Genomic DNA, 54,505 nt, shown 5'->3' on the forward strand with positions numbered 1-54,505 from the left:
TGATATAGCGTTCGAGCAGCAGGTCCTCGTCGGGGCTTGGCCGCGCGCGCTGCAGTGGCCGCCCCTTGGGGAAGCGTTCGCCAAGGGTGGCGCGCGCCCGCTGCAAGGCACTGTTGACCGACGCCGTCGAGCCGCCCAGCAATTGCGCCGCCTCCAGCGCCGACCAGCCGAGCACGTCGCACAGCAAAAGCACGGCGCGCTGCCTGGGCGGCAGAAGCTGGATCGCCGCGACGAAGGCCAGCCGGACGGCCTCACGGGTTTCGTAGCGCGCTTCCGGCCCGGGTGCGCCATCGGCGAGATCCGGCAGCTCGGCGTCCGGGTAAGGTTCCAGCCAGGCGAGTTCGGCGGCCGGCCCGGCGGCGGCGCGGCCTTCTGTCGACGGCCGTGCGGGCTCTTCGAGAATGCGGCGCGCCGACGACCTTGCCTTGATCGCGTTGAGGCAATTGTTGGTGGCAATGGCGTAGAGCCAGCCACGCGGCGAGCCGTGGCCGCCGAATTGCGCGCGGCCGCGCCATGCTTTCAGGAACGTGTCCTGAACAAGGTCGTCGGCCTCGTGCAGCGAGCCCATCATCCGGTAGCAATGCAGCTTGAGTTCGCGGCGGTGGCTGGTGGTCAGGCGCTCGAAGGCAGGCCGGTCGAGGACCGGCCGGCCCGATGGCCCGGAAGCGCCAGGAGCATCTGTCATTTCCAGCCCGCCATGATGATTTCGGGCCATCCTGCGCGCCTCATGCCGCCGCCGCAAGGCCGCTGCCGCTCACCGTGAAGGCGGTGCCCTGCATCTTGCCGGCAGCGAGCGCAACCACGGCGCGCCCGACATCGGCCGGCGTCTGCATATCGGTCATGCTGGCCAGGAAATCCGCCGGGCTGATGCCGAGATAGGCCGAAACGCCCGATATGCCGCGCTGGCCGACGCCGGTGCCGGCCATGATGCGCATCGGCGCCAGCGCCATGAAACGCAGGCCGAGGCCAAGCCGGTCGGCTTCCTTCTGGCTGTGGGCGGCGAGGAACAATTGCATGCGCTTGGCGCCGGAGTAGCCGCCGGAATTGGGCGGACCGCCGCTGAATGCAGCGCCGCTGGAGATCAGCACCACGCGGCTGCCGGGCTTCAGCCGGCCGCGCAGCGCCGCCTGGCAGAACAGGAAGGACGCCTTGACGTCCATTTCCCAATTGGCCGAGAACTCGTCCCATCTCTGGTCCTGAATCGATGCCGATGGGGCGAAGGCACCGGCGCAGATCACCAGCACGTCCGGTTCGAGAGCTGCGAAGACCGCATCGGGTGCCGCCTCCCGCGTGGCGTCCGCCACGAGCGTCTTTACGCCTGATGCCTCCCAGGAAAGTTCCTTCAGAGCGTCCGCGCCCCGGGCGACGGCGAGCACGGTTGCTCCCCCGCTCAGCGCGGCCTCCACGATGGAGCGGCCGACGCCCCGGCTGCCTCCGACGACGACGACATTTTGACCTTGCAACGATCCCATGGTTCACCTCGCTGTTCCGGCCCGGAGGATTCCGGCGCCTGATGATCAGGACAGCCGAGGCGGGTGGAATTCATCGGTCCGGCGGTAAAAATCTTTCGCGGGGCACGCCGGCAATGGCCGCTGGTGTTACTGACAAGCTTCGGGAAATCGGCGACATTGTCGCGCTGATCGAAGCCAACGAGGCAGAGAAGCCGATGGTTCGCGGTCCCTATAAAAAGCGGAGCGAGGAAATTTGAAGTACGAATGGGCGGACAATCCCCACCTGTTTATTCCGGTAACAGCCTGCGTCGTCGTATTGGCGCTGAGTTTCGCAGCTATGTTCATCTCGCTCGCAAGCATAATTCTGCGAACAGACTTCTATGGTTCGATTGATGAACAGAACCTTCCTTGGGGCGGGCGAATGGGAAACCGGGATTCCCGGCTTCATGCTCAATTTTGGTCACCCCGCTTCCAGATGGCGCGTCGTACAATAGCATATGGCGCTATCGTCTTTTTCGGCACCTTCGGTGTGATGGCGCTTATTTTGATTGTTTTCGGCCATCCATCCTGACCGGAATTTCAAACTGACCCACTACCCATTCGTTCGCCGGTTTGCCAAGGACATGATTGGGGCGATAAACTGGACGGCCCATCGCCGATCTCTTGGGCGCACCACAGCAGCCTGGGAGGAATGTACGATGACGACGCTGTTCGTGAGACATACCGTGTCCGACTACAAGGCCTGGCGCAAAGTCTATGACGGGTTCGCCCCGGTTCAAAAGGCCAACGGCGTGAAGGCGGAGGCCGTCTACCAGGCGGCGGACAACCCCAACGACGTCACCGTGACACATGATTTCGCCAGTGTCGCCGAAGCGCAGGCCTTCATAGCAAACCCAAAATTGAAAGAGGCGATGGCGAGCGCCGGCGTGGTGGGCGCGCCAACCATGTGGATCACCAACAAGGCCTGATTGGCCGCTCCATCCAGTCTGTTGAACCGCCAGTGCCGCAATGAATGGCCAGGCAGCTTCGGCGCTGGAAGCACTATGTTTGCTCAAGCGCGCAGCAACGCCGGAGCCGATCCATTGCCAGAGGCAAAACGCATCGGCCAAACTCTATTCTGATAACCAAGAATTGATTGGAAGTACTGCGCCCGTGATTGGCGATTGGCTCCAAAGCCATCCTAAAGTTGTCGGCGGGAAAATTAATTCAAAAGGCTGGGGGAGTTGATATGATCCGCCGCACAATGGGTGTCATGACGGTGCTTGCGCTTCTGGGGTTTTCGGTCTGTCCAGCCGCCGCCTATACCCACTCGTTCAGCTATGAAAAAACGGCACTCTCCGGACAGGAGATCTTTCTCTACGGAGGCTCGACCCTCAACCCCGACTGTTCGAAGGCCGGCAAGGATGATTTGAGGGCAATTTCCGGACCAAGTCATGGAAAGCTCATGATTGTGAACGGGAAGACCTATGCGCACTACGCCAAGAAAGATGCGCGTGCGAAATGCGATTCGCGCAAGGTCGACGGGATCAAGGTCATGTATCGGTCGGCCCCCGGTTTCAAAGGGCGAGACGAGGTGACTTTGTCCCTTCATACCTACTATGGATATGCGTCCAAGACGGTCATCAGGATCAACGTCGAATAGCAGACTCGTTTTGGGCTGGCGGCGCCGCGCCGCTTACTCAACCCAGCAACGCCAGTTCCTCCGCCGTCAAATGCCGCGCCGTGCCCTTGGCGAGGTTGCCGAGCGGCAGGCGGCCGATGGCGACGCGGATCAGGCGCTTGACCTCGATGCCGTGGGCGGCAAGCAAGCGACGGATGTGGCGGTTCTTGCCTTCGTCGAGCACGATCTCCAGCCAGGCGGTGCGGCCGCCGCTGCGCAAAAGCGTGATCGCGTTTGCCGCCAGGGTCTCGCCGTCGACGGTGACGCCGGCGCGCAATGTGTCCAGCGTCGTTTCATCCGGCACCGTGGCGACCTGCACGTGATAGCTCTTGGGCAAATGCGAGGCCGGATCCATCAGCCGGTTGGCAAACTGCGTGTCGTTGGTCATCAGCAACAGGCCTTCGCTGGCCTTGTCGAGACGGCCGACCGGCGAGACATAGGGCAGGTCGAGCCCTTCGAGACAGGCATAGACGGTGTCGCGCTGTTGCGGATCGTCACGGGTGGTGACCAGCCCGCGCGGCTTGTTCAGCATCAGATAGACCTTGCGCTCGGCAACGACCGCATCGCCATCGACGACGATGCGGTCGCGGTTCATGTCGACGCGCAGCGCCGCGTCACGCACCACCTTGCCGCCGACGCGCACCCGGCCCGCCGCGATCAGCACTTCGGCCTGCGTGCGCGAGCACAGGCCGAGTTTTGACAGCGCGCGGTTCAGGCTGACGCCGGGAGGTAGCCTGCCGGTGTCTTGTGTCCGCCGTGGGGTCATGGCCATGGTACCGGTGTCGGTTGGGCCGACTGATGGCATGGGCGGCGGCGGGTTCGCAAGCCGGGCGAGGTGGGTTTCAGCACCGCCGCGCTCCGGCGCGCCCCTCCTCACCCGTTGCGGAGGGTGGACCAGTCATCTCCCCCGCGAGGGACCCACGGGGGGAAGATCGGAAGCTCAGGCGTCGGCTCTCTTCGTCGATGCCGCGAACCGCGTTAGGCGGCTGCCTTTTCGGCCGCGATGCCGTTCAGGATCTGGATTGCATCCGCCGGCAGCCTAAGTTCGGCCGCTGCCAGGTTCTCCCTGAGGTGCCCGACCGACGAGGTGCCGGGGATGAGCAGGATGTTGGGCGCGCGCTGCAACAGCCAGGCGAGCGCCACCTGCATGGGTGTCGCGCCGAGCTTTTGCGCGACGTCGGCAAGCGTGCTCGACTGCAGCGGCGTGAAACCGCCGAGCGGGAAGAACGGCACATAGGCGATGCCGTCGGCGGCAAGCTCGTCGATCAGCCCGTCATCCTCGCGATGGGCGATGTTGTATTGGTTCTGCACGCAGACGATGTCGACCATGCCGCGTCCCTGCGCGATCTGTTTGCGGGTGACGTTGCTCAGGCCGATATGGCGCACAAGCCCCTGGCGCTGCAGTTCGGCGAGCGTGTCGAGCTGCGGCTCGAGCGACCCTTCGGCGGGTCCGTGGATGCCGTGCATGGAACGCAGGTTCACGACCTCGATCACGTCCAGTCCGAGATTGCGCAGATTGTCGTGCACGGCCTGCGTCAACTCCTGGGGCGACATTGCTGGGATCCACGATGCATCCGCGCCGCGCCGGGCACTGATCTTGGTGACGATGGTGAGGTTGGCGGGGTAGGGGTGCAACGCCTCGCGGATGATCTGGTTGGTGACGTGGGGACCGTAGAAATCCGATGTGTCGATGTGGTCGACGCCGCTGGCTATGGCCTCGCGCAACACGGCGAGTGCGGCGTCGCGGTCCTTTGGCGGCCCGAAGACCCCCGGTCCGGCCAGCTGCATGGCGCCGTAGCCGAGGCGCTTTACGGTGCGGCCGCCGAGCTTGAAGCTTCCGGCCTTGCTGATGTCGGTCATGGTGTCGTCTCCTTTGGATCAGCCAGATATAGACAAGGCGCGCCTGCGCGATAATATCGTGCAATCGGTACAGCCTGTGCGGAAAGGCGAACAATGGCGGCGGATCTCGGCGACCTCCAGGCATTCATGGCGGTGGCGCGCGCCGGCGGTTTTCGCGAGGCCGCCCGGGTGGGCGGTGTCAGCGCCTCCAGCCTCTCGGAGACGGTGCGGCGGCTGGAGAGCGAACTCGGCGTGCGGCTCCTCAACCGCACCACGCGCAGCGTGGCGCCGACCGAGGCCGGCGCGCGACTGCTCGAGCGGCTCGGTCCCGCGCTCGGCGAGGTCGAGGCGGCGCTCGACGTGGTCAACGGTTTTCGCGGCCGCGCGGCCGGCACGCTGCGGCTCAACGTGCCTGTCGTCGCGGCGAAACTGGTGCTGCCGCGCCTTTTGCCGCCCTTCCTCGCCGCCTATCCCGATATTCGCCTGGAAGTGACCGCCGAGGACAGTTTCGTCGACATACTGGCGAGCGGCTGCGATGCCGGCATCCGCTATGACGAGCGGCTGGAGCAGGACATGATCGCCGTGCCGATCGGCCCGCGCCGGCAGCGCTTCGCCACCGCCGCCGCGACGGCCTATCTCGACCGGCACGGCCGGCCCGAGCACCCGCGCGACCTGCTCGATCACGCCTGCCTGCGCGGCCGCTTTGCCAGCGGCTTCACGCCGCCCTGGGAGTTCGAACGCGACGGCGAGGTGGTGAGCGTCGAGCCGACCGGCCCGCTGCTGGTCAGCACCGGCACGGCAATGGCGCTCGCGCTGGAGGTGGCGGTTGCCGGCGGCGGCATCGTCTCGCTGTTCGAGGACTGGCTGCATCCCTATTTCGACGATGGCAGGCTGGAGCCGGTGCTGGAGCCGTGGTGGCAGGAATTTTCAGGCCCGTACCTCTACTATCCCGGCCGCCGCCTGACGCCGGCGCCGCTGCGCGCGTTCATCGACTTCGTCGCTGGGATGCGGTGGGACTGATCCCGCACCGAAATCGCTGCACGGTCGCGCCGGCCTTTTCGCCTGTCGCCGCGGTTGCTTCGGCCAAAGGGCGAATCCCCGATGTAACACTTTGTTGTCATTGAGGGCCTATCGAGGAGGCGATACGGCGAAAGCCCGGTAAAGGGAAAGGCGCGCAATGGGTTCGCCCTGGTCCGAATTGCTGGCCAATCTCGCGGTCGTCGCGATGTTCGTTTCGGTCTGGATTCACACCCATGTGTGGCTGGATCGCTGGCCGGCCGCGGCGAAGGCAGCGGCCTTCGGCCTGCTGATGGGCGCCGGCGCCATCGTCCTGATGCTGACGCCCATGCAGTTGCAGCCGGGCGTGCTCGCCGATCTCAGGGCGACGATGATAGCCGTTGCGGGCTTCTTCGGCGGTCCTGTCGCCGGCATCGTCGCCGGGGTCATGGCCGGTGCCTTCCGGACTTTCGAGGGCGGCATCGGCGCCTTCGCCGGCGCGGTGGGCATCGCGGCCGCCATGCTGGTCGGCGTTGCCGGCAACCTTGCCCTGAAGGGCCGCCGCGCCACCATGATCGACATCATGATCCTTGGCGCGGCCGCCGCGGCGGCGTCACTGCTTGGCCTCAGCGTGCTGCCGCGGGATGTCCTGCAGATGGTGCTGCCGAAAGTGGCGCTGCCGTCCTCCCTGCTCATCTTCGTCTCGGTGGTGCTGTCGGGACTGACGCTCTACCAGGAGCGGCGGCGCCTCGAAGCGCTGCAGTCCCGGCGCATCTACAAGGCCGTCGTGGAGACGCTGCCCGATTGCCTCAACGTCAAGGATCTCGACGGGCGGTTCATCGCGGCCAATCCGGCAACGGCGGAACTGATGCATGCGGCCGATGCCAAGGCATTGATCGGCAAGACGGATTTCGACTTCTTTCCGCGTGAAACGGCGCAAGGCTTCCGCGAGGACGAGCTTGCCGTGCTGGCCTCGGGCGCCTCGTCCACCATCGAACAGCGCCTTCACCACGAGGATGGCACCGATGGCTGGCTGGCGACCTTGAAGGCGCCCTTTCGGGATCGGAGCGGAGCCATCATCGGCCTGATCACGCACAATCGCGACATCACCGTTCGCAAGCAGCTTGAGAACGAACTGGCGGAAAGCCAGGCAAGGCTGGGAGACGCCCTCACGCACATGGCCGACGGCTTGGTGATGTTCGATCCGGACGGCAGGCTGGTGCTGTGCAACGCCCGGTATCGCGCCATGTTTCCGAAGACGGCGGACATGAGGGTGCCGGGTGCCGATTACCGCGACATCCTGCGCGCCTCGGCGGCGCGCGGCGAAGGGATAACACCGCCGGACGCCGTCGAAGACTGGATTGCCGGCATCATGGCCGCGCAGAAGCTGGTCAGTCACCGCCAAGTCCGGCTTGCCGACGGGCGCTGGCTCGATGTGCGCACCCGGCCGACCGGCGATGGCGGCAGCCTCAGCGTTTTTTCCGACATCACCGAGGCCAAGCAGGTCGAGGCCGAACTGATGGCCGCCAATGAGAAGCTGAACCTTCTGGCGCACCGCGACGGCCTGACCGAACTGTTGACGCGGCGCGCCTTCGACGAAGCGCTGGCGCGCGAATTCGCCCGCGCCAGCCGCAACGCAATGCCGCTCAGCCTGCTCATCATCGACGTCGATTGGTTCAAGCGCTTCAACGACTATTACGGCCATCCGGCGGGCGATGAATGCCTGCGCGTCGTCAGCCGCTGCATCGAGGCGGCAGCCCGCCGGCCGGCGGACGCCGCCGCCCGCTATGGCGGCGAGGAGTTCGCGCTCATCCTGCCGGAGACCGATGCGCGGGGCGCCTTCGTCATCGCTGAAAACCTCAGGAGCAAGGTGCGCGACCTCGCTCTTGGGCATGCCGGCAGCGAAAAAGGCATCGTCACCGTCAGCATCGGTGTCGGCACATTCGATGCCGGCGGAGCCGCCATGGAGATCGCCGATCTTTTGAAACGTGCGGACGAGGCGCTCTACGGCGCCAAGGCCGCGGGGCGGGACCGGGTCCATGGCTGGCGTCCTCACCTCAGCGACCAACGCGCGACCGGTTCACGGCGCAAGACTTGAGTCTTCCCAGGGCCCAAGGGGCGAGCGTGCCTCTCTCAGGGTGCCTCAACCGTGGTAGCCTGGATCCATGCTTGCGGGATCGAGCTTCACAAGGCGAGCTTTTGCCTCGCCGACGCGTTGTTGTGCGGATCGTATCCTGTCACAAAGCCTCAGATTGATACCAACGCCACAGTCCTCGTCCAGCATCGCGTTTGCACGTTCCAAGGCGAGTTCCGCTCGGTTGAGTCGCTGTCTCGCCCGGGCCAGTTCCAAGGTCAGAAGTTCCATTACTCCGCTTCCGTGGTTACGGTCCCTTCGATTGGGAAACCGTTGCCGGTCGTTTTGGTTCCGGCTGTTTGGGCGCGGCTGCATTCGCTGGCGCATGTGCCCCAATGATGCCCGTCAGGACGGCCTTGGACGGGCAATGCTGGCGTCGAAAGTGGCGGGGAGGACAGGCGTGCCATTGCGGCCAGTGGAGGCTGTCGTGCTCATGTCGACCGGCACAATGATGACCATGCGGGCGTGCTGCTCCGGCCACAATGGCTTTCCGAAAAGGAAGAACGTGCTGGCGAGAAAACAGACCAGCAAGAAGATGGCCAAGGTGTTGGCGATGATCTCACCAAGTTGCATTTTCCTCTCCTCCAAATTGTGCGCCTACAATCGGCAAACGAGCACCGGCGGACTATGTTCAACGTCTGGGACCAATGCGCTGGCACTTGCGACTTCAGTCCGAGTTTCGGGCCGAACGACAAGGCGCAACCTGCCTGCGCACCGAGCCTCCGCCAAGGGCGGCAGCCTGTGCTGAGCCCTCCGCCAAAGGCAGGCGGAGCTGTCCCTCTCGAAGCGGGCTGCTACCAGCTCATCGTGAAGGTGACGAGCAATGCGGGGATCAACGCCGATAACGGGACCGCCATCAGCAACACTATCTCGATAAGGCGGGTTTCCTTGTCGCCGAACATCATAACCTCCTCCCGTCTCGGCCCGAATGCCGGGGAATTCAGGGTTCGCTCGCCACCCGGAAGCAGTGAGCGAACCCTATTGGCGCAGGAAGGGACGTAGCTGCGCCAATTCGCTAAAAAAGACCGAGGCAGCTATTGGTCAGTTGCCTGCCATTGCAGCGACAACGAGCGCGAAAGGCGAGCGTTCCCGGCGGGAGCGGCGGCAGGACCATTGCGTTCTTGAATGGGACTTAAGTCCGAGGTGGGCCCGACCGAAGCCCGACCGGGGAACGTTCATCCGTGCCTGAAGTTCGATCCTCAGCGCGGCGACAATCCTGTGCTGTGCCGATTTAAAAATGGAGGAATTCATGAAGAAGACTCTTGCCGCCGTAGCCACGGTCCTTTTGCTCGCGGGTGTCGGCGCAGCCGCTGCCGAAGACGTCATCATCCAGCCCGAGCAGGAAACGGTGATCAAGGAATACGTGAAGAAGCAGCCGCTGGCTTCGGTGAAGGTTCCCGGCGTGGAACTCAACATCGGCACGGCTCTGCCCGATACGGTCGAGCTCCACGAAGTCCCCAATGTCAAATATCGCTACACAGTGATCGACAACCGGACGGTGATCGTGGATCCGGGCACCCACAAGATCGTCAAGATCATCCAGTAACAACGCTCATGATCCAGTAACAACGCTCGGCCCGCCACCAGAGCGGTGGCGGGCCGGCTGCAAAATGCGTGCCCGGGCAATCAGAACTTGCGCGGGTCGATACCTTTGGTGCCCGGCCCGTAAGGGCTTGGATAAATCTCGCCGATGGTCATCAGTTCGATCTCGCCGTCGAGCGTCGAGCCGATGATCCTGACCTTGGGCAGCAGAACTCTGAGATCACCTGCCGGCATTCGGCGCATGGCACGCCGCAATAGGGGCCGCGGCAGACGACACCCCTCTAACGGCTTGCCACCTTGTGGCGCAGAACGAGGCGGTATTCGTGCCAGATCAGCCAGATGACGATCAGGTCGAATATGGTGAGCACGATCAGCCCCGCGGAGTGAGTATAGCTGAAGCGGTAGAGCTGGTAGACGATGAACAGCAGCAAGGCGACCAGCGAGGCCGGATAGGCCCACAGCTTCCCCCTCAGCAGCCCCGCCACCAGGGCAATCTTGATGAGGCCATGGCTGAGAAGGTAAAATGCGTAGAAATGCTGCGTGCCGACGGAGAAATGGTTCGCCGCGTTCATCAGATGGCCGGCGATGAAATCATGCGGGTCCTCGACCAGCTCTTCCTGCGTCAGCCTGTTCACCAGCGACACGATGGTGCTGTGCTGACAAGGGCGAGCAGCAGGCCGCCGACGCATTCGATGAGCGCATGTGCGCCCTTTAGCAGCAGGCTGACTTCGAAAATCTGGTGGACACGCTGCTCGTTCATGGCTCTCCTGCCATTTGGTGTGGCGGCTCGACGGTAAGGTGAATTGATGGACGTGACGACTACACATTGGATCAATTCGGCGGCGGGAATAAGCCCGGCGCTGGATCTGATCATGATCTCGGTGACGAAATTCGGTGTCCCGCTCCTAATCGCCTGCGTGGTGCTGCAATGGTGGAGCAGGACGGACCGGACCCACGTCCGCCATGCCGCGATCGCGGCCGGATTGTCTTTCCTGATCGGACTTGGCGCCAACCAGATCATCCTGCTTTTCGTGCATCGCGTGCGTCCCTACGACGCCGGTGTGACCCATCTCATCATTCCCGCCAGCGCCGACTGGTCGTTCCCCTCGGACCACGCGACGGCGGCTTTCGCCATCGTTGCCGCGTTCGCCCTGCAGGCGCTTCCTGGACGCGCGCTGATTTTCGGAGCCATGGCGGTGCTGATCTGCTGGTCGAGGCTGTTTGTGGGCACCCATTACGTCACGGATGTGCTTGGCGGTGCCTTGACCGGCATTGCCGCTGCGGTGCTCGTCCGCGCCCTTTACCGTGAGGATTCGCGGCTAGACCGGCTGGCGACAAGTATCCTGTGATGGAAATCGGTCGTCGAACAGACCCGGCGTACAATCCTGCCGGGGCAAGTTCGGAAAGACCGGTTCATAATGTTGCCCGGCGTGGTGCCGGTCGCGTCGCTGCCGCAATGTCGCTGCGTTCGTGACCGGTTCCCTCGACGCCGCGCCGATCGTCAAAGCCATCGCCATCGATGCCGAACCGGCCAAGGTCTGGCGGGTGCTGACGACGCCGGCACTGATCGCGCAATGGATGTCCGACGAAGAGCTTGATGTCAGCCTCGATGCGCATGCCGGCGGCGCGATCGTGATCCGCGGCGTGCTGCATGGCATGCCGTTCGAGAACCACGGCACGGTCCGGGCCTTCGAGCCGGACAAGAGCTTCGCCTACAGCTATTGGAGCACGCTGTCCGCCTCGCGCCTGGCTGACGTACCCGAGAACCACACGGTGGTCGGCTTCGCGCTCGAGCCGGCGGATCAGGGAACGCTGCTGACCTTGACGCTGAGCAGCTTCGCCGAACCGTCGATCCGTCCGCATGCCAATCTTTACTGGGGGCCGACCTTGCGGATCCTGAAGGCGATGTGCGAACGCCCCTAGGGGCGGCGGGCTTCATTGACGGGTCCGTCGCGTCTCGCTCCTTGCGGCGCCGGGCGAGGTCGCGGATCAGGTCGGCAACCCTGCTGTCCACCGGGTTGTAGACGGTCAGGCTGAGGTCCGGCCGGCCATCGACCGCGAAGGCCGAATATTCGAGCTCGATGTCGCCGAGCTCGGGGTGCTTCAGGCGCTTGGTCCCGTCACCATGGGCGAGCACGTCGTTCTCCCGCCACAGGGTGGCGAATTCGGGGCTGGCGCCGCACAGTTCGTCCACCAACTGGGCGACCTCCGACGCCGCGCCGGCGCGTGCCGCGTCGGCCCGGAACGCGCCGACCACGAAACGGGCAAGGTTCTCCCAATCGTGCTGCTTGGCGCGGATGGTCGGGCTCAGGAACATGAAGCGCAGTATGTTGCGCTGGCCGTGGGCAAGGTGCTGTAGTCGGTCATTACGACTTGCGCGGCGCTGTTCCAGGCGACGACATCCCAGGTCGCCGTCTTGATCAGGGCAGGGCTTGCCTCGAGCGTGTCGATCAGGCGCTGCAGCCTGGGGCTGACGCCGTCGGCGCCGATATAGCGGACCTCGGGCGGGCGCCCCAGCCCCAGCATGAAAAGATGTTCGCGCTCGGCCTCGGTCAGCAGCAGGCCCTTGGCGATGCGGTTCAGCACGTCGGCCGAGGGCGCGCCGCCGCGGCCCTGTTCCAGCCATGTGTACCAGGTCGGGCTGATGTTGGCGCGCTGGGCGACCTCTTCGCGGCGCAGCCCCGGCGTACGCCTGCGCCCGGAGAAGCCGAACGACGAGGGGTCGAGCCGGGTGCGCCGGTCTTTCAGGAACGCAGCGAGCGAGCCGTCGGACGTGTTGGGCATCCTGTTAGCCATTATACCATGATAAGATCACTACTTTAATGGAATAATAGAGCAGCGATATTACGCAGGCAACCCAGGAGATTTTGCATGCGTATCTTTCTCACCGGAGCCACCGGCTTCATCGGTTCGGCGCTCGTAACCGAACTTCTTCGGGCCGGCCATCAGGTGGTCGGCGTCACTCGCTCCGATGCGGGCGCGCAGGCGTTGGCCGCCGCGGGCGCCGAGGTGTACCGGGGAACCCTCGAGGATCCGAAAGGCCTGCGCGACGGCGCGGCCAAGGCGGAGGCCGTGATCCACACCGCCTTCGACCATGATTTCTCGCGGTTCGCCGAGAACTGCGCAAAGGACAGCCATGTCATCGCAGCGCTTGGCGAGGCGCTCGCCGGCTCCGACCGGCCGCTGGTGATCACGTCGGGCGTCGGCATGGGCAGCCCCGGCCATGGTCAACTGGCGGTCGAGGACGTCTTCAATCCCAGCCACCCCAATCCGCGCATCGCCTCGGAGCTCGCCGGCAACGCCTTGCTGGAGGCCGGCATCAACCTGTCGGTGGTGCGCCTGCCGCAGGTGCATGACACGGTGAAGCAAGGGCTGATCTCGCCGCTCATCGAGATCGCGCGGCAGAAGGGCGTTTCGGCGTATGTCGGCGAAGGCCGCAATCGCTTTTCGGCGGGCCATGTGCTCGACGCGGCGCGCCTCTACCGGCTGGCGGTGGAAAAGCGCCAGCCGGGCGCACGCTATCACGCCGTCGGCGAGGAAGGCGTCGAGGTGCGCGCCATCGCCGAGGCGCTCGGCCGGGGCCTGAACCTGCCGGTCGTTTCGATCGCGCCGGAAAAGGCGGCGGAGCATTTCGGCTGGATGGCGATGTTCGCCCCCATGGACCTGCCTGCCTCCAGCGCGCTGACCCAGGCACGGCTCGGCTGGCATCCGACCGGCCCGACGCTGATCGCCGATCTGGACGCGATGCGGTATTGAGGCGCTGGCAGCGCGGCTTCGGCTGGCTTGTCAGCGCTCAGGATTTCGTCGTCTCGGGGGCAACATTCGGAATTGGCCGAAGCCTCTAACCACTTCGTCATCCTAGGGCGAAGCAGGAGCGCAGCTCCGTCGCGGAGACCCTGGGATCCATGCCGGGACCTTTGCCGCGGAGTGCATCGGAGCAGATTCTGCACCGTGGCAGCGCTCAGGAGTCCCTGGCATGGATCCTATGGTCTGCGCTGCGTCGCTACGCTCCTTGCTCCGCCATAGGATGACGAAGTGATGAAGGCATGCCATCCGTCAATGCAAGCGCATCCGGCTCGTCAGACTTCTGATCATGGAGGGCTGACGGCGTAGCGCAGATGGATGACCCCATGCGCCAGCGTTTCGCAAGATGTCAGCGACAGTTGCATCTTGCCGGCGAGGCCGCTTTCGCCGAACTCGACAAAGCCCTGGTTCGCCGCCCGCGCATCGAGCGCGGGGGCAACGAGAAGGCTGAGTTCATCGACCAGCCCCGCCGCCAGGAAGGTGCCGTTGATGCCGGCGCCGCCCTCGAGCAGAAGCCGGCGGATGCCGAGTTCGCGCCCTAGCACGTCGAGCGTTGCGGCGAGATCGATGTCGGCCGTTTCCGAAACGATATAGGACACGCCGTCGGCGGCGAGTTCGGCCAGATGGCTGTCCTCGACATCACGTCCGAGCAGTACCACGACATGATCGCCGCCGATGTCGGGCTTGGCAAAGTGCAGCTTGCCGGAGGCATCGAGCGCCACGGCATAGCTGCCCGCGTCGCGCCGGGCGAAATGATGCGGCCGCTCGACCTTGCCGGCATTCGCCGGCGGGTGCGCACCGGCCTTGCTCATCTCGGCCATGGTGACGCGGCCGACGATCCAGGCGTCGCCTTCGAGGTCGTCGTGGATCTTTTCATAAAGGCCCGACCACGCCGGCACGGCGCCATCGGGGCTTTCGGTATAGCGGCTCGGATGAAGGCTGCCGTCGAGCGAGGCAAGCATATGGCAGATGATGTGCGGCTTCATGGGACTTCTCCGGGATGGGATTCTATAATTCACGTTGTCGTCTTGCGTGGTCGCTACGCACCACGAAAGGGCTGGGCCAAAGGACGAGCGAAACCCTCGCGGGCGGTGGCGAGGCCGGCTATGTCAATTGCCGTGTCTGGGGTGTCACGGGGCTAGGCCGTTTCAAGCGCCATCACCTTCTCCGCCGCCTTCGCCAGAAACCCGGATCGCGTATAGCCATGGGCCTCGGCGAAGGCATCGATCCGCTGGAGAACGTCGTCCGGCAGCGTCACGTTGATACGCACCGCCTTCCTGGCCCCGGTCCTTGCCGCGACCAGGATTGCCACGCCGTCACGATTGTCGGCGTCTGTCATCACGGCCTCCAGACTGGAAGGTTCCGGAATGGCATCGCCATCCTCGACCAGCCCTTCGATATGGAGGGCAAGGGCCTCTTCAGCCATGGACCGGGCGTCATCCAGATCCTTGCCGGCGGTAATCACGCCTGGGAAATCAGGGAAAGACACGCCGAAGTCGCTGTCGGCATCTTTGTGGATAAGTCCGATATACTGCTTCATGCCCGTCACCTCAGTTTCAGTCCAGATTGCTTTTCGATGCTGCGCAGGGTGCCTATCGGGATATTAAGCTTGGGATGGGGAACGGTGACACGCCCTGGCTTGCCGCGATGCTTGAATTGCGCATGGCTACCCTTTCGGGCTACCTCGAACCAACCGTCGGCTTCCAACAGGCGGATGATTTCGGCACTAGTCATGTGTATTTATACACATCGAACGGCGGCCTTTCAATAAGAATGTGGAAGGGAACCCATGCCTCTCGAGGGAGCGGCACGCCCGGAATCCAAAAAATCCGACAATTCCGACAAGTCGCTGTCCAGCTCTGTTATATCGATGTTGCACAAATGGTTGACCCTGGGTTAGCATCTTCTTGTTGACGCCGATCGGAGGAATTTAGGCGGCGATCAGCTGGAGCTGCATGCGTTCTTTGCGCAAGGAGGATGCTCCAACACTTTAACCGGCGCATGATCCTTCCTGAAACCGGTCCCGGTTTTTAGGGACCGTGCGCTTCTGTGGAGGAGGAACCCCATGAACAGACGCGAATTCCTGATGACGTCCGTGGCCGCGGGCGCCATGATGCTGGCGGCACGCTCGGCTTTCGCCGAGGACAAACTCACCATCCTCGGCTCGGTGCCCAGTCTCGGCTTTCCGTTCTTCGTGCACATGCTGAACGAGATCAAGGCCGAAGCGCAGGCGCAAGGCGTCAACCTGACCGAGAGCGACGGCCAGAACTCGGCCACCAAGCAGACCGCCGACATCGAGGCGGCGCTGGTGCAGAAGGTCAACGCCATCGTCATCTCGCCGCTCGACGTCAACGCGCTGGCGCCAGCCATCGAGGAAGCGGTCAAGGCCGGCGTTCCCGTGGTGACGATCGACCGCCGCGTCGACGGTGTCCAGGGCATCCTTGCCCATGTCGGCGCCGACAACGTCAAGGGCGGCGAGGCGGAAGCGAGCGCCGTGGTGGCTGCATTCCCCAATGGCGCCAAGCTGTTCCACCTGCAGGGCCAGCCGGGCGCGGGTCCCGCGATCGACCGCAACAAGGGCGTGCACAATGTGCTCGATCCGCTGAAGGACAAGTACCAGATCATCTATGAGCAGACCGCCAACTTCGCCCGTGCCGAGGCGCTGACGGTGACGGAAGCCGGCCTTGCCGCCAACGGCAAGCCGGACGCCATCATCTGCGCCAATGACGACATGGCGCTGGGCGCGCTCGAAGCGTGCGCCGCGCGCAACTTCAGCGACGTCAAGATCTACGGCTTCGACGCGCTGCCGGAAGCGCTGGTCGCCGTGCGCGACGGCAAGCTCGCCGGCACGGTCGAACAGTTCCCCGGCAAGCAGTCGCGCACCGCCGTGCAGATCGCGGTCGCCTACGCCAAGGACAAGACCGAGCCGAAGGAAAAGCTGGTGCTTTTGACGCCCATCGTCATCGGCAAAGACAATTTGGATAAGGCGGAGCGGCTGAACGAGACGAAGTAGGCCGGATTGGTCAGGTCGGTGGGGCACGCCCCCCTCTGGCCTGCCGCCATCTCCCCCACGAGGGGGAGATCAGCAGCTTCTTCGATCGCGCCTCTCTTGCAACGTTTGAGATTGGCGAAAGCCTTCACGACATCCAATCTCCCCCCTCGTGGGGGAGATGGCCGGCAGGCCAGAGGGGGGCGTGCCCCGCTGCCTGCCGCAATCCGGGAGCCATCCTTGCCAGCTGAACCTTCATCCCCCGTCCTGCTTGCCGTCGAAGGCGTCACCAAGCATTTCGCCGGCGTCACGGCATTGAACGATGTCTCGCTCGATATCCGCCCCGGCGAAATCCTGGGCTTGCTTGGCGAAAACGGCGCCGGAAAATCGACGCTCTTGAAAATCCTGTCCGGTGTCATGCCACCGTCCAGCGGGCGCATTACCTTCGACGGGGCCGACTACCAGCCATCCAGCCCGCAGGACGCCAAGCGGCTGGGCATCGTCACCATTTACCAGGAGCTCAGCCTAATCCCGACGCTGACCGTGGCGGAGAACATCTTCATCGGCCGCGCACCCATCGGCCCGCTCGGGCTGGTGAGCTGGCGCAGGATGGAGCAGGATTCCCGCGCCATCATTGCCCGCGTCGGTCTCTCCATCGACCCGATGACGCCGGTGTCGGCGCTGTCGGTGGCCGAACAGCAACTGGTCGAGATCGCCCGCGCACTGTCGCTGAAGAGCCGGCTGATCATCATGGACGAACCGACCTCGGCGCTGACCGAGACCGAGGTGCAGCGGCTGCTGTCGATCATGGACCGGCTGCGCAAGGACAAGGTCGCGATCATGTTCGTCACCCACCGGCTGGAGGAGGCATCCGCCATCTGCGACCGCATGACGGTGCTGCGCGACGGCAGGCTGGCGGGGCATCTCGAGCGTCAGGGCGGGCCGATCAAGCTGCCCGCCATCATCGAGAAGATGGTCGGCCGCGCCGCTTCCGAACTTTACGCGCGGCCGGCGCAGCGCGCGGTGGCCGGCGATGTGGTGCTGTCCGTGCGGGGCTTGCGCACCGTGCGCGACCCCGAGGCGCCGCATGCCATCGTGCTCGACGGCGTCGACATCGACCTCAAGGCAGGCGAGATCCTCGGCGTTGCCGGCCTCGTCGGCTCGGGCCGCACGGAACTCGCCCGCGCCATTTTCGGCGCCGACCGCATCGCGGCGGGCACGATCACGCTCGACGGCAAGGAAATAGCACCCGCATCGCCGGCCGACGCCATCAAGCTCGGCATCGGCCTGGTGCCGGAGGACCGCAAGCACCAGGCCATCTTCGCCGCGCTCGGGATCCTGCCGAATTTCTCCGTCGCCTCGCTTGGGCGCTTCAGCAATGGCTTCGGCTTCATGGCCGAGCGGCGCGAGCGCGACGCGCTGTCGGGTTTCCGCAAAATGCTGTCGATCCGCATGGCCTCGGCCGAGCAGGCGATCGAGGGCCTGTCGGGCGGCAACCAGCAGAAGGTGATCCTGGCGCGCTGGCTGGCGCGCGACCCAAAAGTGCTGATCGTCGACGAGCCGACGCGCGGCGTCGATGTCGGCGCCAAGGCGGAAGTGCACCAGATCCTGGTGCAGCTGGCGGCGCGCGGCATCGCGGTGATGATGATCTCGTCCGAACTGCCCGAGGTGCTGGCGGTGTCGGACCGCATCGTCACCATGCGCAAGGGCCGCATCACCGGGCAGATGCCGGGCGTCGAGGCAAACGAGGAAAGACTGATGGAATTGATGGCGCTCGACAGGCAGGATACGCCGGCACAGGACGCGGGGGGACAGGCACGATGAGCATCGCCGAGGAACAGAACCAGCGCGGCGGCGTGACGATCGCGCGGCTTTTGATGAGCTTCGGGCCGCTCCTGTTCCTGGCCGCCCTCGTCGTCGTCTTCACCGTGCTGAAGCCGAGCTTCATCGACCCTATCAACCTGTTCAACATCACGCGGCAGATCTCGATCACCGGGCTGATCGCGCTCGGCATGACCTTCGTCATCCTCACCGCCGGCATCGATCTTTCGGTCGGCTCGCTGCTCGCCTTCTGCGGCATGGTGGCGGCCGTGGTCGCCAAGGGCGGCACCGCCAACACGCTGTCGCTGTCGACGTCAGGCACGCAGGGCTATGGCTGGTTCGCGGCGCTGCTGGCCGCCGTCGTGGTCGGCGCTCTCGCCGGCGGCGTGCAGGGGTTCGCCATCACGAGGCTGAAAGTGCCGCCCTTCGTCGTCACGCTCGGTGGGCTGACGGTGTTTCGAGGGCTGACGCTGACCATCTCCAATGGCGGCCCGATCTCCGGCTTCGATGCCTCCATGCGCTGGTTCGGCACAGGGCTGATCGGGCCGGTGCCGGTGCCGGCGCTGATCTTCGCCATCGCCGCCATATTGTGCCACATCGTGCTGCGCTACACCCGCTATGGCCGCGCCGTCTATGCCGTCGGCGGCAATGCGGAAGCGGCACGGCTGTCGGGCCTGCGCGTCGACCGCATCCTGGTCTCGGTCTATGTCATTGTCGGCTTCTTCGCCGGGCTCGCCGCCTTCGTGCTGTCGGCGAGGCTGAATTCTTCCGAAGCTGTCGCTGGCATCGGCTACGAGCTGACGGTGATCTCGGCCGTCGTCATCGGCGGCACCTCGCTATTCGGCGGCATCGGCTCGGTCGGCGGCACGGTGGTGGGGGCGGCGCTGATCGGCGTGCTCCAGAACGGCCTGCAGTTCAACAACGTCTCGTCCTACACGCAGAGCATCGTCATCGGCCTGATCCTGATCCTGGCGGTGGCGTTCGACCGCTGGCTGAAGTCGCGGGTGAGGCGGTGAGCGTCTCTTCCTTCTCCCGCAAGGGGAGAAGGGATCACCGGCTGCCAGTTGCTTGAAAACGTCCTCGCCTGAACCCGTAAACGGCGCTTTCGAGCCCGCTGCGCTTCAAGCCGCTTGCCTTGCCCACAAACCATGGCCGTAGCGGCGGAAGAAACGGGCCAGCAGAAGCTGCTGCCTGGCCCTGGCGAGATCGGGCCGCCGCCGTTCCTGGCGCCAGCGCGGCATGTTGCGCCAGCCGGCGATGAAGCGGATCGCATCCTCGATGGCTTCATGCGCCGACAGCGCCGGGCCGATCGTGGCCAGGAACAGAGGCTCCGACTGTTTCAATTCGTCGATGACGGCCTTGCGCCTGAAATGGTCGAGACGGGCCTGCGCGATGCCGTTGCGGCGGATCGCCTCGAAGGCTTCGAGCAAGGCGGGACTGTCGCCGGTGTAACCGCAGGCGCGGGCGAAATCGGCGGCATCCATTCTTGCTCCCGCATCCAGGCGCGGGTCATTCCCACGCCGACTCATATATGCAAATGATATATAAGCATAACTCAAATAGAGATAAAAGAGAGACTTTTGGAGGAGTTTGAAAACTGCGACTCGACTCCCGCTTCAAAACACGGGAAGATAGGAACAAATCAGAAACAAAAGGACAGGGGATGATGGCGTTGCCGGGCAGGGAAGCAGTGATCGCGCAGGTCGCCTCGCTGTCGGTCGAGTGCGCCGATTGCGGCCGCAACAGGTGGTGGCGGCCCGATCAGTTGAAGCGCTTCGGGGTCAACGGGAACACGCCGCTGGCCGCGTTGTCGGGGCGTATCGTCTGCTCGGCCTGCCGTGCCGACGGGCTGCCGGGCACCGCGATTTCGATCCAGGCCGCGTTCATCGACGAGCGTCAGCGCGTGCGCTCGGAAGCGCGGATGCTGAGCGACCGCGACGTGCCGCTGGACGGGGCGAGGCGGGCTTGAGGGACTCTTCCTTCTCCCCCTGTGGGAGAAGGTGGCCTCGCGAAGCGAGGTCGGATGAGGGGTGCTCCAGGGAACACCAACGCCTCACTCCGCTGGAACACCCCTCATGCGTCTCGGCGCTGCGCGCCGATCCACCTTCTCCCACAAGGGAGGAAGGAAAGTGCGCCCCTAATACCCCAGCAGTTCCTTCAGCGGGATGACACGCCAGACCTGCTTGATGGCGTAGCGGTTGAAGGTCAGCGTCTTGGGCGGGTTGTACTGCTCGACCACCAGCTCGCCCGCCGTGCGCCGGACCAGTTTCTTGATGAAGGCCTTGCCGTTCTTCTCGTTCTCCTCGGGAAAGGTCTCGATCACGACATGGTCGCCCGGCACCGCGTCGCGGCCGCCGCAATAGATCATGTCGCCGGGTTCATAGCGCGGCACCATGGAATCCGAGAGCACGTGCAGCGCGAACACTTTCGGCAGGTTGCGGACTCCCGGCGGACGCTGGACGTATCCTGCCGGCTCGCCGTTGAAGGTGAAGTCGCCGTCATCACCGCCGACGGCGGCGCCCAGCACCGGAATATCCATCGCTCCGGCCGGCAGGGGGCCGGCATCGGTGACGATCTCGGCGTCCGCCACCGGACCGGCATCGTCGAGGAAGACGACCTGCCCTTGGCCCAGCGCCACAGGGTCGACATGAAGGAAGGCGGCGGTCTTCAACAGGTTCTCGGTCTTGGGCAGGTTGCGCCCGGTTTCCCAGTTGCCGACGGCGGCGACATCGGTGTCGTTGTGCTCGGCAATGTGGCGCATGACCAGGCCGCGCTGCTTGCGTGCCTGGCGGATCGCGGCTCCGACCTTGATCGACAGTTGCGTTTTCACCATGGCCTCATGTGACCGACAAGTCCTGCTTTCGTCCATGAAAGAATGGCTTGCATCAATTTTTGAGTTATGCTTATATCATCTCATGCAAAAGCTCAACCCCCTCAGAGTCGACAGCGCCTCCAGCCCGGCCTTGCCGGGCTGCCCTTTCCCTTCCGACCCGGCCGCCTCCTCCCCGGCCGGGGCGAAGCGCGAAGCCGATTGCCTTGACGCATCGGCCTCGCGTCCGGTCCGCCCGTCGGCGGCGGCCGGAACGGCCGGAGCCGCCGCTCCCCGCGGCTCCGGCCCCCTATTCGACGCGTCCGAGGCTTGTTCCCTGATCCCCACGCAGGACGGCACCGGCATCCCTGACGAGCCGGTGTCGGGCAGGGCGGTTTCCGCTCCCGACAGGGACACTGCGCGGGCGCGCCTTGCCGCGCCCGTCGACCGGCCGGGCTGAAAGCAGCCCCGCCCACAAGCAATCCCAGCGGCCGACAGGCCGGACCACGGCGGCAGCCCCATCCCGGCTGTGGGCAAACCCCGACGCTTTGCCTGACGGCGCCGTGCGCGGCGGCCGCTGGCCGCGCAATGGAGACGGACATGGCAAGCTATAGCGACAGCGAATTGCAGGCGATCGCCGCCTGGCTGAGGGACGGGCTTTCGGCCTCGAAGATCGCGGCGGCGTTCAGCGCACAGCGCGGGGCGCGCGTATCGCGCAACGCCATTATCGGCATCGTCCACCGCAACGCCATGCTCTGCGCGATCGGCTTTGCCAATCGCAAGGGCCTGGCGGCGCGCACGGCGATGGCCAAGGCGGCGAGCCGCGCCGCCAAGGCGGAAACCGGCCGTGCCGGCGCCACCCCGCAGCCGGCCAAGCCCACGATGCGGCCGAAGCGGGCTCCTTCGCCCGTCCGGCCACGGCTTTTCCAGCGCGAGGCGGGCGTGCTGATCGCCGATGGGCAAACCTACCGTTTCAAGGTACCCGCGCCGCCACGCGGTCCCATCGGGCGGCAGCCGCATGGCGTGGCCATGCGCTTCATCGACTGCCTGTTCAACCGCTGCCGCGCGCCGCTCGACCTGACGCTGGAGGACGATCCTCGAAATGATGCGCCCGGCGGGCGGCCTGGCCAGGACATGCTGTGCTGCGGCATGCGCACCAGGCCGATGAAAAGCTACTGCACCTACCATCAGGCGCGCTTCCAGCGCCGTGTTTGCGAGGCCGGCTGAAGGCTTGATCCCTTCTCCGCGTTCACGGAGAGAGGGTGCCGGCAGGCGGATGAGGGGCGGCGCCGACATAACGCAATTGGAGCTTCAGCGGACGCCAACCTTGGAAACGCTTGCTCTGCCCGTCATTGCCCTACCGGGAATGCTCCTCGTTGATGGGGAGAAGGACGCTCCGCGAAATATTGGGAGAATTGCTTTGAACAGTTGTCGCGCGGCACGGCTATTTCGGCACCTGGCGGCCCTGTTTGGGCTGGCGGCTTTGCACGGTGCGCGGCTCCAGCACCACCCCCGGGCCGCCTCCGGCAACCAGTATGCCGGTAACGCGGGCAAAGCCGATGAACACTTTTATCGCGTCGGATTGCGAGATCTGCGCCGCGATGGCCGCGCTGCAGGCGTTGAGCGCGCTGCGATAGACATGGCCCCGCCGCTCGATCGGCCAGCGCTGCAGGAAATCGGCGGCGTCGCTGACGGTCTCGATCTCCTCGACATGTCCGTCCAGGGACACTTTGAGCGGCACTCCGGTTTTCATCGTACCCACGGCGTTCACCTTCGGTCCAGGCGCGGCTTTAAAGCCAACGCTCATAAACGCACAAGGCCGGCAGGCGGTTGCATCGCCGTCTCAGGGGCTCGCAGCGGCGTCCAGCCACTCATGCGCGCGGCTCCTTGGCTTGGCCACCAATATGCCCTGTTGCCTGGCCGCCTCGAGGAAGGCTTCGAAGGCGGGGCGCGGACAGCAAGTGCCCTCGACCGCAAGCCTGACGAGCCGTGCCGCCTCAAGATAGGCCGGCGCGGTCTTGTCGGGCCATTGGTGACGAAGCGCCATCGCCGCGTCGGCCACCGAACCGACCAGCATGGTCTTGTTGTCGCAGAAACGCAGGGTCACCGGCATGAAGGCCGTCATCGGCGGTCCTCTCCTTGGTTTGGACGCGTCACAACGTCTGGACCGGGGGCTGGTTCCATTAGCGCGGTTGGAAAAACGGCGTGGAGCGCGGCATGAGCGAACGGCCTTTCATGCAGCTTTACGTCTCCGATTTCGTCGGCGATACGCTGCAGCTCTCGACCGAGCAGATCGGCGCCTACATGCTGCTTCTGATGGCAATGTGGAATGCCGGCGGGAGCTTGCCCGACGATGACGCCAGGCTGGCGCGCGTGGCGCGCCTGCCTTTGAAACGATGGCGGGCGATCAGCGCCGAGCTGCTCGCCTTCTTCGAGTGCGAAGGTGGCGAGATCGGCCACAGGAGGCTGACGAAGGAGCTGCGCAAGGCGCGGCTCAAGAGCGAGGCGAGGGCGGCCGCCGGCGCGCGCGGCGGAGCCGCTACCGCCTTGAAAACAAAGGCGCATATCACGGCAAATGCCGATGTTTTGACGCGGCATTCTCCAGAGTCCAGAAACCAGATGGAAAAAGCTTCCGCTTTTTCAGCGCGCGGGGCGCGCGAAGGACCGGGGATTTCGCTCGAAGGAAGCCGTGAGGTGGCTTCGGGATCGCACGGCTCGGGCCAGCGCAAAAACCGCAGCGCTGGATCAGGCCGAAAACCCACAGCGACGCCGCCAACGCCATCATCGAGGAGATCCGCGGATATGACCACGGCCGAACTGCAACAGGCGACGAAGGCGCTGGCGGCACTGTTCTCCTGCTTCCCGCAATCCGCCCTGACTGATGTCGAGATGCAGCTGCGCGGCTATCTCGGCGCCGTCAGGGATGCCGAGCTGAGCGACCTGCAGGCCGCCATCCAGCGCTTCGTGCGCGGCGAGGTGAGGAGCGGCAACGCGCAGTTCTGCCCTTCGAGCGCGCAGCTCTGCATCGAAGTGCGCGAGCGGAAGGTGATGCGGGAACTGCTGGCGCGGCGGGGCTCTGGCCTGGGTTCCTCGCCCCCGCAAAGCTGGGGAGAGGTGGCCCGGCGCGGCCGGGACGGAGAGGGGGACGCCCTTCGCGAAGTCAAAGCCGGTTGAAATAGAGCGCCGCAATGCCCTGAAGAAGCAAACTTTCGACTGTCGGCGCTGCCCCCGCTCCGTCCGCTTCGCGGCCACCTCTCCCCCGCAAAGCGGGGGCGAGGAACCCAGGTTCTGCAAGGTCACCACTCGAACACAACCAAGGAGCACCCATGCCCAAGAAAACCAAACCCGCCAAACCGCAGGCGCCGAAGCTGCCGAAGGGCGAGGCCGAGCAGGTGCGCATCCGCCGCGAGGTCGGTCATGATTTCGCGCTGAGGAACGATGCCTTCGGCCGCAAGCGGCTGACATCCGGCACGGCGGAGGCGCGTCGCGTCTACGAGGTGTCGAATGACGGCCACACGTCCACCGGCGGCATCGTGCGGGTGCGCAATGTCGATCCGCTCCTCGGCATCACCTCGCTGTCGCGCCAGCAGCGCGAGGCCGGTTTGCGCTACCGCGAGCATTTCCGGTGCAGCCAGCGGGCCGATATCAAGCCGATGCGCTGGACGGAGCGCGTCGACGGTGGCCGCACCGGCGGCGGCATCGCCGACAACGTGCTCAACGCCGGCCGCGCGCACGCCGCCGCGACGCGGGCGCTCAGCCATTGGGACGTGGCGGCAATCGTGCAAAAGGTCGTGTGCCTGGAACAGCCGGTGAAGGCCGTGGCCGAGCAGGATGGCGAAGGCCGCGACGTGGTGACGAAGCTCTTGAAGGTGGGGCTGGATCTGCTGGCGGTGCACTATGGGATGATGATGGGGCGCTAGTACCGGCCGGCCAGGGATGCGTGCCGGCAAATTCGCGCGTTGATCCGGCCGGCCAGATGCCGGCCGGATCAGTTTGAACGGTCAATAGCGGCAGACACGCACTCTCTCGATTACACGGTGGTGATGACGCCAATGCTTCACCAGCTCGGTGTGGCAGCGATGATGGTACATGCCGTAGTAGCGCGGTCGATAGCCGCCTTCATACATGCTGTAACGATGGTGGTAACGGCCGTAATAGGGGCCATCATCGGAATAATCGCGATAGTAGTCGCGGTAATAGTCGCGATGTCTGGGGACGTAGTACTCGTCATCGTAGCCGTTCCCGATGCCAAGCGTGATGCTGGCGGCATTTGCGGGAGCGATCACCGCCACCGCCGAAGCGACCGCGATCACGGAAGCGAGCAAGAGCTTTTTCATGACAACCTCCTCTTTAAGGTGTGTCTAATAAACGCCGGGGTCGCGACCCTGTTCCCATAAATCGGTGGATCGATGCGTTCGCACCCTGTGTCGTGGCGGCGCAAGGACCCGTCGAGGGGGAAAGCTTGGCGGCACCTGTCAGCATGGTGAGGCACATTTTGAACCTCGGCCGCCACTATCCATTTCCCCTTTATGCAACCAGGAAGGGAGATTGGACCATGCATATCATTCTTGGCGGTACCGGGCGTGTCGGCTCGGCGACGGCAGCGACTCTCCTGCGGCAGGGCGAACCGGTCACGGTGGTGACGCGCGACGAGGCCAAGGCGGCGGCTTTGGCCGCGCAAGGCGCCGAGGTGGCAGTGGCCGACGTGGTTGATGTCGAGGCGCTGCGTGGCGTGTTCAGGCGCGGCACAAGGGCATTCCTGCTCAATCCGCCTGCCGATCCTTCGACCGACACGGATGCCCAGGAGCGCAGGACGGTGGCTGCGATCGTCGCGGCGCTGGACGGTTCGGGGCTGGAGAAGGTCGTAGCGGAATCGACCTATGGCGCACGGGCCGGCGAACGCACCGGCGACCTGACCATCCTGCATGGGCTGGAAGAAAAGCTGCATCGTCAGCCCATCGCGGCCAGCATTATCCGCGCCGCCTATTACATGAGCAACTGGGATGCCTCGCTGGAGACCGCCAGCCGTGACGGCGTGGTCAACACGCTTCTCCCAGCGGATTTCGAACTGCCGATGGTGGCGCCACGCGACCTCGGCGAAGCGGCGGCGCGCTTGTTGATGGAGCCGCTGGAAAAAAACGGCCTGCATCATGTCGAAGGACCGTCGCGTTACACGCCCAGGGATGTCGCCGCGGCCTTTGGCGAGGCGCTCGGCAGGCAGGTCAGCGTGGTCTCGGCACCACGCGAGCGTTGGGTGGAGGCGTTCGAGGACATGGGGTTTTCGCCCGAAGCCGCGCAATCCTATGCGCGCATGACGGAGGTAACGGTCGACGACACCTATGATCCGCCGACCAGGCCGGAGCGCGGGAAGGTGACGCTGGAACGCTATGTGGCTGAGTTGGTGGAGGCTGGCTGATTGGCAGGGGCCACTGAGCGGGCAAAGGGACGAACGCCGCGCTGCCCCTCATCCGCCTGCCGGCACCTTCTCCCCGTGAACGGGGAGGAGGGAGCTAAGTCCATCAAAACAAAGCCTTTTCCAGCGGTTCTTCCAGCGTCTCGGCAAACGCCGTCGCCAGATGATGGCGGTCGCGGAAGGCGAGCTTGCCGCCGATGAAGACATGGCATTCGGTTGGGCCGCAGAAGCGGTCGGTGAGGTCGACATAGAGCGTGTCGGGCACGCTTTTCACCACGGCGCGCTCTTGCGCCGCGACGCCGTCATTGGCGGCCTGCGCCCTCGGCGTGTCGCACAGCGACGGCGCCTCGCGCCACCACAGCGCGCGTGCAACGCAGGCGTCCGCGAAGCTGCCGCCGATCGGCGTGTCGCGGATGACGGCGGTTTCGACACCGGCCTTGCTGAAGGCCTGCAAGGTGGAGCGCAGGCCGGCCTGCCAGCGCGCGGTCTCGGCCTTGCGGCTGGCGGCGGACATGTCGCGCGTCAGATTGCCGATCGAGAATTCCGAGATCACCACCAGCCGCGGCTTGCGGCGGATGATGTCGGATATCGCCTGTTCGCGCCAGGCGTCGCATTCGGTGTAGTCGCGCTTGAGCACGGCGTTGAAGGTCGACAGCCGCGAGGCGCGGCACGAGGATTTGAGGTAGGTGACGACTTTGGTGTCGTTGCGCTTTGCCGCCGCGACCAGCGGCGTCGACCAGTGGTCGGCATGCGAATCGCCGAACAGCACGATGGTGTGGGCGGCGTCGGCCGAGCCGAAGGTGCAAGGTTTCGGTTTCACCGTATGGAAGTCGAGCAGGCAGTTCTTGTCGACGGCGCGCGCGATGGAAGGCTGCTCGGCGGCCTCCTCGATGCCGCGCTGGGTGGGGTCGATGTTGCGCGTGGCCAGATGCGCGTTGGCGTAGGCCGCCACCACGCCGGCGGCGGTCAGCAGAAGGGCCGGGGCGAGGGCAAGCCCGGGAAAAAGCCGAAGCGGTCTTGCGACCGGACTGGCGTTGAAGCGAAAGGCGCGTGCGGCCGCCGCCAGCCAGTCGCCGCGCCGCGCCGGGTTCTCGATCAGCCGGTAGGTCGCCGCCGACAACCCCAGCGCCAGCACGGCGCAGCCGATGCGCTGCGCCACGCCGAGGTCCGGCTCCAGCATGCCGGCATAGACGATGATGGGCCAGTGCCAGAGATAGAGCGAATAGGAAAGCGTGCCGACCCACTGCAGGGGCGCCAGCGAGAGCATGGCGGCGGGCGCCAGGGCCTGCCAGCGGGTGACGCCCGGAGCGTCGCCCTGCTCGCCGGCACCGCTCAGGAGCACCAGCACGGTGCCGGCCACCGGCAGCAGCGCGTACCAGCCGGGGAAGGGCAGATCTTCGCTCAAGCCGAGATAGGCGACCGCGATCAGCGCCAGGCCGAGCCATCCCTGTGCCGCCGGCAGCCAGGACTGATGCCGCCACAAAGCGGGCGAGGCGAACGTCGCCAGGCCGCCGGCGGCGAATTCCCAGGCGCGCAGCGGCGAGAAGTAGAACGCCCAGGCCGGCGAGAGGCTGGTGAGCCATAGGCAGGCGGCGAAGGAGGCGACGCCGACGATGCCGATCACGGCCACCACCATGCGCCGGCCCGGATGCAGCCAGGCGGCGAAGACAAGCAGTGCCGGCCAGACGAGATAGAACTGCTCCTCCACCGACAGCGACCAGAAGTGGATGAAGGGGTTGCTCAAGGCATCGGCGGCGAAATAGTCGAACGACCAGCGCAGCAGCCACAGATTGATGGTGTAGGCGGCCGCATACATGGCGCCGCGCGAATAGAGCGCCTGTTCCTGCGGCGCCAGGATGAAGGTGCCGGCCGCGAGCGTGGCCAGGATGACGAAGATGGCTGCCGGCAGCAGGCGCCGGGCGCGCCTGGCATAAAAGCGCCACAGGTCGAGCCGGCCGGTCTCGGTAATCTCCTGCATCAGATGCGTTGATATCAGCCAGCCAGAAATGACGAAGAAGATGTCGACGCCGGCGAAACCGCCGGGGAGTGCCGTGAGGCCGAAATGATAGGCGACGACGCCGCCAACCGCCAGCGCGCGCAAGCCCTGTATATCAGGCCGAAACGATGCCGCCACGAGGCCTCCTTGGTGCAGCCCAGCCCCCAAGGTCCAGCTCTTGCCAATCTCGGCCGGACAGGCCGCTATCGCAATGCAACAAATCTTTCGCAGTGCAACATGGCCAGAACAAGGAGAGGCGCGGAATAGATCCGTTCGGGTCAGAAACAAAGTTTCGGCCGGCCAGAAACAAGTTTCGGCCGGCCACGCGCAGGCGGCGCTCAGCCTGCCGGTTTCGCACCGCGTGCGGCATAGAGGCCTGCCGCCGCCGCTGCCACGACCAAGGCGGCGAACGCGGCCAGCTTCAGCGGTGTCGCGCCTTGCGGGCCGAAGGCGACAAAATACATGGTGCGGCCGGGAATGAAGGTCAGAAGGCCTGTTATGACCAGCCCGAATATATAGGTGCCTTGCATGATGCGGCGGTGAGCGGCGATGTTGCCGCGGCGCGCCAGGCCTACGCCGCGCCACAGCATGATCAGCACGAACAGCGATAAAAGGTGGATTGGGCTGAACGGCCCCCAGAGCCGGATCGTCCAGATGAAGAAGCTCGACAGGGCGACAACCGCCATCAGGCTCACCCAGACGCGGCCGAGCGCCCTGTGCAGCCGGTCGCCTTTGGTGCGCCAGAGTTGCACGGCGCCGAGCAGGAGCGAAGCCATCGCCGCCAGCGCGTGCAACTTGATGAGCGGCGAGGCATGCAAAAGCGGTTCGAGCGACATCGGCGTCCTCCGGGGCGACGCCGGCAAATATGGCCGAAGGCGCGCAGTGGCGGCAAGGCAGAGCGGCGGCATCCACAAAAAAACGCCCCCGAAACGGATCGCGTCGTGCCACTGGGGTCGGCCAGGCAGCGCGGGAGCTTCGACAACTTCGCGGTTGGCGGATGGTTCCGGAGGCCACGGACATGGCCGCAGCGCAAAAAAGCCCCGCCGGCGAGCCAGCGGGGCATTGATTGGAGGGTCTTGTCATCGCCCGCGAGGCGATCACGCAGCAACGAGGAAGGCCCGCGGAAAGTTTCAGCGTTCCATGTCTGTCTTTGCAGCCATGGTTGCTTTGGCCTCAGCCGGCTCCTGCCCGGCGGCCCTGGCCCAGCGGGAGGTTTGCCGTCCAATCCCTCTACGGCGCGGCGTCACCTCCGCGCTGCGCCAGCGACCGTGCCGCATCCGCCCCGGCCGCCAGGATGCGATCCGACAGCTCCGCGCCGTCCACCGCGCGGGCCAGTTGAAGCGCGCCGATGAGCGTCGCGAAGATGCCGAATGCCACAGCCTCCGCATCGCTTGTATCCAGCGGGAGAGCGGCCGATACCTGCCGCACCAAAGTCATCAGGCGTTCGGTGTAGAGCTGTCGCGTTTCCGGCTGCTCCCGCGCGATTTCCGGCAACAGGGCGGCGGAAGCGCAGCCCATGCCCGGATTATCGCGGTGCTGCGCCGACAGATAGGCATCTATGGCCGTCCCCAGGCCGCCGGAGGCTAACGCCCCGGCGATCTGGTCCGACTGACCCTCCAGCGCCGCCGCCACGCATTCGCGAACAAGTGCCGCCTTGGAGGGAAAGTGGGGATAGAAGGCGCCGTTGGTCAGCCCGGCGTCGCTCATGATGCTTGCCAATCCCGAGGCGGCGATGCCGTCCCCCGGAACCGTTGCGTGGCGACCTCCATGATCCGGCCGCGCGATGCGTCCTTCCGGCCCTTTTCGTAACGCATGATTTTTCCTTCCCGTGGCGCCATTGCATTATGGCCATAATGTGATAGTATGAGCATAATCCAATAAACGGAAGAAGGCTAGCCCTGATGGGTTTGGAACATCAAATGAAAGCACATACTGGAAAGATCGCTGTTGTGACCGGAGCCTCCTCCGGCATTGGTCGCGCCAGCGCCGAGGCCTTGGCGCGGGCGGGGTACACCGTCTTCGGCACAAGCCGCCGGCCGACGGGCAGCGGCCCAACCGGTATATCCATGCTGGCCTGCGACGTGACCGACGATGCCTCGGTCCAAGCCCTCGTTGCAAACGTGCTCGCTCAGACCGGTCGGATCGACCTTTTGGTCAACAATGCCGGCGTCGGCTTGTTGGGCGGCGCCGAGGAGACCTCGGTCTCCCAGTCGCGGTCGCTTTTCGACGTCAATCTGTTCGGCGTGATGCGCATGACCAACGCCGTGCTGCCGGCTATGCGCCAACAAGGGGAAGGGCGCATCATCAATATCGGCTCGATCCTGGGATTGGTCCCGGCGCCGTACTCGGCCCACTATTCCGCCGTCAAGCACGCGCTCGAAGGCTATTCGGAATCGCTCGACCATGAGATACGCGCGTTCAACATCCGCGTCTCGGTCATTGAACCGGCGTTTGTCCGCACCGTTTTCGACCAGAACGGGTTCGAGCCGGATTCCCTGATGAAAGAATACGATCAGGCTCGCGCCGGTGTTCGTGAGCTGCTTCGCGATGTGATGCCGAACGCCGACCCTCCGGAAGTGGTGGCTGATGTGGTGCTGCGCGCCGCAACGGACAGACATCCGCGCCGGCGCTACACGTCCGGCAAGGCGGCACAACAAGTCAGCATTTTGCGGCGCTTCGCGCCCGCCGGGATGTTCGACAGGATCTTGCGCAAGCAGTTTCGTATGCCGGTCTGAGAGGTGCCAAACATGACAGACTCGTTCAATCAGCCATCCTCGTTCCAAGACACGCCGACGCGCGCCGTCGATGTCGCTGGAACGGAATTCGTTTATCGGGAACTCGGACCCAAGGTTGGCGTGCCGGTGGCATGACGCCTTGCGGCCCGGCCTGTTCGTGCCGGGCGTCGAGAAGCATTTTTAGAGAGCGAGTACGATGAAAGCCTTTGTCGTCGACAAATATCAGAAGAAGGGCGCGCTGCGGCTCGCCGACATGCCGGACCCTGAACTGGGGACAATGACGTGCTGGTCGAGGTCCACGCCGCCGGCGTGAACCTTCTGGATTCCAAGCTCCGGGACGGGGAGTTCAAACTCATAGTGCCCTATCGGCCGCCCTTCATCCTGGGCCACGACGTGGCCGGCATCGTGGTGCGGGCCGGATCGAAGGTCCGCAAGTTCAAAGCCGGCGACGAAGTCTATGCACGGGTGCGCGATGGCCGGATCGGGACGTTCGCCGAATTCATCGCCATGGACGAGGCCGACGCAGCCCTGAAGCCAAAGAACCTCAGCATGGAAGAAGCCGCTTCCATTCCGCTGGTCGGCCTGACCGCCTGGCAAGTGCTGGTCGAAAGGGCTGGGCTGAGAAAAGGTCAGAAGGTCTTCATCCAGGCTGGCTCCGGCGGGGTTGGCACGTTTGCCATCCAGCTGGCGAAGCATCTCGGCGCGACGGTTGCGACAACGGCGAGCGCGGCGAGCACGGACCTGGTGTAAAGTCTCGGCGCCGATATCGTCGTCGACTACCGCAAGGACGATTTCGAGAAGGTGCTGCAGGGCTATGACGTCGTCGTGAACAGCCAGGATGCCAAGACGCTCGAGAAATCGCTGCGCGTGCTGAAGCCGGGCGGGAAGCTGATTTCCATCTCCGGTCCGCCGGATCCCGGGTTCGCCGGGAAGCAAGGCCTGAACATCGTGCTGAAGCTGATGGTGTGGTTGCTCAGCCTCGGCATACGCCGCAGGGCCAAACGCGCCGGTGTCGACTATTCCTTCCTGTTCATGTGGGCGCAGGGCGACCAGCTGAGCCGGATCACGTCGCTCATCGAAACCGGCATCATACGCCCGGTCATGGACCGGACTTTTGCGTTCGAACAGACCAACGAGGCCTTGGCCTATGTCGAAACGGGACGTGCCAAGGGCAAGGTGGTCGTGAAGCTCCGGTAGGGACAGTCGGTAGCCGCACGACCCGATTCGCGGCGATGCCCGGTTGGCTATCCCGCCGGCCCGGTCTCGATCTCCTGGAGATAGAACGCCTTGCTCGGCTGAAGGTGGTCGACGCAGAGCTGCGCCAAGACCCAATTGTCGCTGCGTTTCAGCGCCTCGATCATCATCAGATGGTGCTGGCGCGAGATGTCGAGCTTGTCCCGGTCGGCCAGCGAATTCGCCCGCACCGGCAGGCTGAGGCGCATATAGTGCTCGATCGAGGACACCAGATAGGCATTGCCGCAGGCCGAGAACATGGTGAGGTGGAAGCGGTCATTGGCCTCGTGGATGCCTCTGAGGTAGCCGGCGTCGACATGGCCGCTGTAAACGCGGTGGATCTCGGTCAATTCCGCGATCAGCGCGTCGCTCGCCGGCAGGCGGATCATCAGCGCGGCCTGGCGCTGCAGCATCTCGCGTACCTCGTAGATCTGGCGGACCTCCTCGGGCGCGAGCCGGCGCACCATGGCGCCCTTGTTGCGCTCGCGCGTGGCGACGCCGAGCCTTTCCAGCTGGTAGAGAGCCTGGCGGATGGTGTGGCGCGAGACCGGGAAGCGGGCGAGCAGCACGTCCTCGACCAGGCGCGTGCCGGGCGCCAGCCGGCCGAAGATGATGTCTTCCTCCAGCGCGTGCACGATATCGGCTTCCTTGCCGCCATAGTCGACCGTGTTGAGCATCGCGACTCTCTCGTTGGCCCGGCCAAATCATCATGGCCCCGACCACTCTAGCCTTCGCGCGCGAGGCTGGCCACCAGCGGGTCGAGGCGCGGGTCGTCGAGGCTGACGACGCCGGACATCCGCATCGCCTGCCGCAGGCTGATCCTGCCGACTTGCTGGCGCATGATGACCGGCAGACAGGCCGGCCCCGCTCCGGTCAGGACGAAGGCCTGGCCGACCAGGACCGGCTCGGAGAAGGGCGCCCATTGCACGGCCACAATCGACGGCTCGCCGGTCTGGCGGCGGTTGATGGCGGCGAAATAGATCCAGTTCAGGCGTGAGATCGCTACGCCATAGTGCCAGCCGGGCGCGCGTGCGCCGCCCTGGCGATTGCCCTCGGCCCACCGGGTCACACGCCGGAACGTCACCAGCTCCGCCTGGCGCCGCACGAAGGTGACCGACCGCATCAACAGATCCGGGCGGCCGGGAACCGCGAAGTAGGTGAAGTAGGTGCCGCCGGCGATGGCGGGGCAGGGGCCGCGCACCATGTTGGCATAAAGCGTTTCATGTATCGGCGGCGCAAGGACATGTCGCTGCGCCGCGGCTTCCGGCGCGCGGTACAATTCATCCTCGTCGATGCGGAAATAATCGCAGATCAGCCTTGCCGTGGCCCTGTTGGGCAAGCTCTTGCCTTGGAGGTAGCGCTCGAACTGCGAGCGGTTCATGTTCAATCCGCGGCAGACAGCGCTCACCGACGCGTGGCCGCTGACCAGCCGTTTGAGATTCGCGGCAAGATTCCTGCGAATTGGCACGACCCCGTCCCCCGAAGACGTCCGGACCATTATTCAAGCAATTGCTGATATTGCGCCAATCTCGCACAACATCGCCCAGGCGCGAATGGGACCTTCGGCCAATATCGCTGCCAATATCACTGCTTGCGGGCCGACATGGAAAGGCCCGCCACCGACGCGACTCGTGACGGGCCTTCTGGAGTACGCCGGGCTTTCCACAGCCCGGCCATTTGCCAAACCTGCGGGCGGCGCGATCGTTCCATCTCAACAGGAGCCCCGAAACGGCTCTCGGGCCTTGCGGATCGTCGAAGTCTTCCCTGCGCCAGGGCGCGGGACCTCTTAGATCCCTCAAGCCTCAGCTCTTGGAGAGGCTTCGCTTCAGATGCAAATCGAGGTGCAGGTACCCGCGGTAACCGCCGACAGTTTCTCACGCTTCAGGAGCGTCGGCTTGGCGTAGGTTTTCTTCATCGTCCTATCCCCGTTGCCTCGATCAAGCGGCCTTGCACGGGGAAAGACAGGAAACCGCCGTGACCGTGGACAGTTTCTGGCGCTTCAGAAGCGTCGGCTTGGCATAGTTTTTCTTCATTTTCGTTCCCTTTGCCTAGGCTTGCCCGTCGGATCTGACGCAAAGGAAGGACGAAGTCAAAGCGTTTTGCCCCCGGGGAACATGCACCGTCGATGATTTAGCTCATGCTGATGCCAAAATCACGCATGACAGACGCGAAAGCCGACAATCCCAGCGATGATCTCGTGCCTGGCTGTCGCGTCCCGGCATGGGTAGGCCGGGCCTAGTTCCTGTCGGAAGGCTTCGAGCGCATCCTCGACACCGTCTCGCGCTCGGCGCGTTTGGAGCGCAGCGGCGGCAGGCCGCGGTCGATCAGGTCCATGTCTTCCAGCACCATGTCGCCCATGCGCTTGAAGGCGATGTCGAGGGCGCCGGCACGGTGGGCGGAGCGCAGGAAGCCGGGCAGCGTGCGCACGGGATGGTCGCCGGCCAGCGGCTCTTCGGGGAAGACGTCGCTGGCGGCAAGGATATGGCCGCTCTTCACCGCCGCCATCAAGGCGGGGAAATCGACCACGCCGGCGCGGCTGAGCAGGATGAAGGCGGCGCCCTTGCGCATCCTGGCGAAAGCATCGGCGCCGAGAAAACCCTGGTTCTCCGAGGTCACCGAGGCGACGACGAAGACGAAATCGCTTTGCGACAGCACCTCGTCCAGCGTGGCCGGCTCGACGCCATTTTCCCTCAGGATCGACGGCGGCAGCCAGGGGTCGAACACCTTGGTGCGGGTGCGGAAGCCCGACAGCAGGCGGTTGAGCGCGCGGCCGAGGTCGCCGAAGCCGATGATGCCGACATCGGCGCCCGAAAGCAGACGCGCGGTCCGGTTGCCGTCGCCGCCCCACAGCTCCTCTCCCTGTCGGAAAGCGAGATCGGCGTCGACGATGCCGCGGGCAAGGTTGAGTGCCATGGCCAAGCCCAGCTCCGCCACCGGCTCGGCGAAGACCAGGCCTGTCGTGACGACATGGATGCCGCGTGCGAACAGCGTTTCATAGGGCATGTTGTCGAGGAGATTGCTCTCGACATTGAAGACACAGCGCAGCGACTGCATCGCTTCAAGCGTCTCCGGCGAGATCGGCGGCTGGCCGACGATGTAGCGGGCCTCGGCCAGCACCCCCGCCGGCAGTCGCGCCACGCCGTCCGGCGTCGCCTCGACGATGCGGTAACGCGCCCTGAGCCGCGCCAGCTGCGGCGGCGTGAAGATCAGCTCTAGCGTGCGCGGCTCGGGCGCGCTGATGACCAGCGGCAAGGTGGTGTCTGACATGGCAAGGTCCTCCCGAAGCGGCTTGTGGCGCTTTCCCGGTCCTAAATCTATCCCAGCGGATTTAAAAGCACGGCAGACCAATTTACCCGGCGCAGGAACGTTTCGCTCAAAATCGCGACAGCCATCCTGACGCAATTGATATTCGCGGCGAAGTTGGTGTTCTCTGCGGCATTCAACACGGGGGCAATAGCAAATGAAGAAATACGAGAAGCCAACCTGGCACAAGCGTGAACGGCTTTCGGCCGTCACCGCGATCGCCGGACCTTCAAATTTGCCGCCGCCGCAAGTCTGAAGGCATTCGCCTGCCGAACAAAGGCGCGATCGGGTCGATCGCGCCTTTTGCTTGTGCGGCAAGAACACGCCGTCACCTGCGCCGCTTTGGCGGCGCGGGCTTCTGTTGCTCCTCGCTTGTCTCGGCGGTTAGCCGCTGCTTGCGAAGGCGGGCGGTCTTTGCGTCGCGGGCCTGCCGCTCGGCGTCGAGGATAATCCGCGACTCGCGATCCGCTCTCTCAAGCTTGTGCTTGTCGACCAATCGGGCCACTTCGTTCTCCGGCGGCATGTCCCATTCCCTGAAACCAACCGTGTGCGGCAAGGTTCCGCCGGATGCCGGCCGCGCGCGGTCGCGTCAGGATTTTGCCTGGCCTGACCGCTCGGCGCGATGACCGGCCTGCCAGCGGGTCAGTTCGCGCTCGGCCTCGGATATGGTCACGCTCATCAAGCCGTCGAATTCGGCCATGGCCTCCATATGCCCATGATCAATGATGGATTTGCGAAGAATGCGCATCGCCAGAATAGCATCCTGCAACGCGCGGTCGATATTCTTGACCATGACAGAATCTCCTGCGGGCATAACCTGACGGCGGGCCGCTGGTTCCGACTGAACGGCATTGGATTTGCTTTTTTCGACGCTATATCATTGTCCTGGAGAAGCGCTCCGGCGCTCCTGCTTCCTTCTCTCGCGGGGAGGAGGACGGAAGAGGTGCTGTCCGGGACAGCACCGGGGCAGTGCCTTCGACGACAATAGGGGTGGGAAGCCCCTCAGGCCACGCCCGGTTCGCGCCGTAATCCCAAATGGCGCACCTTGCGGCCGATGATCATCAGCCGGCGTGCAGTGTTGTTGCGCAGGCGCCGCGCGCGCCATTCCAGTCCGGTTTCGGTGGTGATCCGCCTAGCGTAGACGCTCACACGCATGCCCGCCTCGTCGGAGGCCACCTTGACCGGGTCGTCATAGAAGGTGCCGATCTTGTCGGCCGCCATGCCTGGTGTTTCGAGCCAGGTGGGGATGTGGACCGAGCAGAGGCGCTCGACGTCGATCATGACCCGCCCGATGCCGACGCCCGGGGTCGGGCATGTCGTACAGAACGCGTCGCCGATGAAGACGACCCCGTCGCGGCGATGGCCCTGCGTCGTGGTCAGATTGACCTGCCGGACCTCGACGGGACTCGCGACAGCGAAGTTGCCGCATTGCGCCGATATTTCGGGCATCAACTCGCAAAGCATCTTTTGCGGATCGGACCGGAAATCCCTCGTCCATTGGTCGGCCACGGTGTGATAGACGAACATGTTGGCCCGCATCTTGTTGCCGAGCGGAAAAACGGTGAGATAGGCTACGCGGTCCGCCGCCCGCCTGCCGTAACAGGTGACGGCCGGGAAGGCGCATTCGCCCGGCGGGATGGCGAGGTCGAAGCCCATCGACAGTGAATGCGCCTTCGACAGCTCGATGCGCTCGACGCCGATGGCGCGCCGCACCGCTTCGCTGTAACCGGTGGCCACCACCAGCAGGCGGGCATTGATGACCCTGCCGTCGGCCAGCACAAGGCGCTGCCGGTCCGGCCCGGTCGAGACCTCGGCGACCTTGCCGACCGTGATCGGCACTTCGCGCGGCAGCGCGTCGCGCAGTCCGTTGATCATCGAGCCGTAGGAAAATGTGTATTCCCACTTCTGCTCGCGGGCGAACAACTGGCCCAGGCGAAAGACGTGGATGTCGGTTACCGAGGTGACGTGGCGCATGACCGTCTCTTCGAGATCGAGCCTCGCGAAGAGCTGCATCTGGTCCATGCCGATCTTCTCGGCCCTGAATTCGTCGTGATGGACGCGGTGCGGGTCGATCAGCGCTACCTTGCGCCCGGACTTTCCCAGAACCATTGCCAGGGTCGTGCCGGCCATTCCGGCGCCGACGATCGCCACGTCGACTTCGGCCGGAACAGCCTCGACGGTGGTCATCTCGCTGCCCTTCATGCTCGTCATCTTCTGTCTCCACAATCTGTGGTGGAAAATATCTTCCGGACGATAATCAACCTCAAGCAACCAGCGCGGGTGGCTGGTAGCAACAAGTGTTTAGGTTAACTACGCCGCCTCTTCTGTTTCCAGCGCGGCGCGATCGCCGAGCCATCGATGAATTCCAGGCCGCCCGCCTCGTTGAGCGTGTGCAGCTTGCGCCCACTCCATAGCGCGCCGGGGGTTAAGATCGTCTCGACACGCTGGTCCATGCCGTTCAAATCAAGGTGAGTGACGCGTGCGATGCCAAGGGCGCCGCCGTAGCTCCTGCGACAGTCCTGCACCGGGCGCAGCAACTGGCCGCCGCGTTCCACCATGCGGCCCGCCGGCCGCGCCGAGGCGATGTCGATCAGCACCGGATTTTTGGGATGCGGGGTCCAGGGGCCGCGAAAGTCCGGCGCCGACCATAGATGCAGTGCGTCGGAGAAAGCGCCGCCACCGTCCCGGGCGGTGCCTTCACCGTCCCGGACGGTGGCGAACAGCCACCACGAGCCGCCATGCTCGACCAGGGTGGCGTCGCTGGCGACGATATCGGACAGCAGTGTCGCCTCCTTCACCCATCCACCGGGGAAGGCGGTGGCGCGGTAGAGATCGACCGTGCGGTTGGCGCAGCTTTCGGGCACCATCCAGACCTCGCCGTCACGCTCGAAGACGAAGGGGTAGGACAGGTGGTAGGGCAGGTCGAGCACCGGCTCCGGGCGGCCGATCGGCCCCGACGGGCCGAACGGCACCGCCGAGATGATGGCGCGGCCCAGACGGTGGATATAATCCTCGACGAACAGGGTCACCTGTCCCCGGTAAAGGATCGGGAACGGATCGGCGTAAAAGCGGCTGCCGTCGTCGGGCAGCTCTTGCCAGCCCGATGCCGGATGGGCGCGCAGGTCGAACAGATCCCGCCCGCCCGTCTCGCGCCAGCCGACCTTCCAGTGTGGGGCGTTGTAGCAGAGATGGTAGATCTTCTGGACGATGCGCCGCGCCAGCGCCTTGCCCGCCCTGACGCCGAGCTTGCCGGCCGAGGGCAGCGACGGCGCAGGCCTGCCGTCCGTCGGCTCGGGCAGGACGGGCAGGGCGCCGCGTGCAGCCCCCGTCACCGCCGCCAGGATCAGGCTCGCGGTGCGCGCCAGCATGTCCTGGAAGGCGGCAAGCGCGATGCCGCCATATTCGGTTCCGAGCCGCCCTGCGGCGACGACGGCGCCGTTCTCCTCGATGCGGGCCAGCGGCGTCCGGCCATCGAGGATCGACGCCAAAAGGGCGGCTTCGCCGGCGGCGCCGTCATAGGTCATACGCCAGACGCGCGTAGCCTCCCGCCGCACGTCGCCGCACAGGTCGAGCACGAGGTCCGGCGCGGCGGGCGGCTGCGTGCGGTATGGTGCCAGCGCCGACAGCGGCAGGGGCTTGGCCAGCCCGTCGGCGGGCAAGCCATGGATGACCGTTTCGAGCTGGAACAGCGCGGCTATGCTGCCTGGGACGCCGCTTCCGCCCGGGCGTGCGTCGACGCTGACCTCGACATTCGCGAGCGCCGCCAGGCGCTGCAGCAGCAGCAGGTGAAAAGCACGGAGGCAGTCGCTGTCCAGGCGCAGGCTCACCTGCATGTCGCACCCCTAGAATTCTGATGGTCGGTACTTGGCCGGTGTTCGATTTTCGGGCACAGAGATGGGCAACGGTTGGACCGGAGATCGATGTCGCTCCATTTCCATTCGTTTCCCGCTCGCTTGCGCCCTGTCAACACGCCCCGTGCCTTTGCTACGCAAACTCCGTGCCAGAAATCAGAAGAGCTCCCAACATAATTAACAGTGTTTTAACAGTTGGAGTAATAGCTAAGCTGAAGCCGCAATTTAATCTTTTGGGGCACATGGAGTGTTGTCGGAGCGACCTTTGCAATCATCCCTGCTCTCGTTGCCGCAACAACACGCTCCGGAGGTGATGCAATATGCGCCGGAGCCACCACCGGCCGCATCCTATCCATCCTCGACCGTCGAGTTGGGTGACCTGAAGCGCATATTGGTGCGCCGCCGCTTCCTGATCCTCGCCACCGCCGCGCTGCTGACCCTTGGGGCGCTGCTCTATGGACTGTTCACGCCGGCGCTCTACAGCTCTGTGGCGGAGATCATCGTCGATCCGCAAGACCTGCAGGTGGTCACCAACGACGTCAATCCGAGCCGGGTTCCGCCCGATGGCGGCATCACCATGGTGGAAAGCCAGGTCGCCGTCGTCCAGTCGAGCGGCGTGCTGCTCAGGGCTATAGCGGCAACCAACCTCACCGAGGATCCCGAATTCAACGGGCAGGGCGGGTTGTTGAGCCATTTGCTCGGCGGCGTGTTGGGCTCTGGGTCGGCCGAGACCGATAAGACAGGCAAGACGCTCGATGCGCTGCGCCGGCGGCTGGCGGTCAAGCGGGCCGACAAGGTACTGGTCCTCGACGTCATCGTCACCGCCAAGAGTGCCGACAAGGCGGCGAAGCTCGCCAATGCCATCGCGCAGGCCTACCTGGCCGACCAGGCGAGCGCGCGCGCCAAGATGGCCACGGATGCTTCCGACTCCATAACCGCCCGGCTGGAAGAGCAGCGCAAGCGCGTCCAGCGGGCCGAGAATGCGGTCGAGGCCTACAAGTCCGCCAACAACATGGTGATGGCCGCGGGCAATCTGGTCAGCGACCAGGAACTGACCGAGATCAACACGCAGCTTGCGGCCGCGCAAAGCCGCACCGCGACGCTGAAGGCCCAGGTCGACCAGTTGCGCCGGTCGGGCGGCGCACCGGACGCGACCTCGGAAGCGATGCGCTCGGCGGTGATTTCGAGCCTGCGGGCGCAGGAGGCGACGCTTGTCGACCAGGTTTCGCAGCTCGGCACGGAACTCGGGCCGCGCCATCCCTCGATGATGGCGGCCCAGCAGCAGTTGCGCGACACGCGCCAACTCATCGCGCGCGAACTCGGCCGCATCGTCGCCGCCGCCGAAACCGACTATGAGCGGGCGCTGGCCAACCAGCAGGCGCTGGAGGCCAAGGTTGCGGGCATGAAGAGCAAGTCGCTCGACACCGACCAGGCCTCGGTCAAGCTGCGCGAATTGCAGCGCGATCTCGAGGCGGTGCGCTCCGTCTACGCGACCTATCTGCAACGGGCGCAGGAAACGCGCGAGCAGGTCAATGTCGACAGCACCAATGCGCGCATCATCTCCGACGCCATGCCGGCGCTGAAGAAGAGCTGGCCGCCGCTGTTGCTGCTGGTATTCGGCGCGTTCTTCGGCGGTCTGGGGCTCGGTACCGGCTTGGCGCTGATCGCGGAATATTCATCGCCGACGGTGCTTTCCAGCGCGCAGATGCAATCGGCCATCGACGCGCCCGTGGTGGGCGTGCTGCCGGCAAAATCGGCGCGCCGCCGCTGGTGGCCTTTCGGCGGCGCCGCCACGCCGGCCGGACAGAAGATGGATGCCGTCGCCGGGCTGGCGCTGAGACGCCTGTTCTCTTCCAGCCGGCGTCCGCCGGACTGGCCGCTGGTGCCGTCCATCCTGCTGACGTCGGCGCCAGAGGACGCCGCGCAGCGGGGCCGGGTGGCGCGCCTGCTGGCCAATGCGGCGGCCGCCAGGGGCAGCCGCGTCCTGTTCATCGACACCAACAATGCCGGCGGCGGCCAAAAGGAGCCGCAGCCAGGCCTGCTCGATGTGCTGCGCGGCGAATATGCCTTCGAGGCGCTGAGCCAGTATGCGCCCGGCAGCAACGTCGCTGTTCTGGGCAAGGGGCGGCCAAAGGCTGCCTTCTCCGAGGCGCAGGGCGTCTATTTCACGCAGCACATGCTGGCCCAGGCGAGCCGCAATTTCGAACTCGTCGTCGTCGACGGCGGCGCGCTGGCCGACAATCTCAACGCCTCGCCGCTGGTGGCCATGGTCGACGAGATCGTGCTCGTCGCCACGCTCAACGCGACGCCGATGCGCGATGTCACGGCGGCCTCGCAGGCCATTTCCGTCATGGGGCGGTTGCCGACCGGCGCCTTGCTGGTCGACGAGGCGGCCTGACATGGCTGCCATCCGGGGTGCCGCCCGGTCCGCCACCCCGGCAGCCGGCTGGGCCGGCCAGGGTCAAGTCGCGGCTACTCGCCCCGCCGGCAACTCGCTCGACTGGGTGACCGGCTGCGGCCTGGTGGCGGTTGTGGCGTTGCTGTTCAGCATCTCGGGCGGCATGCTGTGGCTGGTGGGCTACAATTACGACGGCCTGACCGGCAATCCGGCGACCAAGATCCATCCCTCGACCTATCTGCTCGTGCTGATGTTTGCCTGGCGCGCCTGCACCTTCGGCAACCCGGTCGGCTACACCCTGGCCATCGCCGACAGGCGGCCGGCGAGCGCGCTGCTGGCCGTCATGTCGATCATGCTGCTGGTCGTCGTCATCGTCAGGCAGCGCCCTGGCATGGCCGGCATGATCGACACCTTCGTGGCGCCGGCGCTGCTGGTGATGATGCTGGCCGAGGACGACGAAAGGACGTTCGCCCGGATGCGGACCGTCGTCCACGCGGTCATGACCGTGAACGCGCTGCTGGCGCTGTTCGAGTTCGCCACCAAGACGCTGGTCTTTCCCTACCGGCTCGACGGCGAGGTGTTCACGAACGACCTGCGCTCGACGGCGCTTCAGGGCCATCCGCTGTCCAACGCCACGATCACCGCGATCTACGTGCTGGCGCTGCTTTCGGGTTCGCGATCGCTGTCCATGCCGCTGCGGCTCGGGCTGATCGGCCTGCAATGCGCGGCGCTGGTCGTGTTCGGCGGGCGCTCGGCGATGGTGACGACGATCGCGCTCGGCGGCATCTACCTGCTTTTCAGTGGCGTCGCCTATCTGCGGCGAGGACGCATCAGCCTGCTGGGTGCCGCCCTTGCCGTCGTGCTCTGCTCGCTGCTGCCGGTCGTGCTCGCCATGCTGTTCTCTTACGGTTTCTTCGACGCGCTGTTGGAACGCTTCGTGTCGGACAGCGGCAGCGCCAATGCCCGCGTCGAAATGTTCGAGCTGTTCAAGCATTTCGAACTGCGCGACCTGATCGTGGGACCCGATATCGATCTCATCGAAAGCCTGCGCCGCATCAACGGCCTCGAACAGGGCATCGAGAACCCGATCATCCGCCTGATCCTCTATCAGGGCGCCTTCTTCACCCTGCTGTTGTTTCTCGGCTTCGTACTGTTCATGCATGAAGTGGCGCGCCGCTGCCATCCCGGCATCTGGCTGACGATGCTGGGCTGGCTGATCCTGCTCAACACTTCCGAAAGCCTGGCGTCCAAGACGACGCTGATGACCAAGTTCGTGGTGATCGCGCTGGTGCTGTACCGGCCGGTGCGGGTGGCAGCGGGAAGACAAGCCCAGACGCACCCACGCGTTTCCATGCCAAGACGTTGACCATAGGATGTGGCGGTCGGAGGGCCGCCGCGAACCATGCCGAGGCGTTTATCGCGAAGAAGGTTGTCTATAGCGACAGATTCTTTGCCACTACCCGCCAGTTGTTCAGTTATGCACAAATGTGCTTTTCTTGGATACGAATTGGGAGGGGACAATGAAACCAGGCTTTGCTTTTGCTGCATTCACCGCAGGAATTTGCTTCGCGATATCGGCTGCCTCAGCAGGGCAAGGAGAGCAGAACAACATTAATTTCTTGGCTGGGAAGGACGATGCCTATTTGAAGAAGGTCGCAACAATGGCGGGCGATCTGAACGGCGTAATCCAAAGATGTCGGTTGCGGCCGAACGAGGATGGAAAAGCGATCATAACTGTTCCAGTCCTTTTATACGATGGGATCGATAAACATCTGACACCCAATCCGGGCAAGTTCCAGAGGGCCATCCACGCCTATGAAAGAGCCTACGCGATGGCGGTTCAGAGGGCGGGAAATTGTCAAACCGAGAAGGCCAGGCACCCGAACCTCTATCGGTAGTGGGCACCAAACGAAAAGAGAAGGAGGCGCGCGGCCACTTTCCGTCGTCGACTCTCTACTTCGCCATCCTCAAACCCAGCGCATCCACCATGGCCGGGTCGAGCGCGCGCGTCGTGTCGTCCATCATGCCCATGCCGTCGAAGAGGTCCCAGAAGGCCCAGGGGAAGCCTGATGCCTCGGCGCTCTGCCTGACATCGGCGATGTAGCGGGCACGGTCGGGGTTGGGGGCGGCGACGTAGCGGGCGTCGGTGCGCAGCGCGCCGAATTCACCCATGATGACTCGGCCAGGCGCGATGCCGTGGCTGTCGGCCCAGTCGCGCGCCTGGCCGATATATTTGTCGATGAACCAGCGGTCGGGCCTGGCATCGAAATAGACCTTCAGCACGCGTTCGGTTTCGGCATAGGCGGCCTGCTTGTCCGCTTCGGAGGTCTCGATGTCCTGCGCCATGCGCGCCCTGACCGAGGCCAGCGTCCGATCGAGCGAACCGGCGGAGGCCGGCCATGGCACGTTGTTCAGCGCACGGTAGACGGGTTCGCGCATCCAGGGCGCGCCCTGATGGCTGAACAGATAGGGTTCGTAGAAGTGGAAGGTGAACAGGATCGGCTCGAAGGCCGCCAGCGGCTCCGGATCGAGCGCGGCGAGCCCGCTCACCATGGAGCCGCAGCCGCCGGTAACGACCAGCGGCAAGGTCGACGACGATGCCCTGGCGGCCGTCAAAAGGGCCGCCTGGACACTGGACCAGACGTTGGAGGAGCAGGATTGCGGCGGCTCGTTGACCGGTTCCAGCGCCACCATGCCCTGTGCGAAGCGCTGCAGCCTGCCGGCAAGCGTGCCGACCAGCGCGCGATAGGCTTCGAATTCGGGCGCGGCGGTGCTGGAGACCATGCGGTCGGGATTCCAGTAATGGGTGGCGCCGTTGGCCTGCACGTTGACGATGATGCCGAGGTCGGCATCGAGGGCAGCCGCGACGGCATCGTCCAGCATCGCCAGCAATTTCACGCGCGTGGCGGCGTCGGCGGCGAGGAAGGGGCCGGGATCGACCGGCAGACGGATGAAATCGAGCCCGGTCCGGCGCAGCCGGCGAAGGTCGTCGGCTGTCGGCACCGGCCGCTGCGACTGGAAGGGCGGCCAGGCATAGTCGGTGCGCGGCGCGGGAAACTCGCGCGTCAGCGCGAACCAGGGCCAGGCATTGACGCCGCGGCGAAAGCGCCGTTCGCCAGTGGCAGCCAAAGCGGGCGGCGCGGAAGAAAGCGCCGCCGTGGCGGGCACCAGCGCCGTCGACAGCGCGGTCCTCAGCAGCCGCCGCCGCGACCAACCCGTCATACGGCGCCGGGTGAGGGGCGATCGACCGGCACGGCGCCGGCGGCGGTCACGCCCAGAAGCCGGTAGGCTTCGGTTTCATAGGCAAGCAGGACATCGTCCCAGCGGAAGACTTCGTTGGCGCGGGCCCTCGCGGCCGCGCCGCAGGTCCTAACCAGGGCGTCATCCTCCATCGCCTGCCGCATCCGCTCGGCGCAGCTGCGCGCATCGGTGAAATAGATGGCGGCCGCGCCCGCGGTCCATCTGTTATAGGGGTTGTCGTGGGCGATCACCATATTGCCGGCGGCCAGCGCCTCGACCAGCGAGGGGTTGGTGCCGCCGACAGTGTGGCCATGCAGATAGGCGCGCGCATGAAAACGCAGCGCCTTCACCGCCGCCTGGTCGTAAATGGCGCCGGGCAGGACCACCGAGGCGTTGGCTGCGTTGCGGACGGCGACATGATAGGGAATTTCAGGGGAGAGCGTGCCCAGAACCACCAGCTTCATGTCGCGCTTCTGGCTGCAGAAAGCCTCGACGATGGGCAGGATGTTGTTGTCGGGCTCGATGCGCGCGATCGAGATCAGGTATTTGCCGGGCTCGAGGCCGAGCGCGCGCACCGGCGCCTCCGGTGCCGATGTCACCGGGTCGGCGCCATAGGCGATGGTGGCTATGGCGCTGCGCGGCCGGCGTGTCGCCAGGTGATCCGCGATCACCGGATGGTCGGCGACCAGACGGTGCGAGGCCCAGGCGCCGATCCACTCGTTGAGCCAGAACCATGTGCGTGCCGCCACACCCCATTTGGGCCGGCGCCATTCGATGCCGTCCATGTTGGTGATGATCTTGCGCCGCATCAGCCTCAGCCAGGTCAGGAAGACAGCGCCATTATAGCCGAGCACCAGGCAGACGCCGGGCCGGCGGGCGGCGTCGAGCACGCATTGCCAGTCGAATTCCAGCGTCGCGCGCGGGCCTTTCGAGGCGACCTGGACATGGATGAGATCGATGCCTTTCCAGGTGTCGACGCGCACCGTCCGGTCGACCCGCTCGACCTCCTCCTGGCAGTAGACGCCGACCTTCCAGCCGCGCCCGGCAAGAAACAGCGCCAGCTTCTCGGCGAAGGTCTCGAAGCCGCCATGGGCCGCGGGAATGCCGCGTGTCCCAAGGATCAGGATGGTGGGCGTTTCCGGTCTCATGGCTGCTGGCGCTTTCAAATCCGCTCGATTCCGCAATGCGAGGCTGTTCCAATCCCGAAACCGCTGCCTGGCGATATCCATACCAGAGTCGGGGTTCGCCCATTATCGCACCGGGGTTGTAAAATATTTCTTCCGGCCGCCGGCGCTGTTTCACTATCGGTCAACCTTCCCTGCGTATGTATCGAAACGAGGCGTTGCCAGGACCTGGCGGCCGGAAGACGGTCAAACCAGGCCCGGCACGATCCTTGCTCGTGGACTTCTGCGCGCCAGAATCGGCGGAGGGCGTGCAGCATTGGCGGGGTGATCCGGATGGCATCCGTTTCATGGCAACCAGTGAAGTCCAAAGGGGTTGTTGGACTTGAAGTTTCCTGTCGCTGATGCCGTCAGGCGGCGGAATCGTACACCACCCCTGACAGAAAGATGCATGTGACGATGCGGATTGCCTGCATCCATCAGGGCTATGAACTCTATGGCTCCGACCGCAGCTTCGCGGAGAGCGTGGCCGCGCTGCGCGCCGCGTTTCCGTCAGCCGACATCGAAGTGGTCCTGCCGCGCGGCGGACCGATCGTGCAGATCCTCGAACCGCATGCGACCCGGATCGTCTTCGAGCCGCTCTGGGTGCTGAGGCGCCAGGCCATTGCGCGCCTTGCCACCATCGAGATGGCGCGGCTGCCGGTCGCGGTGCTGAGGGCCTGGCGGCGGCTCAGGGATTGCGACCTTACCTATGTCAACACCTCGATCGTGGCCGACTATGCGTTGGCCGCCCGCCTTCTGCCTGACAAGGCCGTGCTGCACATCCATGAAATTCCCGAAGGCGCCATGCGCAGGATCCTTGTCGGCCTGATGCATTGGAGCCATGCCGACCTCATCTTCAACTCGCGCGCCACCCGCGCCGCGTTCGGCGAGCCCCGATCTGCGCGCTCCTACGTGGTCTATAACGGCGTTGCCGGCCCGCCGGCGGCCGAAGCGATGACCTATGACGGCAAGCGTCCGCTCAAGGTGCTGCTGCTTGGCCGCGTCAACAGGATCAAGGGCCAGGAAGTGCTTCTGGAGGCGATCGCCTCGCTGCCGACGGACCTCAAGTCGAGGGTCGAGGTGCGGCTGGTCGGCGGCGCCTTCGAAAGCGTCGAGCGCGAGCGCGCGCTCGCCGAACTGGTCGACGGCATGGGGCTCAGCGGACGCGTCAGCGTGCTGCCCTTCATCTCCGACCCGTCCGAGCATTATCGCTGGGCCGATATCGTCACCGTGCCGTCGCGGCGTCCCGAATCGCTCGGCCGCGTTGCCATCGAAGCGATGGCCTATGGCCGGCCGCCACTGGTGTCGGCGATCGGCGGGCTGGTCGAGGTGGTCAGCGACGGCGAGACCGGCTGGCACGTTCCGCCTGGCGATGCCGCCGCGCTGGCCGGCAAACTCGAGGAAATCATCCTGCGGCCCGAGGCCTGGCGCTCGTTTGTCGCCGCCGGGCGGGCGCGCTACGAGGCGGTCTTCAGCGAGCCGGTCGCGGCGACGGCGATCGCGGCCATAGCCACGGACAAGCTGAAGGCAACCATCGCCAAGCCGAGCCGGCCGGCAACCGCGCGCCAGGCGGAGACACGGCCGTGAAACTGCCTGGCCATCTGGTGCGGCGCCTCGTGCTGATGATCGGCGGCGAGGCGATGCAGAGCGGCTTCCACTTTGCCCTCAACATCGCGCTGCTGCACATGCTGTCGGCGCAAGGCTACGGTCTCTTCGCCATCGGCATGGTGATGGGCGGCGTCGGCCTGTCCTACATCAGGTCGCTCACCGCCGTTCCCGCCTCGATCTGGATGGGCAAGAGCACCAACAGCGCCGGCGTCAACGCCTATGACGTGGCCTTCGGGACGGCGGCGCTGGTCGTTGCGCTGCTGATGGCCGTCGGCACGGCGGTGGTGATGCGTCTTTTGGGCGATCCCAGCGGAATTGCCGCCGGCTGCTTCGTCGGTGCATGGTCGCTGCGCAGCCACATGCGCACGGCCTTCTTCGCGCGCCGCCAGCAGGTGATCGTCTCCATCAGCGATGCCGCCTTCACGATCGCCGGCACCGTCATGGCCGGCCTGGAGATCTGGATGGCCAGGGACATGCTGCAGACCGTGTTCTACGCGCTTGCGGCGGCCAATCTGTTCGGCATCTTCGTCCTGGTCCGGCTGGCGCGGCGCACGATGCGCATCAGCTTCCGCATGCCGACGCGGCGGCGCTATGCAAGGCTCTGGGCCCAGCTCTGCTGGTCGGCATTCAGCGCCACCACCACCAACATCCAGGGCCAATGCCTGGCGCTTCTGGTCGCCGGCATTGCCGGGCCGGCCGCCTATGCGCCGCTGGCGGCGGTAATCGTGCTGTTCGCGCCGCTGCGCATCATCAGCCTCGCCTTCGTGAATATGACGCAGCCGGAACTCGCCAAGCTGATGCGCAACAACGAGACGCGCCGTGTCTGGGCGCAGGCAAAGCTGTGGGCGGTCGTCATGGGGCTCGGTGCGGTGGCCTATGGGTGCGCCATCCTGTTCGTCCTGCCGATGATAAAATCGCAGGCTCTCCAGAATGCGTCGGTGGAGTTCATCGGGCTTTTCGTGATCGCGAATTTCATCCCGATCATGCTCTACATCATGCCCCGCATCGTGCTCGAGATCATGGGCGACTTCCGCATCGTCGCGTTCATCACCCTGGGCGGCGCCATCGTCGGGCTGGCGTTGATCGCGATCCTGCTGGCGGTCGCGTCTCCGCCCTGGTCGCTGGCTGGTTCCGCGATCTCCGAGATCTTCGTGCTCGTGGCATCGTGGTATTTCGTGCATCACCGCATGTGGAACATCGAACATCCGGACCAGCAGCGCGACAGCCGGCTGGGCTCGTGGCGGCGGGCGGTTTCGTTCGCCGCGGTAAGACGGTAGGAGGGGGACGTGTCAGGCCAGGCAGCGCAAATTGCCGCGATGACCGACCTGCCCGACGGGCAGGTTCCACACCCCGCTGCCATCGCCGCCAACGACGCCTATACGGCGAAACTGCACACCAGCCTCGACGCGGTCAGGCCGCTCTGGCTGCGCCTCCAGGCGCAGGGCGTGTGCACCGGCCACCAGAATTTCGCCTGGGCCGAAGGGATCGTCGCGCGGCTGCTGCCGGAAAGCGCTGAACTCCTCATCGTCGAGGTGGGCGACGCCGTGACGGGCGAACCCAGAATGCTGGTGCCGCTGATGCGGCGCAGGGTTTTCCAGCATTGGGTGGTGGAATGGTTGAGCTCTGGCGTCTGCGACTATGCGGCGCCGCTGCTGGCCGATGCCAGCCTGTGGACCAGGCAATCCGCGCAGGCCGCGTGGGCGGCGGTGCGCTCGGCGCTGCCGCCGTCGGACCGCGTCCACATCGTGGGAATTCCGCGACAGATCCACGGCGTCGCTAATCCGCTGGCCTTGCTCCCGGCCGCGCGCGATTCCATGCAGACCACCTTCGGCCTCGCCATCGACGGCGACCCGCAAACAGTCCTGAAGCGCCTTTGCAGGCCGTCCTTCGTCAAGGAATTCGGCAAGGACTGGCGTCGCCTCGAACGGCTTGGCGGCGTGGAGCTGGTCGAGGCCGGCGCGCCGGCCGAGGTCGAGCGCATCTTCGGTGAACTGGTGCGCATGCGGCTCGACCGCTTTCGCGAGCTTGGCCGCTTCGATTTGCTGACACAGGAGAAGATCGTTGATTTCTACCGGAACGCGGCCATTCAGGGCCTGTTGGACGGTTCCGTGCGGCTTTTCGGGCTGCTCGTCGGCGAGGCCCTGATCGCGGTTCAATATCTCCTGGTTCATCAAGGGACTGTTCATGCTCTGCTGATAGCAATGGACCAAGGCGTCGTGCCCAATGTCTCGCCGGGGCTTGCAATCATGGGCAGGTTGATCGGCTGGGCGCGCGAACAGGGCTTTGGGTATTTCGACCTGTCCGTCGGCAACCAGAGCTACAAGGAACATATGGGCGCCAAGGGTTCGGTATTGGTCGAACTCCGCCATGGGTTCACGATGCGGGGCAGGGTGGCCAATGCCGCCATCGAGTTCCGCAGGCGGGCCGAGGCTTTCGTGCGCTCCAACCCAAGGCTGCTCAAAGCGGTCCAGGGAACGATGCGGGGTTTGCGGCGCTTGCGTGGTTGATGCCGGGGCGGGCCAGAACGGATAGGAGAAGCATGTGGCAAGCCAGGCAGTGCAGCCGGCCGCGGCGGCGGATGCACCGGTACAACCAGTTTCCCCGATCAGAGCCGGCATTGACGTCGGCGCGCATTATACGGCGCGGCTGCACACCAGCTTTGACACCATAAGGCAGCTCTGGCAGCGCCTCGAGGAAACCGGCCTGTGCACCGGCCACCAGGGTCTTGCCTGGGTGGAGGGAATTGCCAGCCGGCTGATGCCCAAAAGTGCTGATCTGCTCGTCGTCGAAGTCAACGACGCCGCCACGGGCGCGCCTGTCATGCTGCTGCCGCTGATGCGGCGCCGAGCGCTTGGCCACTATGTAATCGAATGGCTAAGCTGCGGCGTGTGCGATTATTCGGCGCCGCTGCTGGCCGATGCCAGGCATTGGACCACGCAAAGCGCCGACGCCGCCTGGGCCGCGGTCCGCGCCGTGCTGCCGCCGGCCGACCGCATCCACGTGGCGGGAATCCCGCGCCAGATCCACGGCGTCGCCAACCCGCTGGCGCTGCTTTCGGCGGCGCGCGACTCCATCCAGATCGCCTCGGGCCTGGTCATGGATGGCGAGCCGGAAACGCTGATCAAGCGTATCTGCAAACAGTCCTTTACAAAGCATTTCTACAAGCACTGCCGCCGCTTCGAACAGCTCGGCCGCCTCGCACTGGTCGAAGCCGAGACGCCTGACATGATCGAGGAGCAGTTCGGCACGCTGGTGGAGCTCAGGCTCAACCGCTTTCGCGAGCTCGGCCGCTTCGACCTCCTGACTCAGGCGCCGATCGTCGAGTTCTACCGCAATGCCGCTCTGCAGGGGCTTTCCGACGGCTCGGTGCGGCTGTTCGGGCTGCGCGTCGGCCAAGCCTATCTCGCTGTGATTTACGTGCTGGTCATGAAGGGCACCTTGCACGCCCTGCTGCTCGGGATCGACCAGGAGGCGGTGCCCAACGTCTCGCCGGGCCTGACCACGATCGGCAAGCTGATGATATGGGGGCGGGCGCAAGGGCTCGGTTATTTCGACCTTTCGGTCGGTAGCCAGGGATACAAGCAGCATATCGGCGCGGCGAGCTCGGTGCTGGCCGAATTGTGCGAGCCGATGACGCTGAAGGGCAGGGGCTCGACCGCCTATATCAGGCTGCACGGCAGGACCGAGCTTTTCGTGCGCTCCAAGCCGCGGCTTTACAAGGCCGTGCAGGGCGTGATGCGCCGTTTGCGGCGGTTGAAGACCTGAAGGACGCACGCGAAATTGACAGGGCCGTATGTCTCCGCCATCCTTGGGGCCAGTCGCTGGGCGGCCAAAGAGCCGAGTTCCGTGTCAGGCGACCGAGGGCGAAGAGCATGTCCACTGCCGTGAACAGCCAGAACTCCAAGCGCGCCGCGGTGCGCAAGGCGCTCGACCGCCACAAGGTCTACATCACCGCGCAAAGTTTCTCAGGCGGCACCTACAGTGCGCGCGTGCTGGTCGACGGTGAGGCCTATTGGGTCGACGAATTCCGCTTGAGCCAGTTGCAGCAGGGGCTGTCGCCGGCCGAGCTGGAGCTGACGCCGGCGATTGACGATTGAGACGCTTGTTTGCTGTTGCCACGCGCTTCGATCTCTGACCGATGGCCAGCCCTCCCAAGCTCAAATCCTACCGCGCCAAGCGCGAATTCTCCAAAACGCCCGAACCCGCCGGCGGCCTGATCGTCGGCGACGGCAATCGCTTCGTCGTCCACAAGCACCATGCGACGGCGGATCATTACGATCTGCGACTGCAGGTCGGCGATGTCCTGAAAAGCTGGGCGGTGCCGCGCGGGCCTTCGCTCAACCCGGCCGACAAAAGATTGGCGGTCGAGACCGAGGACCATCCGCTCGAATATATTGATTTCGAGGGCGTCATCCCCGAGGGCGAATATGGTGGCGGGCCGATGATCGTCTGGGACACCGGCAGCTGGGCGCCGATGGACGATGTCGACAAAAGCCTGCGCACCGGCGCCTTCAAGTTCCGGCTGGCCGGCGAAAAGCTCAATGGCGGCTGGATGCTAACCCGGCTGAAGCCCAAGCCCGGCGAGGACGAGAACAAGAAGAACTGGCTCTTGTTCAAGGAGCGCGACCTCGCCGCCGACACGGCGCTGGACATTCTCGAAGCGCGGCCGGAGAGCGTCAAATCCGGATTGCGCATCGAGGAACTGGTGGCACCGCCGAAGCCGATTGCGAAGTCCGTGCGAAAGCCTGGTTCGCTGAAGCCGGGCGGCCTGCCGGGCGCGGCCAAGGCGCCGGCGCTTAGCCGCATCGAGCCGCAACTGGCGACCCAGGTGCCGAAGCCGCCGGGCGGCGAAAGCCCTGCCGAGAACACGAACGAGCTGTGGCTGCACGAGATCAAATTCGACGGCTACCGCACCATGGCGCATGTCGCCAACGGGGAGGTGCGGCTGATCACCCGTGGCGGCATCGACTGGACGAAGCGCTATGGCGACCTGGCCGGCGCGTTCGCCAAGCTGCCGTGCCGCGAGGCGATCATCGACGGCGAGATCGTCGTGCTCGACGCCAAGGGCATTTCCCGCTTCGCGCTGCTGCAGGACGCCCTGGCGAGCGGCGCCGGCAGCAAGCTGCATTTCTACGCCTTCGACCTGCTGCATCTCGACGGCTGGGACCTGATGAAGGTGCCGCTCATCCGGCGCAAGGCGCTGCTGGCTGAGCTGCTTGGCGGGCTCGGCGCCAATTCCGCCATCCAGTTTTCCGACCATGTCGAGGGTTCGGGGCAGGGGCTTTTTGATCAAGCTTCGGATATGGGGCTGGAAGGCGTCGTCTCAAAACGGGCGACCGCCATCTACCAGAGCGGCCGCACCAAGAGCTGGACCAAGACCAAGGCGCTAAAGAGCGAAGACTTCGTCATTGCCGGCTACACCGTCTCCGACGCGGCGGAAGGGCTGGCAGCCCTTGGCATGGCCGAATGGGAGGATGGCGAACTGCACTATCGTGGTAAGGTCGGCACCGGCTTCGACCGCGGGACGGCCGCCGATCTCCTGGCGCGGCTGGAGCCGCTGACATCAGGCGCCTCGGTGCCCGAAGGGGTGCCGCGCGAAATCATGCGCGAGATGCACTGGGTGAAACCGTTGTTCTCGGCGCGCGTCCACTATGCCAACCGCACGGCGGACAATGCGCTGCGCCATGGCGTGTTTCGCGGTCTCAGGGATGTCGGCCTGTCGACGCCGGTGTCGACCAAGCGCAAGCGCCTGATCGCCGAAGCCGATCTCGCCACCATCTGGGTGACCAATCCGACGCGGCGGCTGTTCGGCAAGACCGGGCCGACCAAGCTCGACATCGCCGTCTATTACGCGCTGGTCGGCGACTTCATGCTGCCGCACATCCTTGGCCGCCCGGTGTCGCTGGTGCGCTGCCCGACCGGCCTGCCCAAGGACTGCTTCTTCCAGCGCCACGCCTTCACCGGCATGCCGCCTTCGGTGGTGACGTTCCAGGCGACCAATTCCGAGGGCGAGACCAAGTCCTATCTCTCGGTCGAGGGCGCCAAGGGCTATCTGGCGCTGGCGCAGTTCGGCGTCGTCGAATTCCACACCTGGGGCACGCACCGCACCAGCCTCGACAAGCCCGACCAGATCGTCTTCGACCTCGACCCGGGCGAGGGGATTTCCTGGCGCGAGGTGGTCGAGGCCGCCGTCCACATCAAGGGCGAGCTCGAGGGACTGGGGCTGGTGCCCTTCGCAAAAACCTCCGGCGGCAGCGGCATCCACATCACCGTTCCGGTGACGGGCAAGCAGAACTGGAAGAAGCTGCACCAGGCAACCAGCGCCATATCAACGCATCTGGCGGCGACCGCGCCCGACACCTTCACCACCACCATGGGCAAGGAAAACCGCAAGCGGCGCATCTTCATCGACTATCACCGCAACGCGCGCGGCCACACCTCGGCGGCGCCATATTCGCTGCGCGCGCGCACCAACCTGCCGGCCTCGACACCGGTGAGCTGGAGCGACCTGGAGGCGATC

57 protein-coding genes and 4 pseudogenes (2 of these 61 running past the window's edge) are annotated in these 54,505 nt (G+C 65.1%); 30 read left to right on the forward strand and 31 right to left on the reverse strand.

What is annotated here, in order from left to right:
• A protein-coding gene (locus EJ077_RS09145) for an RNA polymerase subunit sigma-70 (protein WP_208701344.1) crosses the window boundary here: on the reverse strand, positions 1-685 show its 5' portion. 359 nt of this gene lie to the left of the window's left edge; only the first 685 of its 1,044 coding nucleotides appear in the window; the start codon lies at positions 683-685; its stop codon lies off the left edge, out of view.
• Positions 686-725: 40 nt separating this feature from the next.
• Positions 726-1,472 (reverse strand): SDR family oxidoreductase, encoded by a 747-nt coding sequence (locus EJ077_RS09150; RefSeq protein WP_208701346.1) that lies wholly within the window; start codon positions 1,470-1,472, stop codon positions 726-728.
• 104 nt (positions 1,473-1,576) lie between these two features.
• On the opposite strand from EJ077_RS09150, the pseudogene EJ077_RS09155 reads away from it, so the two are divergent.
• The 5 genes and pseudogenes from EJ077_RS09155 to EJ077_RS09170 all read left to right on the forward strand — a co-directional run.
• A pseudogene (locus EJ077_RS09155) lies at positions 1,577-1,708 on the forward strand (IS1 family transposase); the annotation flags it as partial.
• On the forward strand, positions 1,705-2,022 hold the full coding sequence (locus EJ077_RS09160; protein WP_208701350.1) for a hypothetical protein: 318 nt from the start codon (positions 1,705-1,707) through the stop codon (positions 2,020-2,022). The pseudogene EJ077_RS09155 and the gene EJ077_RS09160, both read left to right, overlap by 4 nt.
• Before the next feature lie 127 nt (positions 2,023-2,149).
• Entirely contained in the window at positions 2,150-2,419 is a 270-nt protein-coding gene (locus tag EJ077_RS09165) for a cyclase (protein ID WP_208701352.1), read from the forward strand.
• Between the two features lie 40 nt (positions 2,420-2,459).
• The gene (locus tag EJ077_RS31580) at positions 2,460-2,678 is read left to right on the forward strand and encodes a hypothetical protein (protein ID WP_210212160.1); all 219 of its coding nucleotides are present in this window, start codon (positions 2,460-2,462) and stop codon (positions 2,676-2,678) included.
• A 1-nt stretch (position 2,679) separates the two neighbouring features.
• A complete protein-coding gene (locus EJ077_RS09170) occupies positions 2,680-3,093 on the forward strand; it encodes a hypothetical protein (protein WP_208701354.1) in 414 nt (137 codons plus the stop codon).
• Positions 3,094-3,130: 37 nt separating this feature from the next.
• On the opposite strand, the gene EJ077_RS09175 is transcribed toward EJ077_RS09170, so the two are convergent.
• On the reverse strand, positions 3,131-3,877 hold the full coding sequence (locus EJ077_RS09175; protein ID WP_208702952.1) for a pseudouridine synthase: 747 nt from the start codon (positions 3,875-3,877) through the stop codon (positions 3,131-3,133).
• Between the two features lie 212 nt (positions 3,878-4,089).
• A complete protein-coding gene (locus EJ077_RS09180) occupies positions 4,090-4,971 on the reverse strand; it encodes an aldo/keto reductase family oxidoreductase (RefSeq protein WP_208701356.1) in 882 nt (293 codons plus the stop codon).
• Between the two features lie 93 nt (positions 4,972-5,064).
• On the opposite strand from EJ077_RS09180, the gene EJ077_RS09185 reads away from it, so the two are divergent.
• Both EJ077_RS09185 and EJ077_RS09190 read left to right on the forward strand, forming a co-directional pair.
• Positions 5,065-5,970 carry a LysR family transcriptional regulator gene (locus EJ077_RS09185; protein ID WP_208701358.1) on the forward strand — a complete coding sequence of 302 codons (906 nt, stop codon included), beginning with the start codon at positions 5,065-5,067 and terminating at the stop codon, positions 5,968-5,970.
• 157 nt (positions 5,971-6,127) lie between these two features.
• Entirely contained in the window at positions 6,128-8,044 is a 1,917-nt protein-coding gene (locus EJ077_RS09190; RefSeq protein ID WP_208701360.1) for a diguanylate cyclase, read from the forward strand.
• Between the two features lie 45 nt (positions 8,045-8,089).
• On the opposite strand, the gene EJ077_RS09195 is transcribed toward EJ077_RS09190, so the two are convergent.
• Together EJ077_RS09195 and EJ077_RS09200 are read right to left on the reverse strand one after the other, a co-directional pair.
• Positions 8,090-8,311, reverse strand: coding sequence for a hypothetical protein (locus tag EJ077_RS09195; protein ID WP_208701362.1), 222 nt, complete (start codon positions 8,309-8,311; stop codon positions 8,090-8,092).
• Positions 8,312-8,425: 114 nt separating this feature from the next.
• Positions 8,426-8,653, reverse strand: a complete 228-nt coding sequence (locus tag EJ077_RS09200; protein ID WP_208701364.1) for a polymerase — start codon at positions 8,651-8,653, stop codon at positions 8,426-8,428.
• Positions 8,654-9,329: 676 nt separating this feature from the next.
• On the opposite strand from EJ077_RS09200, the gene EJ077_RS09205 reads away from it, so the two are divergent.
• Complete coding sequence (locus EJ077_RS09205) at positions 9,330-9,626, forward strand: DUF1236 domain-containing protein (RefSeq protein WP_208701366.1); 297 nt, start codon at positions 9,330-9,332, stop codon at positions 9,624-9,626.
• Positions 9,627-9,706: 80 nt separating this feature from the next.
• On the opposite strand, the gene EJ077_RS09210 is transcribed toward EJ077_RS09205, so the two are convergent.
• The 3 genes from EJ077_RS09210 to EJ077_RS32755 are packed head-to-tail and all read right to left on the reverse strand — an operon-like array spanning position 9,707 to position 10,382.
• Positions 9,707-9,856, reverse strand: a complete 150-nt coding sequence (locus tag EJ077_RS09210) for a hypothetical protein (RefSeq protein ID WP_208701368.1) — start codon at positions 9,854-9,856, stop codon at positions 9,707-9,709.
• A 47-nt stretch (positions 9,857-9,903) separates the two neighbouring features.
• A complete protein-coding gene (locus EJ077_RS09215) occupies positions 9,904-10,266 on the reverse strand; it encodes a DUF2127 domain-containing protein (protein WP_416859544.1) in 363 nt (120 codons plus the stop codon).
• Positions 10,254-10,382 (reverse strand): hypothetical protein, encoded by a 129-nt coding sequence (locus tag EJ077_RS32755; RefSeq protein ID WP_367142383.1) that lies wholly within the window; start codon positions 10,380-10,382, stop codon positions 10,254-10,256. Before EJ077_RS32755 ends, EJ077_RS09215 begins: the two co-directional genes overlap by 13 nt.
• A 46-nt stretch (positions 10,383-10,428) precedes the next feature.
• Between EJ077_RS32755 and EJ077_RS09220 the strand changes: the two genes are divergently transcribed.
• A complete protein-coding gene (locus EJ077_RS09220; protein ID WP_136091506.1) occupies positions 10,429-10,971 on the forward strand; it encodes a phosphatase PAP2 family protein in 543 nt (180 codons plus the stop codon).
• A 121-nt stretch (positions 10,972-11,092) separates the two neighbouring features.
• Complete coding sequence (locus EJ077_RS09225) at positions 11,093-11,545, forward strand: SRPBCC family protein (protein WP_208701370.1); 453 nt, start codon at positions 11,093-11,095, stop codon at positions 11,543-11,545.
• Positions 11,546-11,591: 46 nt separating this feature from the next.
• Here EJ077_RS09225 and EJ077_RS09230 read toward each other — a convergent pair.
• Positions 11,592-12,418, reverse strand: a pseudogene (locus EJ077_RS09230) (helix-turn-helix transcriptional regulator); the annotation flags it as partial.
• Positions 12,419-12,493: 75 nt separating this feature from the next.
• Here EJ077_RS09230 and EJ077_RS09235 point away from each other — a divergent pair.
• Positions 12,494-13,378 (forward strand): SDR family oxidoreductase, encoded by an 885-nt coding sequence (locus EJ077_RS09235; RefSeq protein ID WP_208701372.1) that lies wholly within the window; start codon positions 12,494-12,496, stop codon positions 13,376-13,378.
• A gap of 335 nt (positions 13,379-13,713) precedes the next feature.
• Here EJ077_RS09235 and EJ077_RS09240 read toward each other — a convergent pair whose 3' ends face one another.
• From EJ077_RS09240 to EJ077_RS09250, 3 genes are all read right to left on the reverse strand, one after another.
• Positions 13,714-14,412 (reverse strand): RibD family protein, encoded by a 699-nt coding sequence (locus tag EJ077_RS09240; protein ID WP_208701374.1) that lies wholly within the window; start codon positions 14,410-14,412, stop codon positions 13,714-13,716.
• 152 nt (positions 14,413-14,564) lie between these two features.
• Positions 14,565-14,966, reverse strand: coding sequence for a type II toxin-antitoxin system HicB family antitoxin (locus EJ077_RS09245; protein WP_140708920.1), 402 nt, complete (start codon positions 14,964-14,966; stop codon positions 14,565-14,567).
• A gap of 5 nt (positions 14,967-14,971) precedes the next feature.
• The gene (locus tag EJ077_RS09250) at positions 14,972-15,160 is read right to left on the reverse strand and encodes a type II toxin-antitoxin system HicA family toxin (protein ID WP_208701376.1); all 189 of its coding nucleotides are present in this window, start codon (positions 15,158-15,160) and stop codon (positions 14,972-14,974) included.
• Positions 15,161-15,491: 331 nt separating this feature from the next.
• On the opposite strand from EJ077_RS09250, the gene EJ077_RS09255 reads away from it, so the two are divergent.
• The 3 genes from EJ077_RS09255 (at position 15,492) to EJ077_RS09265 (ending at position 19,252) form a co-directional block, all read left to right on the forward strand.
• Entirely contained in the window at positions 15,492-16,439 is a 948-nt protein-coding gene (locus EJ077_RS09255) for a substrate-binding domain-containing protein (protein WP_127870206.1), read from the forward strand.
• Positions 16,440-16,655: 216 nt separating this feature from the next.
• Positions 16,656-18,239, forward strand: a complete 1,584-nt coding sequence (locus tag EJ077_RS09260) for a sugar ABC transporter ATP-binding protein (protein ID WP_208701377.1) — start codon at positions 16,656-16,658, stop codon at positions 18,237-18,239.
• Complete coding sequence (locus EJ077_RS09265; protein ID WP_127278997.1) at positions 18,236-19,252, forward strand: ABC transporter permease; 1,017 nt, start codon at positions 18,236-18,238, stop codon at positions 19,250-19,252. The genes EJ077_RS09260 and EJ077_RS09265 overlap by 4 nt, the downstream gene beginning before the upstream one ends.
• 105 nt (positions 19,253-19,357) lie before the next feature.
• Here the strand turns inward: EJ077_RS09265 and EJ077_RS09270 are convergent, their stop codons facing one another.
• Positions 19,358-19,720, reverse strand: coding sequence for a hypothetical protein (locus EJ077_RS09270; RefSeq protein WP_208701379.1), 363 nt, complete (start codon positions 19,718-19,720; stop codon positions 19,358-19,360).
• A gap of 182 nt (positions 19,721-19,902) precedes the next feature.
• Here EJ077_RS09270 and EJ077_RS09275 point away from each other — a divergent pair, with 182 nt between their 5' ends.
• Positions 19,903-20,205, forward strand: a complete 303-nt coding sequence (locus tag EJ077_RS09275; RefSeq protein WP_208702953.1) for a hypothetical protein — start codon at positions 19,903-19,905, stop codon at positions 20,203-20,205.
• Positions 20,206-20,373: 168 nt separating this feature from the next.
• Here EJ077_RS09275 and EJ077_RS09280 read toward each other — a convergent pair whose 3' ends face one another.
• Positions 20,374-21,069, reverse strand: coding sequence for an XRE family transcriptional regulator (locus EJ077_RS09280; RefSeq protein WP_208701381.1), 696 nt, complete (start codon positions 21,067-21,069; stop codon positions 20,374-20,376).
• Positions 21,070-21,645: 576 nt separating this feature from the next.
• Here EJ077_RS09280 and EJ077_RS09285 point away from each other — a divergent pair.
• Complete coding sequence (locus tag EJ077_RS09285) at positions 21,646-22,272, forward strand: GcrA cell cycle regulator (protein WP_208701383.1); 627 nt, start codon at positions 21,646-21,648, stop codon at positions 22,270-22,272.
• Positions 22,273-22,489: 217 nt separating this feature from the next.
• Here EJ077_RS09285 and EJ077_RS09290 read toward each other — a convergent pair whose 3' ends face one another.
• On the reverse strand, positions 22,490-22,852 hold the full coding sequence (locus EJ077_RS09290; RefSeq protein WP_208701385.1) for a DUF982 domain-containing protein: 363 nt from the start codon (positions 22,850-22,852) through the stop codon (positions 22,490-22,492).
• Between the two features lie 36 nt (positions 22,853-22,888).
• Positions 22,889-23,170, reverse strand: a complete 282-nt coding sequence (locus EJ077_RS09295) for a DUF982 domain-containing protein (RefSeq protein ID WP_208701387.1) — start codon at positions 23,168-23,170, stop codon at positions 22,889-22,891.
• A 92-nt stretch (positions 23,171-23,262) separates the two neighbouring features.
• Here EJ077_RS09295 and EJ077_RS09300 point away from each other — a divergent pair, with 92 nt between their 5' ends.
• On the forward strand, positions 23,263-24,219 hold the full coding sequence (locus EJ077_RS09300; RefSeq protein WP_245458696.1) for a DUF1376 domain-containing protein: 957 nt from the start codon (positions 23,263-23,265) through the stop codon (positions 24,217-24,219).
• 152 nt (positions 24,220-24,371) lie between these two features.
• Positions 24,372-24,965, forward strand: a complete 594-nt coding sequence (locus tag EJ077_RS09310) for a DUF6456 domain-containing protein (protein WP_208701391.1) — start codon at positions 24,372-24,374, stop codon at positions 24,963-24,965.
• An 81-nt stretch (positions 24,966-25,046) separates the two neighbouring features.
• Here the strand turns inward: EJ077_RS09310 and EJ077_RS09315 are convergent, their stop codons facing one another.
• On the reverse strand, positions 25,047-25,382 hold the full coding sequence (locus EJ077_RS09315) for a hypothetical protein (protein WP_208701392.1): 336 nt from the start codon (positions 25,380-25,382) through the stop codon (positions 25,047-25,049).
• 218 nt (positions 25,383-25,600) lie between these two features.
• Between EJ077_RS09315 and EJ077_RS09320 the strand changes: the two genes are divergently transcribed.
• Entirely contained in the window at positions 25,601-26,461 is an 861-nt protein-coding gene (locus EJ077_RS09320; protein ID WP_208701394.1) for an NmrA family NAD(P)-binding protein, read from the forward strand.
• A gap of 103 nt (positions 26,462-26,564) precedes the next feature.
• On the opposite strand, the gene EJ077_RS09325 is transcribed toward EJ077_RS09320, so the two are convergent.
• From EJ077_RS09325 to EJ077_RS09335, 3 genes and pseudogenes are all read right to left on the reverse strand, one after another.
• The gene (locus tag EJ077_RS09325; protein ID WP_208701396.1) at positions 26,565-28,592 is read right to left on the reverse strand and encodes an acyltransferase family protein; all 2,028 of its coding nucleotides are present in this window, start codon (positions 28,590-28,592) and stop codon (positions 26,565-26,567) included.
• A 200-nt stretch (positions 28,593-28,792) separates the two neighbouring features.
• Positions 28,793-29,290: a DUF2306 domain-containing protein gene (locus EJ077_RS09330; protein WP_208701398.1), complete on the reverse strand. Its 498-nt coding sequence runs from the start codon at positions 29,288-29,290 to the stop codon at positions 28,793-28,795.
• 394 nt (positions 29,291-29,684) lie between these two features.
• Positions 29,685-30,268 (reverse strand): annotated as a pseudogene (locus EJ077_RS09335) (TetR/AcrR family transcriptional regulator).
• Positions 30,269-30,373: 105 nt separating this feature from the next.
• Here EJ077_RS09335 and EJ077_RS09340 point away from each other — a divergent pair.
• Positions 30,374-31,189 carry an oxidoreductase gene (locus EJ077_RS09340; protein ID WP_208702954.1) on the forward strand — a complete coding sequence of 272 codons (816 nt, stop codon included), beginning with the start codon at positions 30,374-30,376 and terminating at the stop codon, positions 31,187-31,189.
• Positions 31,190-31,385: 196 nt separating this feature from the next.
• Positions 31,386-32,386: pseudogene (locus tag EJ077_RS09345) on the forward strand (NADP-dependent oxidoreductase).
• Positions 32,387-32,433: 47 nt separating this feature from the next.
• On the opposite strand, the gene EJ077_RS09350 reads toward EJ077_RS09345, so the two are convergent.
• From EJ077_RS09350 to EJ077_RS09385, 8 genes are all read right to left on the reverse strand, one after another.
• The gene (locus EJ077_RS09350; protein WP_208701400.1) at positions 32,434-33,099 is read right to left on the reverse strand and encodes a GntR family transcriptional regulator; all 666 of its coding nucleotides are present in this window, start codon (positions 33,097-33,099) and stop codon (positions 32,434-32,436) included.
• Between the two features lie 47 nt (positions 33,100-33,146).
• Entirely contained in the window at positions 33,147-33,890 is a 744-nt protein-coding gene (locus tag EJ077_RS09355; protein ID WP_208701403.1) for a helix-turn-helix domain-containing protein, read from the reverse strand.
• 357 nt (positions 33,891-34,247) lie between these two features.
• Positions 34,248-34,337 (reverse strand): putative RiPP precursor, encoded by a 90-nt coding sequence (locus tag EJ077_RS09360; RefSeq protein WP_208701405.1) that lies wholly within the window; start codon positions 34,335-34,337, stop codon positions 34,248-34,250.
• A 320-nt stretch (positions 34,338-34,657) separates the two neighbouring features.
• Positions 34,658-35,689 carry a hydroxyacid dehydrogenase gene (locus EJ077_RS09365; protein WP_208701407.1) on the reverse strand — a complete coding sequence of 344 codons (1,032 nt, stop codon included), beginning with the start codon at positions 35,687-35,689 and terminating at the stop codon, positions 34,658-34,660.
• 364 nt (positions 35,690-36,053) lie between these two features.
• Positions 36,054-36,248, reverse strand: a complete 195-nt coding sequence (locus tag EJ077_RS09370; RefSeq protein ID WP_208701409.1) for a hypothetical protein — start codon at positions 36,246-36,248, stop codon at positions 36,054-36,056.
• 66 nt (positions 36,249-36,314) lie between these two features.
• A complete protein-coding gene (locus tag EJ077_RS09375) occupies positions 36,315-36,518 on the reverse strand; it encodes a hypothetical protein (RefSeq protein ID WP_127278965.1) in 204 nt (67 codons plus the stop codon).
• Positions 36,519-36,727: 209 nt separating this feature from the next.
• Positions 36,728-37,936 carry an FAD-dependent monooxygenase gene (locus EJ077_RS09380; RefSeq protein WP_208701411.1) on the reverse strand — a complete coding sequence of 403 codons (1,209 nt, stop codon included), beginning with the start codon at positions 37,934-37,936 and terminating at the stop codon, positions 36,728-36,730.
• Between the two features lie 95 nt (positions 37,937-38,031).
• On the reverse strand, positions 38,032-39,558 hold the full coding sequence (locus EJ077_RS09385; protein ID WP_208701413.1) for a formyl transferase: 1,527 nt from the start codon (positions 39,556-39,558) through the stop codon (positions 38,032-38,034).
• Positions 39,559-39,889: 331 nt separating this feature from the next.
• On the opposite strand from EJ077_RS09385, the gene EJ077_RS09390 reads away from it, so the two are divergent.
• The 3 genes from EJ077_RS09390 to EJ077_RS09400 all read left to right on the forward strand — a co-directional run bounded on the left by EJ077_RS09390 (position 39,890) and on the right by EJ077_RS09400 (position 43,872).
• Entirely contained in the window at positions 39,890-41,974 is a 2,085-nt protein-coding gene (locus EJ077_RS09390) for a GumC family protein (protein WP_208701415.1), read from the forward strand.
• 1 nt (position 41,975) lies between these two features.
• Positions 41,976-43,340, forward strand: coding sequence for a VpsF family polysaccharide biosynthesis protein (locus EJ077_RS09395; RefSeq protein WP_208701417.1), 1,365 nt, complete (start codon positions 41,976-41,978; stop codon positions 43,338-43,340).
• 154 nt (positions 43,341-43,494) lie between these two features.
• Positions 43,495-43,872 (forward strand): hypothetical protein, encoded by a 378-nt coding sequence (locus tag EJ077_RS09400; RefSeq protein ID WP_208701419.1) that lies wholly within the window; start codon positions 43,495-43,497, stop codon positions 43,870-43,872.
• Positions 43,873-43,927: 55 nt separating this feature from the next.
• Here the strand turns inward: EJ077_RS09400 and EJ077_RS09405 are convergent, their stop codons facing one another.
• Positions 43,928-45,196, reverse strand: coding sequence for a glycoside hydrolase family 5 protein (locus tag EJ077_RS09405; protein ID WP_208701421.1), 1,269 nt, complete (start codon positions 45,194-45,196; stop codon positions 43,928-43,930).
• Positions 45,193-46,362: a DUF1972 domain-containing protein gene (locus EJ077_RS09410; RefSeq protein WP_208701422.1), complete on the reverse strand. Its 1,170-nt coding sequence runs from the start codon at positions 46,360-46,362 to the stop codon at positions 45,193-45,195. The genes EJ077_RS09405 and EJ077_RS09410 overlap by 4 nt, the downstream gene beginning before the upstream one ends.
• Positions 46,363-46,794: 432 nt before the next feature.
• On the opposite strand from EJ077_RS09410, the gene EJ077_RS09415 reads away from it, so the two are divergent.
• From EJ077_RS09415 to ligD, 6 genes are all read left to right on the forward strand, one after another.
• Entirely contained in the window at positions 46,795-47,964 is a 1,170-nt protein-coding gene (locus EJ077_RS09415) for a glycosyltransferase family 4 protein (RefSeq protein ID WP_208702955.1), read from the forward strand.
• Positions 47,961-49,262 carry a hypothetical protein gene (locus EJ077_RS09420; RefSeq protein ID WP_208701424.1) on the forward strand — a complete coding sequence of 434 codons (1,302 nt, stop codon included), beginning with the start codon at positions 47,961-47,963 and terminating at the stop codon, positions 49,260-49,262. Before EJ077_RS09415 ends, EJ077_RS09420 begins: the two co-directional genes overlap by 4 nt.
• Before the next feature lie 9 nt (positions 49,263-49,271).
• Positions 49,272-50,492: a GNAT family N-acetyltransferase gene (locus tag EJ077_RS09425; RefSeq protein WP_208701426.1), complete on the forward strand. Its 1,221-nt coding sequence runs from the start codon at positions 49,272-49,274 to the stop codon at positions 50,490-50,492.
• A 34-nt stretch (positions 50,493-50,526) separates the two neighbouring features.
• The gene (locus EJ077_RS09430) at positions 50,527-51,750 is read left to right on the forward strand and encodes a GNAT family N-acetyltransferase (RefSeq protein ID WP_208701428.1); all 1,224 of its coding nucleotides are present in this window, start codon (positions 50,527-50,529) and stop codon (positions 51,748-51,750) included.
• 107 nt (positions 51,751-51,857) lie between these two features.
• Positions 51,858-52,082, forward strand: coding sequence for a hypothetical protein (locus tag EJ077_RS09435; RefSeq protein WP_127278490.1), 225 nt, complete (start codon positions 51,858-51,860; stop codon positions 52,080-52,082).
• Between the two features lie 41 nt (positions 52,083-52,123).
• Positions 52,124-54,505 carry the 5' portion of a DNA ligase D gene (gene ligD, locus EJ077_RS09440; protein WP_208701430.1) on the forward strand. It continues 117 nt past the right edge of the window, so 2,382 of the gene's 2,499 nt are visible here — the first part of the coding sequence; it begins with the start codon at positions 52,124-52,126; the stop codon falls past the right edge of the window.

The sequence above is a fragment of the Mesorhizobium sp. M8A.F.Ca.ET.057.01.1.1 genome (assembly GCF_003952565.1).
Taxonomy (GTDB): domain Bacteria; phylum Pseudomonadota; class Alphaproteobacteria; order Rhizobiales; family Rhizobiaceae; genus Mesorhizobium.

What these genes read in the sequence shown, in the direction of transcription:
- EJ077_RS09375 (WP_127278965.1), bottom strand. Translation starts at nt 36,518, where the DNA reads ATGGTCAAGAATATCGACCGCGCGTTGCAGGATGCTATTCTGGCGATG.
- EJ077_RS09255 (WP_127870206.1), top strand. Translation starts at nt 15,492, where the DNA reads ATGAACAGACGCGAATTCCTGATGACGTCCGTGGCCGCGGGCGCCATG.
- EJ077_RS09435 (WP_127278490.1), top strand. Translation starts at nt 51,858, where the DNA reads ATGTCCACTGCCGTGAACAGCCAGAACTCCAAGCGCGCCGCGGTGCGC.
- EJ077_RS09285 (WP_208701383.1), top strand. Translation starts at nt 21,646, where the DNA reads ATGGCAAGCTATAGCGACAGCGAATTGCAGGCGATCGCCGCCTGGCTG.
- EJ077_RS09390 (WP_208701415.1), top strand. Translation starts at nt 39,890, where the DNA reads ATGCAATATGCGCCGGAGCCACCACCGGCCGCATCCTATCCATCCTCG.
- EJ077_RS09290 (WP_208701385.1), bottom strand. Translation starts at nt 22,852, where the DNA reads ATGAGCGTTGGCTTTAAAGCCGCGCCTGGACCGAAGGTGAACGCCGTG.
- EJ077_RS09175 (WP_208702952.1), bottom strand. Translation starts at nt 3,877, where the DNA reads ATGACCCCACGGCGGACACAAGACACCGGCAGGCTACCTCCCGGCGTC.
- EJ077_RS09315 (WP_208701392.1), bottom strand. Translation starts at nt 25,382, where the DNA reads ATGAAAAAGCTCTTGCTCGCTTCCGTGATCGCGGTCGCTTCGGCGGTG.
- EJ077_RS09180 (WP_208701356.1), bottom strand. Translation starts at nt 4,971, where the DNA reads ATGACCGACATCAGCAAGGCCGGAAGCTTCAAGCTCGGCGGCCGCACC.
- EJ077_RS09235 (WP_208701372.1), top strand. Translation starts at nt 12,494, where the DNA reads ATGCGTATCTTTCTCACCGGAGCCACCGGCTTCATCGGTTCGGCGCTC.
- EJ077_RS09280 (WP_208701381.1), bottom strand. Translation starts at nt 21,069, where the DNA reads ATGGTGAAAACGCAACTGTCGATCAAGGTCGGAGCCGCGATCCGCCAG.
- EJ077_RS09240 (WP_208701374.1), bottom strand. Translation starts at nt 14,412, where the DNA reads ATGAAGCCGCACATCATCTGCCATATGCTTGCCTCGCTCGACGGCAGC.
- EJ077_RS09170 (WP_208701354.1), top strand. Translation starts at nt 2,680, where the DNA reads ATGATCCGCCGCACAATGGGTGTCATGACGGTGCTTGCGCTTCTGGGG.
- EJ077_RS09275 (WP_208702953.1), top strand. Translation starts at nt 19,903, where the DNA reads ATGGCGTTGCCGGGCAGGGAAGCAGTGATCGCGCAGGTCGCCTCGCTG.
- EJ077_RS09250 (WP_208701376.1), bottom strand. Translation starts at nt 15,160, where the DNA reads ATGACTAGTGCCGAAATCATCCGCCTGTTGGAAGCCGACGGTTGGTTC.
- EJ077_RS09245 (WP_140708920.1), bottom strand. Translation starts at nt 14,966, where the DNA reads ATGAAGCAGTATATCGGACTTATCCACAAAGATGCCGACAGCGACTTC.
- EJ077_RS09200 (WP_208701364.1), bottom strand. Translation starts at nt 8,653, where the DNA reads ATGCAACTTGGTGAGATCATCGCCAACACCTTGGCCATCTTCTTGCTG.
- EJ077_RS09350 (WP_208701400.1), bottom strand. Translation starts at nt 33,099, where the DNA reads ATGCTCAACACGGTCGACTATGGCGGCAAGGAAGCCGATATCGTGCAC.
- EJ077_RS09300 (WP_245458696.1), top strand. Translation starts at nt 23,263, where the DNA reads ATGAGCGAACGGCCTTTCATGCAGCTTTACGTCTCCGATTTCGTCGGC.
- EJ077_RS09405 (WP_208701421.1), bottom strand. Translation starts at nt 45,196, where the DNA reads ATGACGGGTTGGTCGCGGCGGCGGCTGCTGAGGACCGCGCTGTCGACG.
- EJ077_RS09360 (WP_208701405.1), bottom strand. Translation starts at nt 34,337, where the DNA reads ATGAAGAAAACCTACGCCAAGCCGACGCTCCTGAAGCGTGAGAAACTG.
- EJ077_RS09340 (WP_208702954.1), top strand. Translation starts at nt 30,374, where the DNA reads ATGAAAGCACATACTGGAAAGATCGCTGTTGTGACCGGAGCCTCCTCC.
- EJ077_RS09295 (WP_208701387.1), bottom strand. Translation starts at nt 23,170, where the DNA reads ATGACGGCCTTCATGCCGGTGACCCTGCGTTTCTGCGACAACAAGACC.
- EJ077_RS09410 (WP_208701422.1), bottom strand. Translation starts at nt 46,362, where the DNA reads ATGAGACCGGAAACGCCCACCATCCTGATCCTTGGGACACGCGGCATT.
- EJ077_RS09365 (WP_208701407.1), bottom strand. Translation starts at nt 35,689, where the DNA reads ATGTCAGACACCACCTTGCCGCTGGTCATCAGCGCGCCCGAGCCGCGC.
- EJ077_RS09195 (WP_208701362.1), bottom strand. Translation starts at nt 8,311, where the DNA reads ATGGAACTTCTGACCTTGGAACTGGCCCGGGCGAGACAGCGACTCAAC.
- EJ077_RS09330 (WP_208701398.1), bottom strand. Translation starts at nt 29,290, where the DNA reads ATGTCGCTCGAACCGCTTTTGCATGCCTCGCCGCTCATCAAGTTGCAC.
- EJ077_RS09270 (WP_208701379.1), bottom strand. Translation starts at nt 19,720, where the DNA reads ATGGATGCCGCCGATTTCGCCCGCGCCTGCGGTTACACCGGCGACAGT.
- EJ077_RS32755 (WP_367142383.1), bottom strand. Translation starts at nt 10,382, where the DNA reads ATGAACGAGCAGCGTGTCCACCAGATTTTCGAAGTCAGCCTGCTGCTA.
- EJ077_RS09385 (WP_208701413.1), bottom strand. Translation starts at nt 39,558, where the DNA reads ATGCAGGTGAGCCTGCGCCTGGACAGCGACTGCCTCCGTGCTTTTCAC.
- EJ077_RS09150 (WP_208701346.1), bottom strand. Translation starts at nt 1,472, where the DNA reads ATGGGATCGTTGCAAGGTCAAAATGTCGTCGTCGTCGGAGGCAGCCGG.
- EJ077_RS09265 (WP_127278997.1), top strand. Translation starts at nt 18,236, where the DNA reads ATGAGCATCGCCGAGGAACAGAACCAGCGCGGCGGCGTGACGATCGCG.
- EJ077_RS09380 (WP_208701411.1), bottom strand. Translation starts at nt 37,936, where the DNA reads ATGACGAGCATGAAGGGCAGCGAGATGACCACCGTCGAGGCTGTTCCG.
- EJ077_RS09400 (WP_208701419.1), top strand. Translation starts at nt 43,495, where the DNA reads ATGAAACCAGGCTTTGCTTTTGCTGCATTCACCGCAGGAATTTGCTTC.
- EJ077_RS09190 (WP_208701360.1), top strand. Translation starts at nt 6,128, where the DNA reads ATGGGTTCGCCCTGGTCCGAATTGCTGGCCAATCTCGCGGTCGTCGCG.
- EJ077_RS09165 (WP_208701352.1), top strand. Translation starts at nt 2,150, where the DNA reads ATGACGACGCTGTTCGTGAGACATACCGTGTCCGACTACAAGGCCTGG.
- EJ077_RS09310 (WP_208701391.1), top strand. Translation starts at nt 24,372, where the DNA reads ATGCCCAAGAAAACCAAACCCGCCAAACCGCAGGCGCCGAAGCTGCCG.
- EJ077_RS09220 (WP_136091506.1), top strand. Translation starts at nt 10,429, where the DNA reads ATGGACGTGACGACTACACATTGGATCAATTCGGCGGCGGGAATAAGC.
- EJ077_RS09185 (WP_208701358.1), top strand. Translation starts at nt 5,065, where the DNA reads ATGGCGGCGGATCTCGGCGACCTCCAGGCATTCATGGCGGTGGCGCGC.
- EJ077_RS09395 (WP_208701417.1), top strand. Translation starts at nt 41,976, where the DNA reads ATGGCTGCCATCCGGGGTGCCGCCCGGTCCGCCACCCCGGCAGCCGGC.
- EJ077_RS09370 (WP_208701409.1), bottom strand. Translation starts at nt 36,248, where the DNA reads ATGCCGCCGGAGAACGAAGTGGCCCGATTGGTCGACAAGCACAAGCTT.
- EJ077_RS31580 (WP_210212160.1), top strand. Translation starts at nt 2,460, where the DNA reads ATGAATGGCCAGGCAGCTTCGGCGCTGGAAGCACTATGTTTGCTCAAG.
- EJ077_RS09415 (WP_208702955.1), top strand. Translation starts at nt 46,795, where the DNA reads ATGCGGATTGCCTGCATCCATCAGGGCTATGAACTCTATGGCTCCGAC.
- EJ077_RS09205 (WP_208701366.1), top strand. Translation starts at nt 9,330, where the DNA reads ATGAAGAAGACTCTTGCCGCCGTAGCCACGGTCCTTTTGCTCGCGGGT.
- EJ077_RS09320 (WP_208701394.1), top strand. Translation starts at nt 25,601, where the DNA reads ATGCATATCATTCTTGGCGGTACCGGGCGTGTCGGCTCGGCGACGGCA.
- EJ077_RS09210 (WP_208701368.1), bottom strand. Translation starts at nt 9,856, where the DNA reads ATGCCGGCAGGTGATCTCAGAGTTCTGCTGCCCAAGGTCAGGATCATC.